The sequence below is a fragment of the Curtobacterium sp. MMLR14_006 genome (genome assembly GCF_001864985.1).
Taxonomy (GTDB): Bacteria; Actinomycetota; Actinomycetes; order Actinomycetales; family Microbacteriaceae; genus Curtobacterium.
The window spans coordinates 56,767-98,532 of record NZ_MJGU01000007.1; the positions used below are offsets into that span (position 1 = coordinate 56,767).

Annotated in this window: 46 protein-coding genes, 1 tRNA gene and 1 riboswitch (1 of these 48 only partly in view); of the genes, 20 read left to right on the forward strand and 27 right to left on the reverse strand. The window is 71.4% G+C overall.

Features of this window, described 5'->3' with window-relative positions:
• From BIU94_RS17225 to BIU94_RS02905, 6 genes are all read left to right on the forward strand, one after another.
• Positions 1 to 124 carry the 3' end of a serine protease gene (locus BIU94_RS17225; RefSeq protein ID WP_302846885.1) on the forward strand. Its footprint begins 554 nt before the window's first position, so 124 of the gene's 678 nt are visible here — the last part of the coding sequence; the start codon falls outside the window, past its left edge; it ends in the stop codon at positions 122 to 124.
• Between the two features lie 45 nt (positions 125 to 169).
• A complete protein-coding gene (locus BIU94_RS02895; RefSeq protein ID WP_071254035.1) occupies positions 170 to 355 on the forward strand; it encodes a class III lanthipeptide in 186 nt (61 codons plus the stop codon).
• Complete coding sequence (locus BIU94_RS17655) at positions 352 to 507, forward strand: hypothetical protein (protein WP_175472135.1); 156 nt, start codon at positions 352 to 354, stop codon at positions 505 to 507. Before BIU94_RS02895 ends, BIU94_RS17655 begins: the two co-directional genes overlap by 4 nt.
• Before the next feature lie 66 nt (positions 508 to 573).
• Positions 574 to 3,228 carry a class III lanthionine synthetase LanKC gene (gene lanKC / locus BIU94_RS02900; protein WP_071254037.1) on the forward strand — a complete coding sequence of 885 codons (2,655 nt, stop codon included), beginning with the start codon at positions 574 to 576 and terminating at the stop codon, positions 3,226 to 3,228.
• A complete protein-coding gene (locus BIU94_RS18245; protein WP_217639470.1) occupies positions 3,182 to 3,304 on the forward strand; it encodes a class III lanthipeptide in 123 nt (40 codons plus the stop codon). Before lanKC ends, BIU94_RS18245 begins: the two co-directional genes overlap by 47 nt.
• Before the next feature lie 75 nt (positions 3,305 to 3,379).
• Positions 3,380 to 5,068 carry an ABC transporter ATP-binding protein gene (locus BIU94_RS02905; RefSeq protein WP_139196260.1) on the forward strand — a complete coding sequence of 563 codons (1,689 nt, stop codon included), beginning with the start codon at positions 3,380 to 3,382 and terminating at the stop codon, positions 5,066 to 5,068.
• 4 nt (positions 5,069 to 5,072) lie between these two features.
• Here BIU94_RS02905 and nagA read toward each other — a convergent pair whose 3' ends face one another.
• The 9 genes from nagA to clpS all read right to left on the reverse strand — a co-directional run bounded on the left by nagA (position 5,073) and on the right by clpS (position 11,906).
• On the reverse strand, positions 5,073 to 6,239 hold the full coding sequence (gene nagA, locus BIU94_RS02910) for an N-acetylglucosamine-6-phosphate deacetylase (protein ID WP_071254040.1): 1,167 nt from the start codon (positions 6,237 to 6,239) through the stop codon (positions 5,073 to 5,075).
• The gene (locus BIU94_RS02915) at positions 6,236 to 6,649 is read right to left on the reverse strand and encodes a YrdB family protein (protein ID WP_083404546.1); all 414 of its coding nucleotides are present in this window, start codon (positions 6,647 to 6,649) and stop codon (positions 6,236 to 6,238) included. Before BIU94_RS02915 ends, nagA begins: the two co-directional genes overlap by 4 nt.
• An 8-nt stretch (positions 6,650 to 6,657) precedes the next feature.
• Positions 6,658 to 7,518, reverse strand: coding sequence for a formyltetrahydrofolate deformylase (gene purU, locus BIU94_RS02920; protein WP_071254042.1), 861 nt, complete (start codon positions 7,516 to 7,518; stop codon positions 6,658 to 6,660).
• Positions 7,519 to 7,787: 269 nt separating this feature from the next.
• On the reverse strand, positions 7,788 to 8,000 hold the full coding sequence (locus BIU94_RS02925) for a hypothetical protein (protein WP_071254044.1): 213 nt from the start codon (positions 7,998 to 8,000) through the stop codon (positions 7,788 to 7,790).
• Positions 8,001 to 8,182: 182 nt separating this feature from the next.
• On the reverse strand, positions 8,183 to 9,547 hold the full coding sequence (locus tag BIU94_RS02930) for an MFS transporter (RefSeq protein WP_217639471.1): 1,365 nt from the start codon (positions 9,545 to 9,547) through the stop codon (positions 8,183 to 8,185).
• A 121-nt stretch (positions 9,548 to 9,668) separates the two neighbouring features.
• Positions 9,669 to 10,133: a MarR family winged helix-turn-helix transcriptional regulator gene (locus BIU94_RS02935; protein WP_217639472.1), complete on the reverse strand. Its 465-nt coding sequence runs from the start codon at positions 10,131 to 10,133 to the stop codon at positions 9,669 to 9,671.
• A gap of 89 nt (positions 10,134 to 10,222) precedes the next feature.
• A complete protein-coding gene (locus BIU94_RS02940) occupies positions 10,223 to 11,149 on the reverse strand; it encodes an N-acetyltransferase (protein ID WP_071254049.1) in 927 nt (308 codons plus the stop codon).
• A complete protein-coding gene (locus tag BIU94_RS02945; protein ID WP_071254051.1) occupies positions 11,146 to 11,622 on the reverse strand; it encodes a DUF2017 family protein in 477 nt (158 codons plus the stop codon). Before BIU94_RS02945 ends, BIU94_RS02940 begins: the two co-directional genes overlap by 4 nt.
• A complete protein-coding gene (gene clpS, locus BIU94_RS02950) occupies positions 11,619 to 11,906 on the reverse strand; it encodes an ATP-dependent Clp protease adapter ClpS (protein WP_071254053.1) in 288 nt (95 codons plus the stop codon). Before clpS ends, BIU94_RS02945 begins: the two co-directional genes overlap by 4 nt.
• A gap of 37 nt (positions 11,907 to 11,943) precedes the next feature.
• A riboswitch (ZMP/ZTP riboswitch) is annotated at positions 11,944 to 12,029 on the forward strand.
• A gap of 78 nt (positions 12,030 to 12,107) precedes the next feature.
• Between clpS and glyA the strand changes: the two genes are divergently transcribed.
• From glyA to BIU94_RS02965, 3 genes are all read left to right on the forward strand, one after another.
• Positions 12,108 to 13,415 carry a serine hydroxymethyltransferase gene (glyA, locus tag BIU94_RS02955; RefSeq protein ID WP_071254055.1) on the forward strand — a complete coding sequence of 436 codons (1,308 nt, stop codon included), beginning with the start codon at positions 12,108 to 12,110 and terminating at the stop codon, positions 13,413 to 13,415.
• A gap of 23 nt (positions 13,416 to 13,438) precedes the next feature.
• Positions 13,439 to 14,350, forward strand: coding sequence for a tetrahydrofolate dehydrogenase/cyclohydrolase catalytic domain-containing protein (locus BIU94_RS02960; protein ID WP_071254129.1), 912 nt, complete (start codon positions 13,439 to 13,441; stop codon positions 14,348 to 14,350).
• Positions 14,351 to 14,570: 220 nt separating this feature from the next.
• Positions 14,571 to 15,023, forward strand: coding sequence for a hypothetical protein (locus BIU94_RS02965; protein ID WP_071254057.1), 453 nt, complete (start codon positions 14,571 to 14,573; stop codon positions 15,021 to 15,023).
• A gap of 32 nt (positions 15,024 to 15,055) precedes the next feature.
• Here BIU94_RS02965 and galK read toward each other — a convergent pair whose 3' ends face one another.
• Positions 15,056 to 16,195, reverse strand: a complete 1,140-nt coding sequence (gene galK / locus BIU94_RS02970; protein ID WP_071254059.1) for a galactokinase — start codon at positions 16,193 to 16,195, stop codon at positions 15,056 to 15,058.
• On the reverse strand, positions 16,192 to 17,289 hold the full coding sequence (galT, locus tag BIU94_RS02975; protein ID WP_071254061.1) for a galactose-1-phosphate uridylyltransferase: 1,098 nt from the start codon (positions 17,287 to 17,289) through the stop codon (positions 16,192 to 16,194). The genes galK and galT overlap by 4 nt, the downstream gene beginning before the upstream one ends.
• A 64-nt stretch (positions 17,290 to 17,353) precedes the next feature.
• Between galT and BIU94_RS02980 the strand changes: the two genes are divergently transcribed.
• Positions 17,354 to 18,211 (forward strand): DeoR/GlpR family DNA-binding transcription regulator, encoded by an 858-nt coding sequence (locus BIU94_RS02980; protein WP_071254063.1) that lies wholly within the window; start codon positions 17,354 to 17,356, stop codon positions 18,209 to 18,211.
• A complete protein-coding gene (locus BIU94_RS02985) occupies positions 18,208 to 19,140 on the forward strand; it encodes an aldose 1-epimerase family protein (RefSeq protein WP_071254065.1) in 933 nt (310 codons plus the stop codon). Before BIU94_RS02980 ends, BIU94_RS02985 begins: the two co-directional genes overlap by 4 nt.
• 190 nt (positions 19,141 to 19,330) lie before the next feature.
• On the opposite strand, the gene BIU94_RS02990 is transcribed toward BIU94_RS02985, so the two are convergent.
• The 4 genes from BIU94_RS02990 to BIU94_RS17660 form a co-directional block, all read right to left on the reverse strand.
• Complete coding sequence (locus BIU94_RS02990; protein WP_071254067.1) at positions 19,331 to 19,651, reverse strand: hypothetical protein; 321 nt, start codon at positions 19,649 to 19,651, stop codon at positions 19,331 to 19,333.
• A 173-nt stretch (positions 19,652 to 19,824) separates the two neighbouring features.
• On the reverse strand, positions 19,825 to 20,634 hold the full coding sequence (locus BIU94_RS02995) for an SGNH/GDSL hydrolase family protein (protein ID WP_175472134.1): 810 nt from the start codon (positions 20,632 to 20,634) through the stop codon (positions 19,825 to 19,827).
• An 87-nt stretch (positions 20,635 to 20,721) separates the two neighbouring features.
• Positions 20,722 to 20,794, reverse strand: a tRNA-Lys gene (locus BIU94_RS03000).
• A 54-nt stretch (positions 20,795 to 20,848) separates the two neighbouring features.
• Complete coding sequence (locus BIU94_RS17660; protein ID WP_175472133.1) at positions 20,849 to 21,010, reverse strand: hypothetical protein; 162 nt, start codon at positions 21,008 to 21,010, stop codon at positions 20,849 to 20,851.
• Between the two features lie 127 nt (positions 21,011 to 21,137).
• Between BIU94_RS17660 and BIU94_RS03005 the strand changes: the two genes are divergently transcribed.
• The 3 genes from BIU94_RS03005 (at position 21,138) to BIU94_RS03015 (ending at position 23,776) form a co-directional block, all read left to right on the forward strand.
• Positions 21,138 to 21,767 carry a DNA-directed RNA polymerase subunit beta gene (locus BIU94_RS03005; protein ID WP_071254071.1) on the forward strand — a complete coding sequence of 210 codons (630 nt, stop codon included), beginning with the start codon at positions 21,138 to 21,140 and terminating at the stop codon, positions 21,765 to 21,767.
• A 558-nt stretch (positions 21,768 to 22,325) separates the two neighbouring features.
• Positions 22,326 to 22,922: a sigma-70 family RNA polymerase sigma factor gene (locus BIU94_RS03010; protein ID WP_071254072.1), complete on the forward strand. Its 597-nt coding sequence runs from the start codon at positions 22,326 to 22,328 to the stop codon at positions 22,920 to 22,922.
• Positions 22,919 to 23,776 (forward strand): anti-sigma factor, encoded by an 858-nt coding sequence (locus tag BIU94_RS03015; RefSeq protein ID WP_071254073.1) that lies wholly within the window; start codon positions 22,919 to 22,921, stop codon positions 23,774 to 23,776. The genes BIU94_RS03010 and BIU94_RS03015 overlap by 4 nt, the downstream gene beginning before the upstream one ends.
• Positions 23,777 to 24,273: 497 nt before the next feature.
• Here BIU94_RS03015 and pstB read toward each other — a convergent pair whose 3' ends face one another.
• The 9 genes from pstB to BIU94_RS03065 all read right to left on the reverse strand — a co-directional run bounded on the left by pstB (position 24,274) and on the right by BIU94_RS03065 (position 34,149).
• Positions 24,274 to 25,053, reverse strand: coding sequence for a phosphate ABC transporter ATP-binding protein PstB (gene pstB, locus BIU94_RS03025; protein ID WP_071254077.1), 780 nt, complete (start codon positions 25,051 to 25,053; stop codon positions 24,274 to 24,276).
• A 34-nt stretch (positions 25,054 to 25,087) separates the two neighbouring features.
• Positions 25,088 to 26,173, reverse strand: a complete 1,086-nt coding sequence (gene pstA, locus BIU94_RS03030; protein ID WP_071254079.1) for a phosphate ABC transporter permease PstA — start codon at positions 26,171 to 26,173, stop codon at positions 25,088 to 25,090.
• Positions 26,174 to 26,186: 13 nt separating this feature from the next.
• Positions 26,187 to 27,137, reverse strand: a complete 951-nt coding sequence (gene pstC / locus BIU94_RS03035; protein WP_071254081.1) for a phosphate ABC transporter permease subunit PstC — start codon at positions 27,135 to 27,137, stop codon at positions 26,187 to 26,189.
• 127 nt (positions 27,138 to 27,264) lie between these two features.
• Positions 27,265 to 28,365: a phosphate ABC transporter substrate-binding protein PstS gene (gene pstS / locus BIU94_RS03040; protein WP_071254083.1), complete on the reverse strand. Its 1,101-nt coding sequence runs from the start codon at positions 28,363 to 28,365 to the stop codon at positions 27,265 to 27,267.
• A 417-nt stretch (positions 28,366 to 28,782) separates the two neighbouring features.
• A complete protein-coding gene (locus BIU94_RS03045) occupies positions 28,783 to 29,730 on the reverse strand; it encodes an NUDIX domain-containing protein (protein ID WP_071254085.1) in 948 nt (315 codons plus the stop codon).
• Positions 29,727 to 31,892, reverse strand: coding sequence for an RNA degradosome polyphosphate kinase (locus BIU94_RS03050; protein WP_071254087.1), 2,166 nt, complete (start codon positions 31,890 to 31,892; stop codon positions 29,727 to 29,729). The genes BIU94_RS03045 and BIU94_RS03050 overlap by 4 nt, the downstream gene beginning before the upstream one ends.
• Before the next feature lie 76 nt (positions 31,893 to 31,968).
• Entirely contained in the window at positions 31,969 to 32,553 is a 585-nt protein-coding gene (locus BIU94_RS03055; RefSeq protein WP_139196262.1) for a hypothetical protein, read from the reverse strand.
• Positions 32,554 to 32,650: 97 nt separating this feature from the next.
• Positions 32,651 to 33,466, reverse strand: a complete 816-nt coding sequence (gene mshD, locus BIU94_RS03060) for a mycothiol synthase (RefSeq protein ID WP_071254089.1) — start codon at positions 33,464 to 33,466, stop codon at positions 32,651 to 32,653.
• On the reverse strand, positions 33,466 to 34,149 hold the full coding sequence (locus BIU94_RS03065; RefSeq protein WP_071254096.1) for a response regulator transcription factor: 684 nt from the start codon (positions 34,147 to 34,149) through the stop codon (positions 33,466 to 33,468). Before BIU94_RS03065 ends, mshD begins: the two co-directional genes overlap by 1 nt.
• Before the next feature lie 114 nt (positions 34,150 to 34,263).
• Here BIU94_RS03065 and BIU94_RS03070 point away from each other — a divergent pair, with 114 nt between their 5' ends.
• From BIU94_RS03070 to BIU94_RS03080, 3 genes are all read left to right on the forward strand, one after another.
• Positions 34,264 to 34,545: a hypothetical protein gene (locus BIU94_RS03070; RefSeq protein WP_139195880.1), complete on the forward strand. Its 282-nt coding sequence runs from the start codon at positions 34,264 to 34,266 to the stop codon at positions 34,543 to 34,545.
• 136 nt (positions 34,546 to 34,681) lie between these two features.
• On the forward strand, positions 34,682 to 35,284 hold the full coding sequence (locus BIU94_RS03075; protein ID WP_071254098.1) for an FABP family protein: 603 nt from the start codon (positions 34,682 to 34,684) through the stop codon (positions 35,282 to 35,284).
• Positions 35,284 to 36,393, forward strand: a complete 1,110-nt coding sequence (locus BIU94_RS03080; RefSeq protein WP_071254100.1) for a folate-binding protein YgfZ — start codon at positions 35,284 to 35,286, stop codon at positions 36,391 to 36,393. Before BIU94_RS03075 ends, BIU94_RS03080 begins: the two co-directional genes overlap by 1 nt.
• Positions 36,394 to 36,625: 232 nt before the next feature.
• On the opposite strand, the gene BIU94_RS03085 is transcribed toward BIU94_RS03080, so the two are convergent.
• The gene (locus BIU94_RS03085; protein ID WP_071254103.1) at positions 36,626 to 37,399 is read right to left on the reverse strand and encodes an SAM-dependent methyltransferase; all 774 of its coding nucleotides are present in this window, start codon (positions 37,397 to 37,399) and stop codon (positions 36,626 to 36,628) included.
• A 44-nt stretch (positions 37,400 to 37,443) separates the two neighbouring features.
• Here BIU94_RS03085 and BIU94_RS03090 point away from each other — a divergent pair, with 44 nt between their 5' ends.
• The gene (locus BIU94_RS03090; protein WP_071254105.1) at positions 37,444 to 38,190 is read left to right on the forward strand and encodes a phosphoglyceromutase; all 747 of its coding nucleotides are present in this window, start codon (positions 37,444 to 37,446) and stop codon (positions 38,188 to 38,190) included.
• Between the two features lie 248 nt (positions 38,191 to 38,438).
• Here BIU94_RS03090 and BIU94_RS03095 read toward each other — a convergent pair whose 3' ends face one another.
• Together BIU94_RS03095 and phoU are read right to left on the reverse strand one after the other, a co-directional pair.
• A complete protein-coding gene (locus BIU94_RS03095; RefSeq protein ID WP_071254107.1) occupies positions 38,439 to 38,987 on the reverse strand; it encodes an ATP-binding protein in 549 nt (182 codons plus the stop codon).
• Positions 38,988 to 39,062: 75 nt separating this feature from the next.
• Positions 39,063 to 39,734 (reverse strand): phosphate signaling complex protein PhoU, encoded by a 672-nt coding sequence (phoU, locus tag BIU94_RS03100; protein ID WP_071254109.1) that lies wholly within the window; start codon positions 39,732 to 39,734, stop codon positions 39,063 to 39,065.
• 157 nt (positions 39,735 to 39,891) lie between these two features.
• On the opposite strand from phoU, the gene BIU94_RS03105 reads away from it, so the two are divergent.
• Both BIU94_RS03105 and BIU94_RS03110 read left to right on the forward strand, forming a co-directional pair.
• On the forward strand, positions 39,892 to 41,058 hold the full coding sequence (locus BIU94_RS03105) for a cell wall metabolism sensor histidine kinase WalK (protein ID WP_071254110.1): 1,167 nt from the start codon (positions 39,892 to 39,894) through the stop codon (positions 41,056 to 41,058).
• Positions 41,055 to 41,735: a response regulator transcription factor gene (locus BIU94_RS03110; RefSeq protein WP_071254112.1), complete on the forward strand. Its 681-nt coding sequence runs from the start codon at positions 41,055 to 41,057 to the stop codon at positions 41,733 to 41,735. Before BIU94_RS03105 ends, BIU94_RS03110 begins: the two co-directional genes overlap by 4 nt.
• The last annotated feature ends 31 nt before the right edge of the window (positions 41,736 to 41,766 follow it).

Genomic DNA, 41,766 nt, shown 5'->3' on the forward strand with positions numbered 1-41,766 from the left:
GCCGGGGCGGCTCTTCGGACCCGTGCTGTCCATCGCGTCGCTTCGCGCTGCTGCCGCGAACCTCCACGGGGCGGAGGACCCGGCCTTCGCCACGCTCGACCTGGCCCCCGCTCGGATCCGCTGATCCGAAGCGCCCAAGGACCCCCGGAAACAGAACGAAAGGAACCACATGCCCACCGCAACTCTGATCCAACGGCGCTCCGACAGCGCCGCCGTGCTCGACCTGCAGGGTCTCGCTGCGGACGACGTCGCCCAGGCCGGCCTGACGTCCAACCTCAGCCTCATCTGCAAGCAGCAGTCCTCGTTGAGCATCTACATGTGCCCGACGAGTCCGAACGGCGAGGCATCGCGATGAAGGGGCGTTCCGTCCTCGCGCTCCAGGGGATGAAGGTCGGCCCCGCCGACGCCCCGGCGCAGGCGGACAGCATCTTCTCGATGACGAGCTACTTCCTCTGCCCCCTCACGACGATCATGCCGGCGAGCACGGCGAGCATCGCCGTCTGTTGATGATCAGCCGGGTCGGCCCGGGCGGTGACGCCCGGACCGGTCCGGCCCGAATCGAGGAGCCACTCCATGGACTTCCGCTACCTGCGGTACTTGCAAGCAGACGAGTCCGTCTACGTGAACCCCGTTCGTCCGGCCGACCAGCTGCACGTGCTGCCCGAGCCGCCCGACGGATGGGAAGTCCGTGCCGAGGAGCACTGGACGTACGTCTTCGTCCCCGGGGCGTCCCTGCCCGCGCAGGGGTGGAAGATCCACATCACGGCCCCGGCTTCGGGCGCGGACGAGACGCTCGACCGCATCGCGCCTGTCCTGTACCAGCGCGGTACGCCGTTCAAGTTCGTGGGTGCGGTGATGGAACTCCTGCTCAAGAACTCCAAGTACGGCGATCGATCGAGTTCCGGCAAGTTCGTGACCGTCTACCCGAGGGACGACGACGACTTCGTCGAGCTGCTCGACGTGCTGGACACCACGCTCGCGGGGATGCCTGCGGGGCCGTACGTCCTCAGCGACCGACGCTGGCGATCCGGCAACGTCTCGTACCGCTACGGAGGCTTCGTGGAGCAGCGGACGAGCGGCCCGGACGGCGGAGGGCACCTCGGCATCACGGACCCCGACGGCAACGTCGTCCGTGACGACCGGGCACCTGTCTACTCGGAACCCGACTTCGTCGAAGAGCCCGCAGCGGTGCGTCGTGTCCGGGAACAGCTGGAAGCCACGTCGGACGATGCAGAGATGCCGTACGACGTGCACAGCGCTCTCCACCACAGCAACGGAGGCGGCGTCTACCGGGCGACCCGTTCCACGGACGGCCTGCAGGTCGTGTTGAAGGAGGCACGGCCCGGCGCCGGACTCGACGGACAGGGGCGAGATGCCGTCGCGAGGCTCGCCATCGAAGCCGATGTGCTCCGGCGCCTCGACGGCAGCCCGTGGGTGCCACGGATCCACGACGAGTTCTCGGTCTGGGAGCACCGGTTCATCGCTGAGGACTACGTCGAAGGGACGACGTTGAACTCGTGGACGGCTGCCTTCTACCCGTTCGGACGCGATGCCGACGTGGGCCAGTTCACGAGCGACGCCTGTCGCATCGTCCGCCAAGCCCGAGCAGCGATGGTCGACGTGCATGCGCGGGGAGTGGGACTCGGTGACCTGCAACCCGCGAACATCATGATCAGCACCGATGGCGAAGTCCGCCTGATCGACTTCGAGGCGGCCAGTGACCTCGATGACGAAGTCCACTCGGGCCTGATGACCGTCGGCTTCGCTGCCCCTCCCGGGTCCAGCCGCGAGGGCATGGACTGGTTCGCGCTGGCCCGGATCGCGCGATTCGTGTTCCTCCCGGTCGGCCCCACGATCGACCTCGCCCCGGAGCTGGCGTCGGAGCACGACCGGTGGATCGAGGAGCAGTTCGGGGCGGAGCCGGTCGCCCTGATCCGCGACATCGAGGCGCGTGCTGCAGCGCTCACGCCGGCTGCGGCAGGACCGCTCGCGCCGTCACAGCACCGGCTCGCCAGCCCGTCGGACATGCGGGCCGTCACGGAGTCGCTCCGAGAAGGACTCCTGGACAGCCTCGTCCCCGACACGGACCGGCTGGCTCCCGGAGACATCCGACAGTACGAGAACCGACACGGTCGCGACGACGTCGCGACAGGGGCCGCGGGAGTCGTCTTGGCACTCAGCCGGACAGGAGGAGTGCCGGACGAGGCACGGCTCTGGCTGATCGAGGCGGCGCAGCGTCTGCTCGGGGCCGGTGCCGACACCGGTCTCTTCTCCGGATCCGCCGGTGTGGCAGGCGTCCTCCTCGAACTCGGACTGATCGAGGAGGCCCGCCCGCTCCTCGAACGCGTCGCGGCCGCCCCTCCTGACGACGACGTGGCGATCCGCTCGGGCTCGGCCGGGCGTGGGCTGCTCCTGCTGCAGGCGAGTGAGCTGACGGGACTCGGCGCCCTCCTCGCACCCGCGCTCAGCGTCGCCGACGACCTGCTGGGTCGTGTCGAGCGGCACCCAGAACTCCGTGTGGAAGACCCGGACGGAGTCCCGATCGGGCTGATCGACGGATGGGCGGGCGTCGCGCTGTTCCTCACCGCATGCTCACGCGTGTCGACGAACCGTGCCTACCTCGACGGCGCTCGGAGAGCCATCGAGCACGAACTCGACATCTGTGTGGTGTCTCGGGACGGGATGTTCCAGGTCAAGGAGGACGCGCGAGTCATCCCGTACCTCGCCGGGGGGAGCGCGGGGCTCGCCGTCGCGATCGCCTCCTACCGAGCGAGGACCGGTTCGGATGAGTGGGAGGACGAACTCCACGGCATCGGTGTGACGACGCAGTCGCGCTGCTACTACAGCCCCGGCCTCTTCCGAGGTGCGTCCGGACTCATCACGGCGGCGGCCGCGGTGGACACGGCCCTGCACCTCGATGGTGCATCGACGTTCGTCCCCCGAGCGGTACGGACACTCGAGCTGTACCTCCTCCGCCGGAACGGGTTCGACGTGGTTCCCGGCGACTTCTCGTACCGACTCTCGTTCGATCTCTCCACCGGGTCCGCGGGGGCGCTCCTCGCCCTCCACGAGGCGGCAGGTCGGCCGCTCGGCTGGCTCCCCGTACCGAACGCCGACCGATTGCTTCCGGCGCGCGACCGCGCGACGGTACCGTCCCGAGCGATGGAGGGAGGTGGAACAGATGAAGAACCAGGTCCTCTCGCTGCAGGGTCTCGAGTCGCAGGATGACATCGAGCTGCGTGCAGGCTCCAGCGTCAGCATCAACTGCAAGGTGATCAGCACGATCAGCTTCGCCATTTGTTGAGCGCTCCAGACGTGAACGGTGTGCTCTCGACCCCCGGGAGCACACCGTTCACCCATCCGAGTGGAAGGCATCGTGATGTCCATCGTCCGGGTCCTGTGGGGGCACCTCGCCGGTGCGCGCGGACGCGTCGTGACAGCAGCCGTGGCCGGACTCCTCGCGTCGGGAGCAGCACTGGCCCAGCCGCTCGTCCTGCAGCAGGTCATCGAAGGAGCCACCTCCGGTGCGGCCATCCCCTGGTGGGCCGTCGTGGCGTTCGCTGCGTTGCTCGGTACTGTCGCCGTCCTGACCGGTGTCCGGGAACGTCTGGTCGAAACGGCAGCGGAACACGCGGCGGCTTCGTTGCGGAGAACGGTCTTCTCGGCCATCGTCACCGCGCCACCGGGCTGGATACGGCGTGACGGGATCGGAGACCTCGTGTCCCGTGGCACATCCGACGTCGCGGCGCTCCGGCGTGCTGCCGCTTCCGGTTTCGTCGACGTCGTCGGAGCCCTCGTCCTCGTGGTGGGCAGCGTCGTGGCGCTCATCCTCCTCGATCCGCTGACCTTCGCAGTCGCGTTGGCTGCCATCGGTGGCGCCGCCTCAGTCGCGCTCCTGGCGGGGAAACGGATCTCCGAGCTCACGGACGAGGCGCAGGTGGCGCTCGGGCGCTACGGGAACGAGATCGAGGCAGTCGCCTCGTCGCGACTGGTGATCACTGCGTACCGCGGCGAGGAGCATGCCATCCGCAGAGGGGCAGCCCTGGCAGAGCAGGTGCGACGGCACGGCGAGCGCATCGCTGTGACCCGGGCTTGGGTGGCGCCCGTGACGCAACTCGCCTTCCAATCGGCCTTCGTCAGCGTGCTGGTGACCGGCGGGCTCCGCGTGGCCGGCGGTGGGACCACGATCGCCGACCTCGCGACGTTCGTGATGTTCTTCGGGCTCCTCGTCCAACCGAGTACGGAGCTGTTGAACGCTGCGGTCGCCGTCCTCGAAGCACAGGGCGCCCATCGTCGCATCGAGGGTGTGACCGCGATGGAGCGGCCATTGCCACGGAACGAGTCCCTGACCGTCGAGCAGGGCGGGTCGGCGCCGCGCATCGACTTCCAGGGGATCACACTCCGCGTCGAGGGGCGGCTGCTCCTCGACGACGTGAGCTTCACGGCCCGCGCCGGACAGCGGACGGTGATCATCGGCCCGTCCGGCGCGGGGAAGACGACGCTGCTCAACCTGGTCGAACGGTTCACGACGGCGGATGCAGGAGCCGTCCTGCTCGACGGCGTGTCCGTGGACGAACTACCGGAAGCGGCGCTGCGGAGCCGGATCGGTCTTGTCGATCAAGCCGCGACGATGCGGCCCGGGAGCGTGTACGACAACCTCTCCTTGGACGGCCGAGAACTCGACGCCGTGCTGCTCGCTGAGCTCCTCGAGGCGTTCTGTCTCACGAGGACCGTGGGAGGGCTCGAAGCGACACGGGACGCGACGACGCTCTCCGGCGGCGAGCGTCAGCGAGTGGCCATCATCCGAGCGCTGCTCGTCCGACCGGACGTGTTGCTCCTCGACGAGCCGACGTCCGGGCTCGATGCGGAATCCGAGCGGATCGTCGACGACGCCCTGCAGCGGCTGCGCGGCGAGGTCACGATCGTCATGATCTCTCATCGACGGTCGACGATCGCCGCAGCAGACGCGGTGGTCACGATCGGTGGTCGTCCGGGCGGCGTCGCGTCCCGGTCCGTCGATGTCCGCGGACGGACGGCGACTGACGCCGGTCGATCTGGGGGCGACTGAGCGCTCAGCCCAGCTCGCGCCCGCCGCCCCAGACCCGCTGCACCTCGAGCGCCGGTGACAGCGCCACGAGGTCCGCGGCGTACCCCGGCGCGAGCCGGCCCAGCCGGTCGCCGAGCCCCAACGCCGCAGCCGGCACGCTCGTCAGGGCCGCGACGGCCTCGGGCAGCGTCCGCCCGGCGAGCGCGACGGCGTTGCGGAGCGCCACGTCCTGCGTGAGCGTCGAGCCGGCGATCGTCCCGGTCCCCGCCACCAGCGCGACACCGTCCGTGACGGTCACGTCGAGCGACCCGAGCCGGTAGGAGCCGTCGGCTGCCCCGGCGGCGCCCATCGCGTCGGTGATCAGCGCGACCCGGCCGGGTGCGGCACGGAACAGCGTGTCCGCGACGACCGGGTGCACGTGCACGCCGTCCAGGATGAGCTCGAGGGTCACCCGTTCGTCGGCGATCGCGGCGCCGATCGGGCCGGGTGCCCGGTGGTGGATGCCCGGCATGGCGTTGAACGCGTGCGTGAGCACGGTCGCACCGGCGTCGAAGGCCGCGCGTGCCTGGTCGAGGGTGCCGACGGTGTGGCCGACCGCCACGACGACGCCCGCGTCGACGAAGCGGCGGACGGCGTCGAGCGCGCCCGGCAGCTCCGGGGCGACGGTGACCTGGCGGAGCACGCCGTCGCCGGCCTCGAGCAGCGCCTCGACGGCCGCCGGTGTCGGGTCGACGAGGAACGACTCGTTGTGTGCGCCCTTGTTGTGCGGGGACAGGAACGGCCCCTCCAGGTGCACGCCGAGCACGAGCGGGTCGGCCGTCCGCACGGCGCGGATCCGCTCGAGCGACGCCACGAGGGCGTCGACGGGGTTCGCGACGAGCGACAGGACCGAGCGGGTCGTGCCGTGCGCCCGGTGCATCGCGAGCGCCGCGTCGACGGTGTCGTCCTCGTACGCCTGGGCCGCTCCGCCGTGGCCGTGCAGGTCGACGAAGCCGGGCGTCAGGACCGCGTCGCCCAGGTCGACGACCTGGTCCGCCGCGGGGGCGTCGGGGCTGGAGCCGACCGCGTGGACCGCGTCACCGACGACGAGGACCCAGCCGTCCGCCGTGGTGCCGGCCGCGTCGACGACGCGGGCTGCGCGCACCAGGGTGCGCTGGGCCTCCCGGCCGGTCTGGAGGCCCGTGGCACTCATGCGGTCTCCCTGCGGAACGCGACCACACCGCTCAGGGCGGCGACCACGACGAAGACCAGGCCCACCACCGGGTGCCCGATCGCGAGCCAGGCGCCGCCTGCGGCGACGACCAGGGCGACCTCGACGATGGTCTTGCCGACGATGTCGGTCTCGATCGGGGAGCGCGGCGAGCGGAAGAAGTACCAGACCACGGCGGCGAACAGCGGTGCGCCGATCATGAACAGGACGCCCGGGAACGGGAACGGCCACGCGAGGTAGCCCCAGTACGCCAGGGATAGCAGGCCGAACACGCACACGACGACCCGCAGGACCTGCCAGCCGTCCGGGCGCCGTCGGGAGCCGGCTGCCGGTGTCGGTGCCGGTGCCGGGACACCGTTCCAGTCGACGGGGGACTGCGGGGCGTTGGTCATGGTGGTGCCTACTTGAAGATGATGGTGCGGGCGCCGTCGAGCAGGACGCGGTCCTCCGCGATCCAGCGCACCGCCTGGGTGAGCGTCCGGGATTCCTCGTCCTGGCCGATGGAGACCAGCTCGTTCGGGTCCTTCGTGTGGTCGACGCGGACGACGTTCTGCTCGATGATCGGGCCCTCGTCGAGGTCGCTCGTCACGTAGTGCGCGGTCGCACCGATGAGCTTCACGCCGCGGGCGTGTGCCTGCCGGTACGGGTTCGCGCCCTTGAAGCCGGGCAGGAACGAGTGGTGGATGTTCACGGCGCGGCCCTCGAGCGCGGCGCACAGCTCCGGCGACAGGATCTGCATGTAGCGGGCGAGGACGACGAGCTCGATGTCGTGTTCCTCCACCGCCTGCAGCACGCGCCGCTCCATCTCCTGCTTGCTCGCCGCGTCCGTGACCGGGCGGTGTTCGAAGGGCACCGAGTAGAACGCGGCGAGCTCGGACAGGTCCGCGTGGTTCGACAGAACGAGGGGGATCTCGATGGGCAGCTGCCCGCGGCGCTGCCGGTAGAGCAGGTCGTTCATGCAGTGCCCGGCCTTCGACACGAGCACCAGCGTGCGGGTCGGCCGACCGACGACGTCGAGCTGGACGCGGGCGTCGTACCGGGCGGCGACGGGGGCGAGTGCCGCCTCGAACGTCGCGCGGTCCACCGGCGCCATGACCTGCAGCCGCATGAAGAACGTGTTCGTGTCGGCGCTGGAGAACTGCTGCGACTCGGTGATGTTGCCCTCGGCGGCGACGACCGCTCCGGAGACGGCGTGCACGATCCCGGGCTGGTCGTCGCAGACGAGCGTCAGGGTCCAGTGCGTGGGGGTCGCGTCGGTCACCGGATCAGGGTACCGGCCGCACGGTCGTGGGCGGTGTCGGCGGCGGTGGCGTCCGCGGGGGCGCCGCCGGGCGCCGCCGGGCTCCGCGCGGCTCCGCGCGGCTCCGCGCGGCCCCGCGCGGCTCCGCCGGACCGGATGGTGAGCAGGAACGGTCGGGTGCGGGGTCACGACCCGACACGTTCTGCTCACGAAGTCGGCGGGCAGGGCCGGGTCGGGCCGGGCCGGTCCGGGGCGGGGCAGGGCAGGGCAGCGCGGGCGGGCGCCGGTCGTCAGCGTCGGTGCGCGAGCAGGCGGCGGACGAAGTAGACCTCCATGCAGAGGGCCAGGACCGTCGCCGCGATGCCGATGCCGACGTACGCGGAACCCCGGTCGGCGTTGACGATCGCCGCGATCGGGATACCGACGCACATGATGCCGCAGATCACCACGTTCCAGATCGCGCCCGCCCTGGTGTCGCTGCTGAACCCGCCGCCGTTCGCCATGCCCGCGACGCTACCGGGGAACAGCGGCGTCCGACCGGATCGTGAGCAGGAACGGTCGGGTGCGGGGCCACGACCCGACACTTCCTGCTCACGAAACCGCGGTCTCCGCGGGGGCGAGGGACTCCGGGTGGTCGAGTGAGCAGAAGACGTCGGGTGCGTGGGTGCGACCCGTCGTCTTCTGCTCACTCGGCGTCAGACGCGGGAGCAGCGGCGGTGGGGCGCCCGGCGTCCGCGGCACGCAGGCGACGGTCGGCCAGGGTCAGGACGGCCAGGAGCACCGCGACGCCGAGGATCACCCACGCCAGCACGTGCAGGTCCGGCGTGGTCGGGGCCTGGCCGAACACGCCGCCGATGAGCGAGGACGCCGCGATCGCGCCGATGTACACCGCGGTGCGGGACAGCCCGGCGGCGGTGCCGATGTACGCCGCGGGGACGAGCCGGTACAGCGCCGCCTGGTTCGAGACCGACGCCAGGGCCTGCGGCACCCCGAACAGCGCCGGGGTCAGGGCGAGCAGGACGACGGGCGACCCGGTGTGCAGGAAGAGCAGGAGCACGCCGCCGACGATCGGCACGAGCGCGGCGACGACGAGCGGCCCGCGGATCGCGGTCCTGCGTGCGACGACGAACGAGGCCACCCCGGCGACGATCGCGGCCGGCAGCTGGATGTACCCGGCGACGTCGCTGGGGTAGCCCGCGACGTCCTGCACCCACTGCGAGAAGCCGTAGGTCATCGTGTAGGCGAGCAGGTACGTCAGGAACAGCCGGCCGTACGTGCGGGACAACGCGCCGTTCCGGGCGAGCAGCCGCACGTCGACGAACGGCCGGACGGCGCGGAGCTCCCAGAGCACGAGCGCGACGAGCAGCACCACGGCGACGGCGAGCAGCCACCAGAGCCCGGCGGACAGGTCGAGCAGGAAGACGAGCAGTGCCGAGACGGTGCCGGTCATGAGCACCATGCCGAGCGGGTCGAGCGCCTGCAGGACCGGCAGTTCGTCGGCCTCGCGGGGGCGCAGCCGGTCGGACGGCAGCCACAGGGCCGCCACGACGATGCCGAAGACCGCGAGCGGCACGTTCACCAGGAAGATCGCGTGCCAGCCGAAGGCCGCGATGAGCGCCCCGCCGAGCGGCGGCCCGGCCGCTGCGGACACGAGCGACGTGATGGACAGCGCCCCGAGGACGAGCGGGGGCGTCGGCTTCCCGATCCGGGCGGAGTGCTGGCGGAGCGTGGTGAGCGCCGCCGGGTACGCCGACGACGTCCCGATGCCGATGAGCACCCGGGCGGTCACGGCGCCGCCGAACCCGGTCAGGACCTCGGGCACCACCCCGGCGATCCCGACGATGACGAGCCCGGTCAGGAACACCTTCTTCGGGCCGAACCGGTCGGCGAGCTTGCCCATCGTCGGCTGCGCGATCGCGCTCGCCAGGTACAGGGCGGCGACGAGCCAGATCGCCTGCGCCGCACCGATCCCGAGGTCGAGGGAGATCGGGGTGAGGGCGACCGACACCATCGTGGTGTTGATCGGGTTGAGCAGGGGTCCGACGAGCACCGGGACGAGGAGCTTCGGGCCGAAGCCGCTGCCCGTGGTCGTGCCGGTGGTCGTGGTCGTGGTGGTGGTGGACGTGAGGACGCTTCTTCCGGGTTGCAGGACGGGACGAGGGGTGCGCGGGTCAGGGATCGACGACGGGTCCGAGCACGTCCATCGCCCGCGCGACGACGCGGCGGTCCGCCTCGGGCAGGGCCGCGAGCCGCTCGGCGAGTTCGCGGTTCCGCGCGGCCCAGGCGGCCTGGCGGGCGTCACGACCGGCCGCCGTCGCGCTGACGATCGACCGCCGGCCGTCCGTCGGGTCGGGCTGCCGCTCGGCCAGACCGAGGTCGACCAGGGCCTGGACGGTCGCCCCCATCGACTGCGGCCGGACGCCCTCGGCGCGTGCCAGGTCGGCGACGGTGGCCGGCCCGTGCCGCAGCAGCCGGCCGAGGGCGGCGGTCTGCGACGCGGTGACGTCGTCCGACTTCGAGGCCAGCAACGACCGCCGCAGTCGTCCGTGCATCGTGAGGACGGCGTCGGCCAGCTCGGTCGCGTCGAGCACGGGCGCATCGGACACGGGTCCATCGGACACGGGGAGATCGGTCACGCTCGGACGCTACGCCTCAGCAGGACGACTTGCAAGTTCGCCTTCTGTTCTCCGGGTGCCTCGTGGTCGCCTGTTCGGGGCGGTCCGGGTCAGCGTTCGAACACGATCCGGCGCTTCGTCACCACGAAGCCGGCACGTTCGAACGCCCGGCGCATCGGGGTGTTCGCCGCGTCCGTCGTGCCGACCACCCGCGGCTCCCCGGCTTCGGCGTGCACCCGCAGCCCCTCGGCGAGCAGGCCGTCGACGACCCCGCGGCCACGGTGCTGGGGCAATACGCCGATGAAGCTGATCGCCGCGTCGTACGCCGTGCGCGTCGCCAGCACGAACCCGACCACGACCCCCTCGGCGTCGAGTGCGACCCGCCAGTCGTCCCGCGACCCGGGCAGGGAACGGTAGAAGGCGAGGTCGTCGGCAGCGGCGCCCCTCGCACCGAGCTCCTCGACGGACGCCCGGGTGTGGGCGTCGAGGCTCCCGACGGCGACACGGGCGAAGAGGTCGCCGAACTCGTCGTCCCCGCCGGCCCGGAAGCGCAGCGAGGACGACGCCGGGACGCCGCGGTCCGGCGTCCACGCGACGCTCACCCGTTCCGTCGACCGGCCGAGTCCCGCCGACCGGGCGGCCGCCGTCCGCCACGACAGCGCCGCGACGGCCTCGGGGTCGTCGTGCCAGTCCACCGCGACGTCGACGATCCACTCCGGCAGCACCCCGAACGCGGACCCGCCGGCCGCGATCAACCCGGCGGCGATCGCCACGCGCTCGTCGTCCGCGACGTCGGGCGAGACCAGCAGGTCGTCGAGCGTCGACGGTGCCGCCGCGTCCGCGCCGCCCCACCAGACGGCCCGTGCCACCGGGCGCCCGTCGCGGACCGCCAACCACGACCACTCCGGGCGGTGGTTGCGTGTGGCGGCCTCCGCGCGGTACCGGTCCGCACCGGTCCACGCGACCGGTTCCCGCGTCGAGAACGCGAGCAGGGCCTCCCGGTCGTCCTCGGTGGTCGCGCGGAAGGCGACCGTCACAGCTGGGCGGTCATCGTCGTGACCAGGTGCTCCTGCACGTACCCGAGCCAGTCGTAGACGTCGCGCAGGCCGACGCCCGCGTCGGCCTCGATCGAGCGTTCCTCGTCGTCGGCGTCCTCGATGCCGAGCCGGTCGGCGATCGTCAGCCGCAGGTCCGTCAGGGTGCGGAGCCACGCCTGCTCGTCCTCGCCGGCGAGGGCGCCGTCGCGGGTGCCCGTCAGCCAGTCGTGCACGATCGCGGCGTTCGTCGTCTTCAGGGTCAACAGGTCCGAGCGGGTGTACTGCCGGAACTCCGCGCTCGCCGCGTCGTCGTCCGGGTAGGCGTCCGGGAACATCCGCTCGGCGACCGGGTCCGCCGACAGGTCGCCGTCGAGCACCTGCCGGAGCTGCTCGGTCAGGGACGCGAGCAGGTCCCGCTCGCCGGAGGACAGGCCGAGGTGCAGGCCGTCGGCTCGGCGGACGAACGGGATCACGGTGCCGGGGCCTTGTCGACGGTCGCCTGCAGGCCGTAGCCGTGCATGGACTGCACGTGGGCCTCCATCGACTCGCGCGGACCCGACGCCACGATCGCCCGACCGTCGTCGTTCACCTGGTGCATGAGCCGCTCGGCCTGCTCGCGCGAGAACCCGAAGTGCTGTTGGAAGACGTACGTCACGTAGGACATGAGGTTCACCGGGTCGTCCCAGACCACGGTGACCCACGGGGTGTCGGCACGGACGCTCGTCCGTTCGTCCACGTCCGGCGAGGTCAGCGTCATGCCACCAGGGTGACACAGCGCGAGCCGCTCGGTACGATCGTCACGTCGCGACTGGCGTTGGATGGGTCACCATCGGGGAGCGACAACCGACACGGTGCGCGGCCGTACGCCTGGGCTGCACCGACCGACCGTCCGAGTGCGACCAGCTGGTCGTCCGCACACCGTAGGAGTCCCGTGTCCATTGCCGATCTGCCCCCGTTCGTGTCCGAGTCGGCGGAGGCTCCCGCCGGTGCCGTCGACCAGGCCGCCGCCCGCGCCGCGTTCAACGCCCCGCTCAGCGAGGTCGACCCCGAGATCGCCGCCGTCCTGCAGCAGGAGCTCGGCCGCCAGCGCGACACCCTCGAGATGATCGCGTCCGAGAACTTCGTGCCGCGCGCCGTCCTCGAGTCGCAGGGCTCCGTGCTCACCAACAAGTACGCCGAGGGCTACCCGGGCAAGCGCTACTACGGCGGCTGCGAGTTCGTCGACGTCGCCGAGCAGCTCGCCATCGACCGGGCGAAGGCCCTGTTCGGTGCCGCGTACGCGAACGTGCAGCCGCACTCCGGCGCCAGCGCGAACGCCGCGGTCCTGCACGCCATCGCCTCGGCCGGCGACACCATCCTCGGCCTCGAGCTCGCGCACGGCGGGCACCTGACCCACGGCATGAAGCTCAACTTCTCCGGCCGGATCTACAACGCCGTGGCGTACGGCGTCGACCCGGAGACCTTCGAGGTCGACTACGACGACATCCGCGCGAAGGCGATCGAGCACCAGCCGAAGGTCCTCATCGCCGGTTGGTCGGCCTACCCGCGTCAGCTCGACTTCGCGAAGTTCCGCGAGATCGCGGACGAGGTCGGCGCGACGCTCTGGGTGGACATGGCGCACTTCGCCGGGCTCGTCGCTGCGGGCCTGCACCCGTCGCCGCTGCCGCATGCCCACGTCGTGTCGTCGACGGTGCACAAGACCCTCGCCGGTCCGCGCTCGGGCATCATCCTGTCCAACGAGGAGTCGCTCTTCAAGAAGCTGAACTCCGCCGTGTTCCCCGGCCAGCAGGGTGGCCCGCTCATGCACGTGATCGCCGCGAAGGCCACCGCGTTCCTGCTCGCCGGCCAGCCGGAGTTCAAGGACCGCCAGGAGCGCACGCTCCGTGGTGCGAAGGCGCTGGCCGACCGGCTCACGCAGGACGACGCCAAGGCCGCCGGCATCGACGTGCTCACCGGTGGCACCGACGTGCACCTGGTGCTCGTCGACCTGCGCGAGTCCGAGGTCGACGGCAAGCAGGCCGAGGACCTGCTGCACGAGGTCGGCATCACCGTGAACCGCAACTCCGTGCCGTTCGACCCGCGCCCGCCGATGGTCACCTCGGGTGTCCGCATCGGTACCTCGGCGCTGGCGACCCGCGGCTTCGGCGACGCCGAGTTCGCCGAGGTGGCGGACATCATCGCGCTGACGCTCATGCCGGACCCCGACATCGACGCGCTCTCGGCCCGGGTCACGGCCCTGACCGACGCCTTCCCGCTGTACGCGTGAGCGCCGCGTCCTCGCTCGGGCCGATGCCGCGTGAGCGCTGGGCGGGGGAGGGCAGCGCCGTCCGCATCGACGGCACCGCCCTCGCCGCCCGGACCCTCGACGAGCTCCGCGTCCGCATCGACCGGCTGCACGAGCACGGCGTCCGTCCCGGCCTCGGCACGATCATGGTCGGCTCGAACCCCGGTTCGATGTCGTACGTCGCCGGCAAGCACAAGGACTCGGCGCAGATCGGGCTCGACTCGGTCCGCATCGACCTGCCCGAGACCGCGAGTGCCGCCGACATCCGGGCGGCGATCCTGCAGATGAACGACGACCCGCGGGTCACCGCGTTCATCGTGCAGCTCCCGCTGCCGCAGGGCATCGACCCGATCCCGATGCTCGAGCTGATGGACCCGGCGAAGGACGCCGACGGCCTGCACCCGACCAACCTCGGTGAGCTCGTGCTCGCCGTGCCCGGTGGTGCCGGCACGATCGACGCACCCCTGCCCTGCACGCCGCGGGGCATCGTCGCGATGCTCGAGGCGTACGACATCCCGATCCGGGGTGCCCACGTCACGATCATCGGCCAGGGGCTGACGGTGGGCCGTCCGCTCGGGCTGCTGCTCACCCGCCTCGAGGCGACCGCGACCCTGACGCACTCGCTGACGGCCGACGTCGCCGCGGAGTGCCGTCGGGCCGACATCATCGTCGCCGCCGCCGGGGTCGCCGGGCTCGTCGAGCCGGACTGGGTGCAGCCCGGAGCGGCCGTGATCGACGTGGGCATCACCCGCGTGGTGAACGAGGAGACCGGCAAGGCGAAGCTGCACGGCGACGTCGACCCCGCGGTCGCGACGGTGGCGGGGTTCCTGTCGCCGACCCCCGGCGGCGTCGGGCCGATGACCCGCGCGATGCTCATGAAGAACGTGGTCGAGGCCGCGGAGCGCCGCCTGCAATAGGCACCGAGCGGGTGCGGGCGCGGGCGCGGGCGCTCGCCCCGCTTCGTGAGCAGGAATGGTCGGGTCCCGGCGTGCGACTCGACCGTTCCTGCTCACGAAGGGCGGCCGGGAGGCCCGACCCGCCCCCGTCGCGCCGGTCCGGTCGCGGGGGCGGCCGGGTCCGCGACCGCCCCTCGGACGGGCGGTTCTGCTGCGGGCCGCGCCGCGCTACGGTTCGAGCATGACCATGACCGCCGCGGAGCCACAGGGTCGCGAGACGCTGTTCACGAAGGACGCCCGGAAGCTCGTCTGGATCACCCTGCTCTGCCTCTTCCTGCAGGTGCTCGGGCAGAACTGGTCGGCCGGCCCGCTGCTGCCCGGGAGCACCGCGGACGTCTCCCTCGGGTCCGTCGAGTTCCAGGCGCGGCCCTGGATCGGCTGGGTCGTGCTCACGATCGGCTTCGCCGTCGCCGGCTTCGCCGTCGGGGTCGCCCGCCGCGGTGCTGCGCGCTGGGACCAGGACCGCGTGCTCGCCCTCGGTCTGGCCGGGGTCGTCGGCGTCACCGTGCTGGTGTGGGTGCTGTTCATCGTGCAGTACGAGTGGGCGTTCTGGGCGGTGGGGCACGGTGTGCTCCACCCGTTCATGCTCGGCGACGTGTCGATCGCCGTCGAGTACCCGTCGCACGACGGCTGACGGGCCACGGCTGACGGGCCACGGCGAGCACGTCAGTCGCGGCGGGCGCCCTGTGCGGCGTGCACGGTGAACACGTTCGGCTCGCGGTACCCGGCGTCGGCGAAGGCGGCGGTGACGGCCGCGGTGATCGCGCCACGGGCCTCCCGGTCGACCAACGCGATCGCCGCGCCGCCGAAGCCGCCACCGGTCATGCGGGCGCCGACGGCGCCGTGCGCGACCGCGGACGCGACCGCCAGGTCGAGCTCCGGCACGGAGATCTCGAAGTCGTCGCGCATCGACTCGTGCGAGGCGACGAGCAGCGGACCGATCGCCCGCGGACCCTGCTCGCGGAGCGTCCGGACGGTGTCGAGGACGCGCTGGTCCTCGGTGACGATGTGGCGCACACGGCGGAAGGTCTCGTCGTCCAGGAGCTCCTGCGCACGCGGCAGGTCGTCGACGCCGACGTCGCGCAGCGCCTCGACGCCGAGGACCTGCGCGCCGCGCTCGCACGAGTCGCGGCGGGCCTTGTACCCGCCGGTCGCGTGGGCGTGCTCGACGCGGGTGTCGATGACCAGGACCTCGAGGCCGTTCGACTCGAGCGCCAGGTCGACGACGGCGGTGTCGAGCGTGCGGCAGTCGAGGAACACGACGGCGTCCTGCTCGCCGAGCAGCGACGCGGACTGGTCCATGATGCCGGTCGGTGCGCCGACGGCGTGGTTCTCGGAGTACTGGCCGACGCGGGCCAGGGTCTTCCGGTCGAGGCCGAGCTCCCACAGGTCGTTGAAGGCCAGGGCGACGCCGCACTCGATCGCGGCGCTCGACGACAGGCCCGCGCCGACCGGGACGTCCGAGTCGATGAAGACGTCGAAGCCGGTCCGGTCGGCGAGGTCGACACCGGCGTGTTCGCGCAGCGCCCAGGCGATGCCGAACACGTACGCCGACCACCCGTCCATGGTGTCCGGCGACAGGTCGTCGAGTCCGAGCGACACCGCGCCGCCCGCCGTGTCGAAGGCAGAGGCGACCCGGATGATCCGGTCGTCGCGGCGGGCGATCGACGCGGTGGTGCGGCGGTCGATCGCGAACGGCAGGACGTACCCGTCGTTGTAGTCGGTGTGCTCGCCGATCAGGTTGACCCGACCCGGAGCGGAGTACCGCACGGACGGCTCGTACCCGTAGACCTGCTGGAACGTCATGCGCGCTCGATCCCTCCTCGGATGAACTCGGCGGCCTGCTCGGGCACGAGGTCCCCGATCCAGGCGCCCATGGCGGCCTCGCTGCCGGCCAGGTACTTGAGCTTGGTCGCCGCCCGACGCGGCGAGGTGATCTGCAGCATGAGCCGCACGGTGTCCCGGCCGACGTGCACGGGGGCCTGGTGCCACGCGGCGATGTACGGCGTCGGGTCCTCGTAGAGCTCGTCCATGCCGCGGGTCAGGCGCAGGTGCATGTGCGCGAGCTCGTCCTTCTCGGCGTCGGTCAGGCCGGCGAAGTCGGGCACGTGGCGGTGCGGCAGCATGTGGACCTCGATCGGCCAGCGCGCGGCGAACGGCACGAACGCCGTGAAGTGCTCGCCCCGGAGCACGACCCGCTCGGAGGCCTGCTCGTTCGCCAGGTGCTGCGCGAACAGGTCCGGACCGAAGCGGTCGATGGAGTCGAGGAGCCGCTGCGTACGGGGCGTGACGTACGGGTACGAGTAGATCTGCCCGTGCGGGTGGTGCAGCGTGACGCCGATCGCCTCGCCTCGGTTCTCGAACGGGAAGACCTGCTCGATGCCGGGCATCGCGGAGAGCGCGGCGGTGCGGTCCGCCCAGGCCTCGACCACGGTGCGGGCGCGCGACTCGGTGATCGACGCGAACGAGCCCTCGGTCGCGGGGGAGAAGCACACCACCTCGCACCGCCCGACGCTGCGGAGCTGCCGGTTCAGACCGACCTCGGACAGCGACGCCAGTGACTCCGGGGCGTCGTCCGCCTCGAGCAGGGGGCCGAAGGACGGCGACCGGTTCTCGAAGACCGCGACGTCGTAGGTGCTCGGGATCTCGGAGGGGTTCGCTGGCGTCTGCGGCGCGAGCGGGTCCTGGTCGGCGGGGGGCAGGAACGCGCGGTTCTGCCGGCTCGCCGCGATGGAGACCCACTCGCCCGTCAGGACGTCCTGCCGCATCCGGGCGGTCTCCGGACGGGGGTCGAGTGCGCGGCCGTCGATCGCTCGCTCGGCGGGCAGCGTGGAGTCCGCGTCGTCGAAGTAGAAGAGGTCGCGGCCGTCCGCGAGCTTCGTCGCGCGCTTGGTGATCACCCGACCACCCTAGTACGCATCCGAAGCATTGCGAAAGGCAACGCAAGCAAGTGAAACTAGGGACATGACGGACGACGACCTCGCCTTCCTCGCCGGCGCGCTGCCCGCGCCGCTGCGGCAGGACCGCATCGTCGCCATCGTCGACGGTGCTCCCGGCCTGGTGCGGACCGCCGCCCTGGCCGCGGCGCTCGGCACGAGCGAGGTGACGGTCCGGCAGGACCTCGCGGTCCTCGACCAGGAGGCCCGGCTCCGGCGGGTGCACGGCGGTGCCGTCCGTCTCGGGGCCGGTCCCGGCGAACGACCCTTCGAGGAGACCGCCGTCGAGCACCAGGCGGCCAAGGCCGCGATCGGTCGGGCGGCGGCGTCCCTCGTGCGGTCCGGCGAGTGCGTCGTCCTCGACGTCGGCACCACCCCGGCCGCGGTCGCGACGGCGCTCGTCGCCCGCACGGACCTCGTCGACGTCACCGTCGTGACGAACTCGCTCACCACCGCGCTCGCCCTCGAGCCGGCCGTGCCCCGGTTCACCGTCGTCGTCACCGGCGGCACGCTGCGCCCCCTGCAGCACTCCCTCGTGGCGCCCTTCAACGGCACCGTGCTGCCGATGATCGCGGCCGACGTCGTGTTCATCGGCGGCACCGGCGTCGACGTCGAGCACGGGCTGACGAACGTGAACCTGCCCGAGACCGAGGCGAAGCGGATGCTCGCGGCCTCGGCTCGGCGTACGGTCGTGGTCGCGGACGGGTCGAAGTTCGGCCGGGCCCACATCGGGGTCGTCCGCGCGCTCGAGGACATCGACGTCGTCGTCACCGCCGGAGCGTCGGCGGACGCGGTCGCCACGATCCGGTCGGCCGGGGTCCAGGTCCTCGTGGCCGACGGCGGCGACGACCGCACCGCACCCTCCGGAAGGAACCACACGCCATGACCGCAGCACCCACCGGTGGCCAGTACCACCTGCACCACGCCGGACCCGACGGCGTCGTCGAGGCCGTCGTCACCGAGGTCGCGGCCGGCATCCGCGAACTCCGGGTCGCGGGCTTCGACCTCACCGAGCCGTTCGCGGTCACCGAGCAGCCGCCGGGCGCGAACGGCATCGTCCTCGCGCCCTGGCCGAACCGGGTCGCGGGCGGCGTCTGGCAGCTCGACGGCAGGGCGCAGCAGCTCGACGTCTCCGAACCGAAGTACGGCAACGCCTCGCACGGACTCCTGCGCTTCGCGCCGTACCGCGTCGTGACCCAGACCGAGACCGGCATCGTGCAGCAGGCGACGATCCACCCGCAGCACGGCTGGCCGTTCACCCTCGAGACCCGGGTGCACCACGAACTCGTCGACGACGGCATCCGCGTGACCCACGAGGTCACGAACCGCTCCGGGGTGCGCGCGCCCTTCGCCGTCGGGGCCCACCCGTACCTGCGCGCCGGCGACACCCCCGCCGACGACCTCGTCGTCACGCTCGACGCGGCGACCGCGTTCACGGTCGACGACCAGAAGGTGCCGAACGGCACGGTGTCCGTCGACGGCACCGGGTTCGACCTGCGGCAGGGGCGTCGCGCCGGCGACTCGGACCTCGACACCGCCTACACCGACATCACGCCGGACGCCGACGGGGTGCGGCACACGACCCTGCACGGCCCGGAGGGCGACGGGGTCCAGCTCTGGCAGGACGCGTCGTTCCCCTACGTGCAGGTCTTCACGTCACGCGAGTTCCCACGGGGCGACGGCACGGGCCTGGCGGTGGCGGTCGAACCGATGACCGCACCGGCCAACGCGCTCAACTCGGGCGAGGGACTGCGCTGGCTCGAACCCGACGAGACCTGGACGGGCAGCTGGGGCATCCGCCGCGTCTGGTCCTGAGCCGCGCCGCCCGACCCGCCTCGCGAAAGCGACTCCGTCCCGCCGAAGGATCGCGGGAGAGTGTCGCTCTGGCGGAGTGGTCGCGGGTGGAGGACGGCGATCTGTCGCTTCAGCAGGGGATCCAACGCTCCGCTGCACGCACGAACGCCGCCCCGGTGTGGGGCGGCGTTCGTCGTCTCGGAGCTGTGGGTCAGCCGCGGCGCATCCGCAGGGCCTCGACCGCGAGGGACTCGCTCGGGTAGCGACCCACCTCGTGCGCCCAGGCGGGGTCGTCGCCGCGCAGGGCGACGAACTCCTTGCGCTGCTTGCAGACGTACCCGAGGACCGCGGTGGCCGAGGCGACCTCGACGAAGTCCGCGCGGATGTGGCGGGTGGTGACCTGGGCGTTCCGACGGAGCGTGTCGAGCAGGAGCTCGTTGCTCATCGTCGTGTTCGTCGCTGCTGCGAGCTCGACGAGGCGGCGCGCGTCACCGGTGGTGCTGGTCTGCGTGGCGTCGATGGGCTCGGACACGATGTGTACCCCGTTCGTTCGTGGTGGTGCGGTGCTGCAGGACCCGGTGATCGGATCCGGGAACGACACTATCGGCGTCAGGCCAGCAGATCGCTGGACGTCGACTGGGTTGTGCAGAGGAACCACCATGAGGCTCCTGTGGACGCCTTGTACCCCGAGGGGTGGTCAGTGCGTCAGGCGCACTGTTCGTCGCCGTCGGCGGGCCCTGCGAGCTCGTCGAGGGACTGTGCGACGCGGTCGGCGAGGTACTGGTACCCGGCGTCGTTGAGGTGCGCGCCGTCGGAGGCCTGGTAGCGCGGGCTGTTCGCCGCGGTGAACCACCCGCCGCCGAGCGCGTCGATGTACGGCACACCCGCTGCCGCCGCTCCGGCGGAGACCGACGCGGCGACCCCGGTGGTGGACTGCGCCCACGGCTGCGGTGCCGACGGGCCGACGGCCACGACGACCGCGTCCGGCCAGGTCTGCTCGGCCGTCCGGAGCGTGCGCTCGACCCGCGCCTGCAGCATCTCGGCGTCGACGAGCCAGTCGTTCTGGCTGCCCTGCACGAGCACGAGCTGCGGGTCGAACGCCGCGTGCCGCTCGATGCGCGGGCCGTACGTGTAGTGCGACGACCCGGTCCGGCCGGTGTCGACGTAGCCGGTGCCCGGGTAGCCGTCGATCTTCGCGTCCCAGTGCCGGTCGGCGACGATGTCCTGCGCCCACCCATGTAGGCCGGTCGTCGACCCGCGCCCCGAGGTGTACGAGTCACCGACTATGAGCACGCGCGAACCGGGTGCGATCGCCGCTGCGACCTTCGACGCCGAGGCGCCCGACGACGTCGTGACCGGCTGGCAGGCACTCGACACGCTCGGCAGGATCACGAGCAGACCGATGACCCCGAGGGCCATGGTGCCGAGGGCGATGCCCGGGAACACGCGACGGCGTCGCCGGATCGCGGCAGGGCTGTCGGCGCCCGGCCGTCCGCGGTCAGATCGTCGTGCCATCCACTCCATCGTAGACAACGGTGCCGGCGTACCAGCCGAACGACAGGCAGCTCGACGCCGGATGGAGAGCCGGCGTCCAGGAGGCGGTGGGCCCCGTGGGGCTCGAACCCACGACCCTCGGATTAAAAGTCCGGTGCTCTACCAACTGAGCTAGAGGCCCTCACCCGCAAGGCTAGCGGGTGAGGGCCTCCAGGAAGAACCGGTGGGAGCGGGGTCAGCCCCGACGTCCCGTGAGCGTCCGGACCACCCACAGCACGAGCGCGATGACGAGCAGGACGATGCCCACGTAGAGCAGGAACTTCAGGCTCGCGGCGAAGCCGCCGACGAACAGCAGGATGACCGCGATGACGGCCAGGATGATGAGCAGGGGGTTCACGAGGGGGTCCTCTCTTCCACGTCCGGGAGGGGTGCCTCCCTGCCCGAACAGAGTACGCGCGGCGGCACCGTTGCGTTCTGGGCGAACGAGGGGCGGGTGTGTCACCAGCCGTGCCTACACTGACGCGGTGCCTCGCGATCACCACCGTCCCGTCCACTTCACCGACGCCGAGTTCGCCGCCATCCAGGGTGGCGAGGACCCTGCACTCGTGAACCGTGTCGCCCACGAGACCGCGAACGCGCTGCTGCACCGGGTGCGCCAGGACCCGGATCCCGCGGTGGTCGAGCGACTCGTCACCTACACGGACGTGCACGGCATCGACGCGATCGCGGAGCTCTGGGCCCGCGTGGGTGCGCACACCCTGCCGGGTGCCCTGTGGCGGGTGTACCTGGTGCGGACGGTGATCCGGCAGAACCCGGAGGAGATCGCCCACCTGTTCGAGCGGGGGACGGAGCGGATCGGCACGATCGACCAGGCCGTCGCCGGCGCCGAGCAACCGACGGGTCCCGCCGAGATCCTGACCCTGGCCGACCGCATCCTGCACGGCCTCTACACGGGTGACTTCGCCACGGCGCTCGACCGCGGCGCGGCGTTCTGCCGCCTGACCGCGGCCGGGGCGACCGCGGTGGCGGACGAGTCCGACCTGACGGCGGCCGACCGGGCGAGCGAGCTGACCACGCGGGCGCTCCGGCTCACGGAGCTGGGGGCCGACCTCACCGAGGCGGCGGCGCTCTGGCGTCGCGACAGCCTGGACTAGCGAGCAGCGGGGCGGACGCGCACCCGGCCTCCCGTCCGGACGCCGCACGCCCGCGCACATGGTGAGCACATGATGTCGGGTTGGGTCGCGCCACTCGACAGTTCCTGCTCACCAAGCGGAACGACGCCGACGCAGACCGACCGCGACCCGCGTCAGGGCAGAGAAGAACCGGGCCGCAGAAGCGCCTCTCGGCGCGAGGCCGCTCGAAGCGGCGAATTTTGGAGCCCGGGGCTTGCTGCGGCCCGGCAGAGAACAGTCTACGAGACGTCGGCTGACCGCACGACCCGTGTTCACTCTCGGTGGACACATCCGTCGTCGGGCGTGCCCGTGAGGACTCCCCAGGATCTGTTCCAATCCGCCTCGGGCACCGTGCCGAATCATCAGTGTGCCGGGGTTCCTGACCGGCACGACGACGAGGGTCCGGTGTGACCCGGGCCGGCGCCAGCCGGTCAATTCCCTGTGGGTCACACCGGTCTCCCGTCACCAGAACGGAGCCTCGCGCCGAACTCGACGCAGACTCCCACCGACACCGATGCACCGAGAGGAGGGAAACCTGCAATGCTTGCCCTCGTGGATAGCGACACCGAACGCTGGAGCTCCGAGCCAGCACAGGCATCGCCGGACGACCTCCTCGCCCGGGTCGCGGACGGTGACCAGGCTGCATTCTCCGACCTCTACGACCTCGTCTCCGGGCGGGTCCTCGGACTCGTGACGCGGCTCCTCCGGGACCGCGCCCAGTCGGAGGAGGTCACCCAAGAGGTCTTCCTGGAGGTCTGGCAGCAAGCCACCCGCTTCGACCGCAAGCGCGGCACCGCAGCGAGCTGGATCCTCACCATGGCGCACCGCCGAGCGGTGGACCGGGTCCGGGCCTCCCAGAGCTCGCACGACCGCGACACGAAGATCGGCATCCGCGACCTCGAGGCCGGGTACGACCAGGTCTCCGAATCGGTCGAGATCCGCATCGAGCACGAACGAGTCAGCCGCGCCCTCGGCAAGCTGACCGAGTTCCAGCGGCAGGCGGTGCAGCTCGCGTACTACGGCGGCTACTCGCACAGCGAGATGGCCGAACACCTCGGTGTCCCCATCGGCACCGTCAAGACCCGTCTTCGTGACGGGATGATCCGACTCCGAGACGAGATGGGGGTGACCTCATGACCGAACGACACGACGACCCCGCCCTGCTGACGGGCGCCTACGCACTCGACGCGCTGTCCGATGACGAGCGCGCACTCCTCGAGGACGTCCTCACGACGTCACCCGAGCTGCAGGCCGAGACCGATTCACTGCGCGAGACCGCGCTCCAGCTGGCCTACGCGGTCGCTCCGGTCGAGGCACCCGCGTCGCTCAAGACGTCGTTGCTGGCACAGATCGCGACGACCCCCCAGGCAGCGCCGGTCGCCTCGACCGCACGCACCGCACCCGCCCAGGAGGCCCGTCCCGCGCCCGCAGCGCAGGTCACCTCCATCGACGCCGGCCCCACCGCCGGTGGTCGGGCGTCCTCCGAGGCCCGCCGCCGCTGGTTCCAGCGTCCGGCGGTCATGCTGACCGCCGCCGCGGCCGTCGCCGCGGTGTTCTTCGGTGGGCTCGGGGTCGGCTCCGTGTTCGACCCGTCGAACAGCTCCGGCCCGGGCACCACGCAGGCCTCGAGCGGCCTCGACCGCATCTACGCGGCGTCGGACTTCCAGCGCACCACGACCAAGGTCGAGGGCGGCGGGTCCGCGACGGTCGTGTGGTCGAACGACCTCGGCAAGTCCGCGGTGATCCTCGACGGCGTGCAGCAGGCGCCGAAGGGCAAGACGTACGAGCTCTGGTACATCGGCGGCGAGGCCGAGGGCGGCGCCATCACGGCCGCCGGCCTGGTCGACGGTGCCGCGGACGGCGTGCACTCCGCCGTGCTGAAGGGCTCGATGTCCGACGGCGCGACGATCGGCATGACGGTCGAGCCCGCCGGTGGCTCGGACCAGCCCACGACGACCCCGATCATGGCGGTCCCCACCACCACGGCCTGAGGCCGTCGGGGTCGAGCCGCCCGCCCCGCGTCGGGGTCGGGCTCCGACTCCGAACGACGAAACCGCTGTCGCACGACAGCGGTTTCGTCGTTTCCGCACGCCTGCACCAGGCAGAGCCCGCGGGGAGCGGGTGGGGAGCGGGTGGGGAGCTGGGCGTGGGAGTGGGCGCCGTCGTGCCCCTGCCCGTGCAAGTGGTCGATGCTCGTGCTCGTGCTCGTGCTCGTGCTCGTGCTCGTGGTCGATGCACGTGCATCGTGCGACGGTGCACGTGTCGTTCGACGAGTGCTCCGTCGGAACATGCGCTCGCACCGGATGCACGTGCATCGTGCGACGGCCCACGTGTCGATCGACGGGTGTTCCGTCGGAACACGTGCACGCATCGGCAGTCCGGGTGCCTGACGCGGTACCCAGCGCAACCACGAGAGGCCCGGTGCGCGTCCGTGGCGGACGTGCACCGGGCCTCCCGGCTGTCCGTCAGGGTGACGGACGGACGGCGATCAACCGAAGCGACCCGAGACGTAGTCCTCGGTGGCCTGCACGGACGGGTTCGAGAACATCGTGGCGGTGTCGTCGAACTCGATGAGCTTGCCCGGGGCGCCGGTGCCGGCGATGTTGAAGAACGCGGTCTTGTCGCTGACGCGCGAGGCCTGCTGCATGTTGTGGGTCACGATCACGATCGTGAACTCCTTCTTGAGGTCCTCGATCAGGTCCTCGATGGCGAGGGTCGAGATCGGGTCGAGCGCCGAGCAGGGCTCGTCCATGAGGAGCACGTCGGGCTGCACGGCGATGGCGCGGGCGATGCAGAGACGCTGCTGCTGGCCGCCGGACAGGCCCATGCCGGGCTTGTCGAGTCGGTCCTTGACCTCGTTCCACAGGTTCGCGCCCTGCAGGGAGCGCTCGACGATGTCGTCGGCCTCCGACTTCGAGATGCGCTTGTTGTTGAGCTTCACGCCCGCGAGCACGTTGTCCTTGATGGACATCGTGGGGAAGGGGTTCGGACGCTGGAAGACCATGCCGACCTGGCGGCGGACGAGCACCGGGTCGACACCGGGGCCGTAGAGGTCGTCGCCGTCGATCTTGACCGAGCCCTCGACCCAGGCGCCGGGGATGACCTCGTGCATGCGGTTGAGCGTGCGGAGGAACGTGGACTTGCCGCAGCCGGACGGGCCGATGAACGCGGTGACGGTGCGGGGTTCGATGGTGATGTCGACCCCCTCGACCGCCTTGAACTTCGAGTAGTAGACGTTGAGGCCGTCGACCTCGATGCGCTTGGACACGTGGATCCTTCTGGTGGGTGGGGAAGTGGGTTCGCTAGCGCGAGAGCTTGGGGGCGAAGAGGCGGGTGATGAACCGGGCCAGCAGGTTGAGCAGCATCACGATGAGGATGAGCACGAGCGCGGCGGTCCAGGCCCGGTCGACGAACGGCACCGGGTTGGCGCCCTGCTGCGAGTACTGCGTGTACGCGTACACGGGCAGCGTCATCATCGGGTCCTTGAACAGGTCGTAGTTCATGCTCGCGGTGAAGCCGGCCGTGACGAGCAGCGGGGCGGTCTCGCCGATGACGCGGGCGATCGAGAGCATGACGCCGGTGGTGATGCCGGCGAGGCTCGTCGGGAGCACGACCTTGAGGATGGTGAGGTACTTCGGCACGCCGAGCGCGTACGAGGCCTCGCGGAGCTCCATCGGCACGATCTTCAGCACCTCTTCGGTGGAGCGCACGACGATCGGGATCATCAGGACGCTCAGGGCGACGGAGCCGACCAGGCCGAAGCGGGCGCCCGGGCCGAGGAACAGCGCGAACAGCGAGTAGGCGAACAGACCCGCGACGATCGACGGGATGCCCGTCATGACGTCGACGAAGAACGTGATGCCCTTCGCGAGTGCGCCGCGGCCGTACTCGACGAGGTAGATCGAGGTGAGCAGGCCGATCGGCACCGAGATGAGCGCCGCGAACAGCGTGATCTCGAGCGTGCCGACGAGGGCGTGGACGGCGCCGCCGCCCTCGGAGATGACGCCGCGCATCGAGTACGAGAAGAAGTTCGCGTCGAAGCGGCCGAGGCCGTCGGCGAGGACGGTCCACAGGAGCGACACGAGCGGCAGCAGCGCGATGACGAACGCCGTGACGACGAGGGAGGTGACGAGGCGGTCGACCGCCTGCCGGCCGCCCTCGACGATGCGGGAGACGACGACGATGAGGACGTCGAACAGCACGGTGCCGAGGAAGAGCGCGGCGACGACGTTGAAGTCGCCGACCGAGCCGCCGGCGTTGAGCAGGGCGAAGACCGCGACGAGCGCGACCCAGCTGCCGACGAGGAGCAGCCACGGCACGGACTTGTGCAGCTTGCCGTTGGCGTAGACGTTGCCGGCCGTGCCGGTCTGACGGAGCGCGAGGGACATCGGGTGCGACCTCTCAGCTGACCCGCGAGCGGACGATGTACCGCGCGAGCATGTTGATGACCAGGGTGATGACGAACAGGATCAGACCCGAGGCGATGAGGGCGTTCAGGGCGGTGCCGGACGCCTCGGCGAACTGCAGGGCGATGTTCGCCGCGATCGTCGAGGGGTTCTGCGACGTCAGCATCTGGAAGGTGATGTTGGTCGACACGGAGAGCACGAGGGCGATCGCCATCGTCTCGCCGAGCGCGCGGCCGAGGCCGAGCATGATCGCGGACACGATGCCGGACTTCGCGAACGGCAGGACCGACAGGCGGATCATCTCCCAGCGGGTCGCGCCGAGGGCCAGGGCGGCTTCCTCGTTGAGGGTCGGCGCCTGCAGGAAGATCTCGCGCATGACCGCGGTCATGATCGGGATCGCCATGACGGCGAGGACGATCGACGCCGTCAGGATGGTGCGGCCGGTGCCGGAGACCTGGCCGGAGAACAGCGGGAACCAGCCGAGGTACTCGTTCAGGAAGGCGTAGAAGGGCTTCACGAACGGGGCGAGCACGACGATGCCCCAGAGGCCGTAGACGACCGACGGCACCGCTGCCAGCAGGTCGATCACGTAGCCGAGCACCGGGGCGAGGCGCCGCGGTGCGAAGTGCGAGATGAAGAGGGCGATCCCGAGGGCGAGCGGCACGGCGATCACGAGCGCGATGAGCGCGGACCAGACGGTGCCGAAGACGAGCGGACCGACGTACTGCCAGAAGCTCGTCGCGTTGTTCGGGAGCTCACCGGCCTTCGCGGCGAACGCGGGGATGCTCTGCCAGACCAGGAAGGCGGCGACGAGCACGAGCACGAAGAGGATCAGGCCGCCGGCGATGACCGACGCGGCGGAGAAGACCCGGTCACCGACGCGGACGACGGCCTTCGGCTTGGTGGGGGTGACGGTGGCCCCTGGCTGGGCCGGTGCGGTCGTCATGGGACTCCTGTCGGAGGAACGCCGGGGGAGGCGACGGGTTCGGGTGTGGGGCTGGACGCCCGGCGGACGGGCGAAGTGCCCGGACGCCGGTCAGGTGGGTGGGACCGGCGTCCGGGCACTCAGGGTGCTACTTGATCGAGTCGACCGCGGCCTTGGCCTTCTCGGCGAGGTCGTCCGACAGCGGAGCCGACTTGGCCTCCTTGGCGGCGGCGTCCTGGGCCTCGTCGCTCACGACGTAGTCGAGGTAGCCCTTCACCAGCGCGGCCTTGTCGGCGTCCTTGTACTCCTGGCACGCGATGGCGTAGGAGACGAGGACGAGCGGCCATGCGCCGTCGGCGGTGTCCTTGCGGTCGATGTCGATCGCGAGGTCGTTGTCCTCACGGCCCGACACGATGTCGGAGTCGGCGACGACCTGGGCAGCGCCCTCGGCCGAGAGCTCGGTGGCCTTGTCGCCGACCATGAGCTTCGCCTTGTCGAGCGAACCGGCGCCCGAGTCGTCGATGTAGGTGATCGCGTTCGAGGCGCTGCCCATGGCCGAGGCGACACCCGAGGTACCCTTGGCTGCGTCGCCGACCGAGTACGGGAAGGTCTGGCTCGGCTCTTCGGTCCAGACGTCGCCGGCGTTCGCCGAGACGTACTCGGAGAAGTTCTGCGTGGTGCCCGAGTCGTCGGAGCGGTGCACGACCGTGATGTCCGCGTCCGGCAGGTCGACGCCGTCGTTCAGGTCGGCGATCTTCGAGTCGTCCCACTTGGTGATCTTGCCGGAGAAGATGCCCGCGATGGTCTTCGCGTCGAGGGTCAGGTCGCTGACGCCGTCCACCTTGTAGGCGATGGCGATCGGGGAGATGTAGACCGGGATGTCGATGCCCTTGGAGTCCGCGGCGCACGCCTCGAACTTGCCCGAGAGCTCCTCGTCCTTCAGCGCGGCGTCCGAGCCGGCGAAGTCGGATGCGCCCGACATGAAGTTCTCGCGGCCGGCGCCGGAACCGTCCGGCGAGTAGTTGACCGTCACGCCGGAGGCCATCTGCTGGAAGCCGGCTGCCCAGGTCGCCTGCGCGGTCCCCTGCGCCGACGAGCCGGAAGCGGTCAGGGTGCCGGTGAGGTCGGAGCTGGTGCTCGAGCCGGAGGAGGGGCCGTTGCCCGCGTCCTCGTTCGCCGCGCAGGAGGAGAGCACGACTGCGCCGGCGATCGCGATTGCTGCGATCGAACCGATTCGCTTGATGTTCACAGGGGTCCCTTCGGGAATGTCATTGCAGGTGGGACCGCTGCTGGTCCCGTGGGCCGGTGCTGACCCGGGAGCGACTGTAGGGACGCGAGGTGACGGGACTCACCCACGCTGGTGAACGGCAGGTGAACGAGGGGTTGTCCCGGACGGGGCGGCGGGCGCCTCACCCGCGCGGGGAGCAGGATCGGGAGCACTGTGCGCGTGTTCGGAACATGCAGACGCATGATCGCTGGCGTGCCGGAGGCCGGGGCCGCGTCGTCGCCGGGCCGGTCACCGGGGCCGGTCGTCACACCGAGTGAGCAGAAGACGTCGGGTCGGTGTCGCTGACCCGACGTCTTCTGCTCACTCGACGTGGCGCGGGCGCGCCGGCGCGGGCGCGGGCACGTGGGCGACGGGCGCGCGGCACGGCGCCGGCGCGCGCTACGCCGGGACGGTGTTGCGGTGCGTCTCGACGGCGACGAGCGTGCCGTCGGCGATGTGCATCACGGAGAAGTCGCCGACCGAGAGCATCGCGGCGCGGCGCAGGTCGAACCGGCCGGAGTCGTCCGCGGTCGCGGTGGCGATCCGTGCGATGAGGTCGGGCAGCACCGGCCCGTGCGAGCAGAGCACGACGGTCTTGCCCTTGTCGAGGCGGCGGCGCACGACGCCCTTGACGTCGGCCGCGCCGCGGTCGTGGGCGTCCTGGCTGATGTCCGCGGTGCTCGCGACCCCGACCTTCGTCGTCGCCGACAGCGGCTCGACCGTGGCCAGGCAGCGTGCGGCGGTGCTCGACACGATCTTCTTCGGGCCGAACGCCGCGACCGCGGGGGCGGCGGCCTTCGCCTGCGACCGTCCGACCGGCAGGAGCGGACGGGTCGCGTCCGGGCCGTTCCACTCCGAGCCGGGCACGGTCTTCGCGTGCCGCAGGGCGATGAGCGCGAACGTGCGGTGCTGGCCCGCGGCGGCGCGCTCGGCGAACCGGTCGAGGATCGCGACGTCGCGCTCGTAGGTCAGACGGTTCCGGGCGTCGTCGATCGTGACCCACTCGAGCGCGGCGACCTCGTGGTTCGGCGTGAACGCGCCGGCCCGGGCGTACTCCTTCGCGGACACCCGCGCGGCCCAGTAGTGCACGACCTTGTCGCGGCCGTTCGGCAGGACGTACTCGGCGGTGCCGAGCGGCGCACCGAGGTGCACGCGGTACCCGGTCTCCTCGGCGATCTCGCGCACCGCGGTGGTCGGCACGGCCTCGCCCGGGTCGACCTTGCCCTTGGGCAGCGAGACGTCCTTGTGGTGGTCGCGGTGGATGAGCAGCACGAGGGGCGTGCCGTCCTCCTCGCGCCAGACGACGGCGCCCCCGGCCACGACCGGGCCCGCGGAACCGCCGCTCACCGAGTGGAGCGCTTCCGCGCCGAGATCTTCCGCATGGTCACATTCTGCACGTCCTCGAGCGGGCGGCCGGCATCGTCCGTGGAGTGCCGGGTCCACTCGCCGTCGGACTCGAGGTGCCACGAGCTCGCGGTGTCCGCCATCGCGAGGTCGAAGAGCTCCTGCACCTCGGCGATGTGGTCCGGTGCGGTGAGCCGCACCAGGGCCTCGACGCGGCGGTCCAGGTTGCGGTGCATCATGTCCGCGCTGCCGATGAACACCGCCGGGTCACCGTCGTTGTGGAACGCGAAGGCACGGGAGTGCTCGAGGTAGCGGCCGACGATGCTCCGCACCCGGATGGTGTCGCTGACGCCCTCCATGCCGGGCTTCAGCGAGCAGATGCCGCGGACCCAGACGTCGACGGGGACCCCGGCCTGGCTGGCCAGGTAGAGCGCGTCGATGATCTGCTCGTCGACCATCGAGTTCACCTTGATGCGGATGCCCGACGGCTTGCCGGCGCGGGCGTTCGCGGCCTCGGTCTGGATGCGCTTGAGCAGCCCCTTCCGCAGGTGCAGCGGGGCGACGAGCAGCCGCTTGAACTTCTTCTCGATCGCGTAGCCGGACAGCTCGTTGAACAGCCGCGTGAGGTCCTTGCCGACGGTGTCGTCCGCCGTGAACAGGCCCATGTCCTCGTAGATGCGCGAGGTCTTCGGGTTGTAGTTGCCCGTGCCGATGTGGCTGTAGTGCTTGAGCGTGCCGCCCTCCTGCCGGATGACGAGCACGAGCTTCGAGTGCGTCTTCAGCCCGACCAGGCCGTAGACCACGTGGACGCCGGCCTTCTCGAGCTTGCGGGCCCAGGTGATGTTGTTCTGCTCGTCGAAGCGCGCCTTGATCTCGACGAGCGCCAGGACCTGCTTGCCAGCGGCGGCCGCGTCGATGAGGGCCTCGACGATGGGGCTGTCGCCCGACGTGCGGTACAGCGTCTGCTTGATCGCGAGCACGTTCGGGTCGGCGGCGGCCTGCTCGAGGAACGCCTGCACGCTCGTCGCGAAGGACTCGTACGGGTGGTGCACGAGGACGTCCTTCGCCGCGATGGCGCGGAACAGGTCCGGCTTGGTGTTCGGTTCGCCCGGCTGGAACTGCACGGGCGTCGTCGGCACGTGCTTCGGGTAGTGCAGGTCGGGGCGGTTGATCTTCGCGATCTCGAACAGCCCGCCGAGGTCGAGCGGCGACGGCAGGCGGAAGACCTCTTGTTCGGTGATGTCGAGCTCGCGCACGAGCAGGTCGAGCGTCACCGGGTCCATGTCCTCGGTGATCTCGAGGCGGATCGGCGGACCGAACCGGCGGCGCAGGAGCTCGCGCTCGAGGGCCTGGATGAGGTTCTCGGCCTCGTCCTCCTCGATCTCGACGTCCTCGTTGCGGGTGACCCGGAACACGTGGTGCTCGAGGACCTCCATCCCCGGGAACAGGTCGTCGAGGTGGTTCGCGATGAGGTCCTCGAGGGGGATGAATCGCATCCGCCCGGAGTTGTCGTCCGGCAGCTTGATGAAGCGGGAGAAGTTCTGCGGCACCTTGAGGCGCGCGAACTCCTGCCGCTGCGACTTCGGGTTGCGGACCCGGACCGCCAGGTTGAGCGAGAGCCCGGAGATGTAGGGGAACGGGTGCGCCGGGTCGACCGCCAGGGGCATGAGGACCGGGAAGATCTGCTCGTTGAAGTACTCGCGCATCCGCAGCCGGTCGGCCTCGTCGAGGTCGGACCAGTGCTCGACGTGGATGCCTGCGGCGTCGAGGTCGGGCTTGAGCGACCCGATGAAGGCCTGCGCGTGCCGGTCCTGCAGCTCGTGCGCCTTCGTGGCGATGTCGCGCAGGACGTCGCTCGGGGCACGGCCGACGTTGGTCGGCACCGCGATGCCGGTGTCGATGCGGCGCTTCAGGCCGGCGACCCGCACCATGAAGAACTCGTCGAGGTTGGACGCGAAGATCGCCAGGAAGTTCGCCCGTTCGAGCAGGGGCTGCGTGCGGTCCTCGCCCAGTTCGAGCACGCGCTGGTTGAAGCGGAGCCAGCTCAGCTCGCGGTCGAAGTAGCGGTCCGAGGGCAACGACTCGTGCTCGATCTCGACGACCTCGTCGAAGTCGTCGAGGTCGGGTGCGACGGATTCGCCGTCGAGCTGCGGTTCGGTGTCCATCCCCACATCCTGCCACCCGACCACCGCCGCCGGACCGGCTCAGGTGGCCGCTGCGGAAACGCGCGGTGAACGGCGGTCAGCGTGTGGTGGACCGGACGAACTCGCCCCACGGTCCCGGTGCCCGCAGGTCGAGCCACGCGCACAGGTACGGGTAGGCGGCGTCCGTCGCGAGCACCGTGATCGTGCCCGGGTACCCCTTCGCCTTCATGTCGAGCCCACCGAAGCGGTTCGTGGTCGGGCGGATGCGCGAGATCGCCCCGGGACCGACCTCCTGCGTGGCCCGGAACATCGGCGTGACGACGAGCCGGTCGTCGTGGCCCTCGATGCGGCGACGTGCGATCCCGTTGCCGAGCAGCAGGAACAGGACGCCGAACAGGCCGACGGCGGTGCCGAACAGCAGGGGACCCGCGGCCTCGGGGTCGCCGCTCATGGCGAGGCTGAGCAGCATGAGGAGCGCACCGAACACCAGGAACCCGATGCCGAACACACGCAGCAGCACCGGGTGCCACCGGCGGGCGCGGACGGTGAAGAGCGCCCCGGGTGCCTCGTCGCCGACGAGCGTGCTCGGCGGACGGCGGCGGTCACCCCGACGCACGAGCGCGGTGACGGCGGCCGGGATCGCGACCATCGCCGCCATGGCGATCGCGACCGACGGGATCATCGTGTTCACCGTCCCGCCCCCGTGGCTCGGCGTGCGGCGTGCGGTCGCTGACGGTCCCCCTGGTCCATGCGCCGCACGCTACCAGCAGGTCAGCAGGTCAGCCGGCGGACGGCGCCGCGTACTGCACGTCGATCGCGTGCTGCGTGAAGCCGGCGCGGCGGTAGAGCGCCAGGGCCGGTTCGTTGTCGCCCTCGACGTAGAGCGCCGCCGCGGTCAGCCCGCGACCGGTCAGCCGCGCGGTGCCGGCCCGCATGAGCACGCCGCCGAGCCGCTGCCCCTGCAGGTCCGGCCGGACGGCGACGGCGTAGAACTCGCCGATGCCGTCCTCGACCTTGAGCCAGCACGAGCCGGCCAGCCGCCCGGCTGCGTCACGGAGCAGCAGCAGGTCGTCGCCGTCGAACCAGGCGTCGGCCTCGCGCGCGTGCAGGTCGTCCAGGGTCATCCGCCCCTGTTCCGGGTGGTGCGCGAACGCGGCGGCGTTCAGGGCGAGCCAGTCGGCCTCGTCGGCGGGGTCGCCGGCCCGGAACGCGGCGAGGGAGTAGCCGTCCGGCACCGCCGGGTCCGGCGCGTCGGACGCGATCGGTGCGTGGAGCTGCAGGAGCGTGCGGACCGCCGTCCAGCCGGACCGCGCCGCGAGCGACCGGGCCGCGGGGTGGTCCCCGTGCGCCCACGCGAGCCGGGGCGCAGCGGCCCCGCCGCCCAGGGCGAGCGCCTGCTCGACGAGGGCGGTGCCGAGGCCGCGACCCCGGGCCTCCTGGGCGACCACGAGTTCCAGCTCGCCGTCGCGCACGACCGCGACCCCGCGCTCGTCGCCGAGCACCGTCGCGCGCCCCGCGCGGACGTCGACCAGGGTCTGGTCGGAGAACGGGGGTGCCTCGTCGGGGACGACGAAGCGGTCGAGGTCGGGGAGCACTACTGCCCCGCCAGGCGCTCGGCCTCGTCGTCGTAGACGTTGAACCGGTAGCCGACGTTGCGGACGGTGCCGATGAGCGACTCGAGGTCGCCGAGCTTCGCGCGGAGTCGCCGGACGTGCACGTCGACCGTGCGGGTGCCGCCGAAGTAGTCGTAGCCCCAGACCTCGCTGAGCAGCTGCTCGCGGGTGAACACGCGGGACGGGTGGGTGGCGAAGAAGCGCAGGAGCTCGAACTCCTTGAAGGTCAGGTCGAGCGGCCGGCCGCGCACCTTCGCCGAGTAGCTGGCCTCGTCGATGACGACACCGGACGCCTGGATCTTCGAGCTGGACTGCCCCTTCGACGCACGGCCGGACGACAGCCGGATGCGGGCGTCGATCTCGGCCGGGCCGGCGGTCTCGAGCACCACGTCGTCGACGTTCCAGTCGCTCGTGACCGCGGTCAGGCCGCCCTCGGTGACGACGAGCACGATCGGCGTCGTCGACCCGGACGAGGCGAGGATCTTGCACAGGGCCTTCGCGCTGACCAGGTCGGTCCGGGCGTCCACGAACATCAGGTCGCTCTGCGGGGCGTTCACCAGCTGCGAGGCCTCGGCCGGCACGTGGCGGATCCGGTGGCTCAGGAGTCCCAGGCTCGGCAGGACGTCGCCGGGCGCGGTCGAGGTGAGTACCAGGAGCTGTGCCACAGGACCTCCGCGGGGTGGATGACGTCGTGGACACATCCTAGTGATGGTCGGGAACCCCGCACCCGGCCGGACGGTCCGCGGCGCACGCGCGACCGTGCTGCCATGATGGAGCGCGTGACCGAGCCCGTGCAGCCCCTCGACCAGCGTCGCCTCCGTCTGACGTCCGTGCTGCCGGTCTGGGTGCTGGCCGTCGTCGGCGCCGTGCTCGTGCTCACGCTGACCGAACGGGACGCCTTCGCCTGGTTGCTGCTCGTCTTCGTCGCCTGCGTGATGGTCAGCTTCGTGCTGCAGCTCATCACGGCCACGAAGGACGGTCTGGTCGAACGCATCAGCATCGCGTCGTCCGGCGCCTTCGTCGTGGTGCTCGTCACCGCGGTGGTGCTCCTGGCGCGTTGAGCCGGGCCGCGTAGACTCGCGGCATGGATTCGCTGCTTGCGCTCGAGCTGTTCTACGTCGGCCTCCTCGGCCTGGCGTCGCTCGCGATCGCGTTCATCTCGGTGACCGTCGTCGTGAAGCTGTTCAAGGGTCAGCGTTGATCGAGCTGCCCGAAGGGCTCGCCCCCGAACTGGTCCCGCTGTCGTGGCTCGTCGGCGTCTGGGAGGGCACCGGCGTCGTGGAGTACCCCGTCGGTGACGACGAGGACGTCCGCAAGTACGAGTTCGGCCAGCGCGTCAGCTTCAGCCACGACGGCCTGCCGTACCTGAACTACTCGTCCACGACCTGGTTGCTCGACGACGACCACACCCCGCTCGCCGCCGAGATGGGGTACTGGCGCATCGACCGGCCGACCGAGCCCGGCGACCGCGGCCCGGCGATGCTCCTCGGCGAGGGGCCGACGCCATTCAGCACGGTCGAGAGCGTCGAGGCGCTCCGCAACACCACCGACGGCTTCGACGTCGAGGCCGCGATCATCCACCCGACGGGCGTCAACGAGCTCTACGTCGGCCGCGTGCTGAAGGGCCGGATCGACCTGTCGACCGACGCCGTGATGCGCTCGCCGAACGCGAAGGACTACTCCGCCGCCACCCGCCTGTACGGGCTGGTCGAGGGCAAGCTCTTCTGGGCGTGGGACATCGCCGCGCTCGGCCGCGAACTCACCTCGCACGCCTCGGGGCAGCTCGCGAAGGTCGACTGATGTCGGCGTTCGCGGCACGCGACGGGTTCGTCTCGGCCTCCGCGTCGGACGACGCGTCGGACGACCGCGCGGTCGCCGCGCACTTCGGCAACCCGATCGGTGAGCAGCGCCTGCTCGCCCGCGGCCGCGCCGTGGTCGAGCTGGGGACCGGCGTCGTCACGGTGACCGGGCCGGACCGTCTGTCCTGGCTCAACTCGATCACCTCGCAGCAGCTCACCGGTCTGCCGGCGGGCGTCGGCACCGAGACCCTCGTGCTCGACCAGGCCGGTCGCGTCGAGCACGCCGCCCGCGTCGTCGACGACGGGTCGACGGTCTGGCTGCTCACCGAGCGTGCCGACGCGGCGCCGCTCGCCGGCTGGCTCGACTCGATGCGCTTCATGCTCCGGGTCGAGGTCGCGGACCGCTCCGCCGAGTTCGCGACCATCGGCTGGTTCGGCGAGGCCGCCCCCTTCGCGTCCGTGGACCTGCCGGAACCGCCCGTCGCCGAGTGGGTCGACCCCTGGGCCGCCGTCACGCCCGGCGGGTGGGGCTACGCCGCCCAGGAGGCCCACCCCGGCTCCGGCTGGACCCTCCGCATCGCGGTGGTCACCCCCGGCACCGCGGACGCGATCGCCGCGTCGGACGTCCCCGTCGCGGGGCTGCTCGCGCACGAGGCCCTGCGGATCGCCGCCTGGCGCCCCACCCTGTCCGACGCCGACGACCGCACCATCCCGCACGAGCTCGACTGGCTGCGCTCCGCGGTGCACCTGACGAAGGGCTGCTATCGCGGGCAGGAGACCGTCGCGAAGGTCCACAACCTCGGACACCCGCCGCGTCGGGTCGTCCAGCTGCACCTCGACGGCTCCGACGCCGTGCTGCCCGCGCCGGGCACACCCGTGCTGCTCGACGACCAGCAGGTCGGGCGGCTCGCCGCCTCGGCCGTGCACCACGAGCTCGGGCCGATCGGCCTCGCCGTGGTGAAGCGCTCCCTCGACCCGACGGCCACGCTGACGCTCGAGGCCGACGGCGTCGTCGTCACCGCGGCGCAGGAGACCATCGTGCCGCCCGGGGCCGGTGCGACGGCGAACGTCCCGCGGCTGCCGAGGCTGGGTGCGGTGAAGCGCTCCTAGCGTCCGTCCGCCGGACCTCTGCCGTCGACGGTCGCCTGGTGCGTGCGCAGGTTCCGACAGCCCACGAGTCGATCGACTGGTGTCCCGTCGGGTGGTGCGTACGCACCGCGTGCGTGTGCATCGTCCGACAGCGCACGCGGCGATCGACGCGTGGATCGTTGCGGATGCGCGGATGCGCCGCGGTGTCGCTGTGGGTGTCGCGTCGCGTCGCGTGGGCTCGACCGTGCCCGCGTCAGGCGGGCTCGACCGCCGCCCACGGCACGGACAGCTCGCCGAGCCGCCACCGCGCCACCCCGTGCAGCACCGGCCACCCGCGGTCCCGCATCCCGCGCACGGTGGCGATCCACCGCTGCCGGGGCCCGTACGTGCCGAGCGGCGCGGCGACCGCCCACGACAGGTCGAGGTCGCCGAGGAACGCGTGCACCCGTTCGCCGGGCACGTTGCGGTGGATGAGGGCCTTCGGCAACCGCTCGGCGACGACCGAGGGCGCGTCGAGCCCGGCGAGCCGGAGCGACACCGTGAAGGTCCGCGGCGCGACGTCGTCGAGCGTCACCCACGAGGCCACCCGCCCGACCTCGTTGCACGTCCCCTCGACGAGCGCCCCGCCGGGTTGCAGCCGGTCCTGCATGATCCGCCACGAGCCGACCACCGCCGACTCGTCGTACTGCCGCAGCACGTTGAACGCCCGGATCACGGCGGGTCGGCGCTGCCCCGGCGTGGGGGTCTCGAAGCCGCCGAGCCGGAAGGTCACGCCGTCGCGGGTGCCCGCGTTCGCGAACGCCACGCGGGCCGGTTCGATCTCGATCCCGGTGACCTCGACGTCCGGCCGGACGAGCGCCAGCCGGTCGCGGAGCTCGAGCGTCGTCGTCGGCGAGGCCCCGTACCCGACGTCGGCGACGAGCGGGTCGTCGCTCCGGCGCAGGGCCGGCAGCGAGGCGATCCACCGGTCGACGCGGCGGAGCCGGTTGTACCCGGTGGTCCCGCGCGTGACGTTCCCGATGGGCATGTGGACAAGGGTACGGGGCCGGTGCTGCTCGGTAGACTCGGGGCATGACCTCCACGCTCGTCCTGCTCCGTCACGGCAACAGTGACTGGAACCAGAAGAACCTGTTCACCGGTTGGGTCGACGTCCGGCTCAGCGAGCTGGGCGAGAAGGAGGCGAAGCGGGCCGGCGACCTCATCGCCGAGTCCGGCATCGTCCCCGACGTCCTCTACACCTCGCTCCTCACCCGCGCGATCCAGACGGCTGACATCGCGCTGCTCCAGGCCGACCTGGCGTGGCTGCCGGTGAAGCGCGACTGGCGCCTCAACGAGCGCCACTACGGCGACCTGCAGGGCAAGGACAAGGCCCAGACGCTCGAGCAGTACGGCGAGCAGCAGTTCATGGAGTGGCGCCGTTCGTTCGACGTCCCGCCGCCCCCCATCGCCGACGACGCCGAGTGGTCGCAGGCCGGCGACCGCCGCTACGCCGACCTCGGCGACCAGCTGCCCCGCACCGAGTCGCTCAAGCTCGTGATCGACCGCCTGCTGCCGTACTGGGAGTCCGACATCACGAAGGACCTGGGCGAGGGCAAGACGGTGCTGGTCACCGCGCACGGCAACTCGCTCCGCGCGCTCGTGAAGCACCTCGACGGCATCTCCGACGACGACATCGCCGGGCTGAACATCCCGACGGGCATCCCGCTGGTGTACGAGCTCGACGACGACTTCCGTCCGACGAAGCCGGCCTCCTACCTCGACCCCGAGGCCGCAGCCGCCGGCGCCGCCGCCGTGGCCGCCCAGGGCGCCAAGAAGTAGCAGCACACGAGAACGCCCCGTCCGGAGTCCGGACGGGGCGTTCGTGCGAGCCCCAGCGCCGGCTCCGGTGCGATCCCTGCCGCTCGAGCAGCCCGCAAGCGGACCTTCGCGAAAGCGACAGTGTGCGGCGGATGTTCCGCCGACTCCTGTCGCTCTGCCGGGAGGAACGGATCACCGCTCCCCGGACCTGTCGCCCCCGCAGCACGGTCGGCGCCGACGCTGTGGTCGGCTCCACGAGCCGGGGGCGTTCAGACGAAGTGGGACGCGATCTCCTGCACCAGGGCGCCGACGTCGTACGGCGCGGTGGTGTCGACGCGGACCACCGGGACGCCGGGCAGCCCGACCGGTCCGGCGGTCTCCTCGTGCTCGTCCCAGAAGTCGAGCACGGACGCCAGGTCCCCGTGCACCTCGTGCCGCACCGGCACGGTGCCCGGGTCGTACCGGTCGCGCAGCCGCTCCTCGGCGGTCGCGCGGTCGGTGTCGCACCACACCTCGACGGCGCGGGGCGACCCGGCGGAGGCGAGCTGCGCCTCGAGCAGGTCCCGGTCGCGTGACGGCAGCCAGACGGCGTCGAGGACGACCCCGTTCTCGACGGCCCGCGCCATGGCCCACATCGTGTCCATCGCGATGCCGCCGAGGGGGCGGGACGCGATCATCGGGCCGACGACGTCGGCCAGGGGCTCCTTGATGCGGTCCTTCGACAGGAACGGGCAGCCGAGCACCTCGGCCAGGGCCGCTCCGATCGTGCTCTTGCCGGAACCGGGCATGCCGTTGACGATGATCGCGACCTGTGCCATGCCTCGATCCTCGCAGAACGCAGCGAGCCGGACGGACCGCGGGTCCGTCCGGCTCGGTGACGTCGGGGGGTCGGGTCAGGCGGGGGAGGCCGTCACCGAGGAGGCGCCGGTCCAGTCGCCCGTCGCCAGGTACTCGACCTTCTTCGCGATCGAGACCGCGTGGTCGGCGAAGCGCTCGTGGTAGCGCGAGGCCAGGGTGGCGTCGACCGTGTCGATCGGGTTGCCCTTCCAGGTCTCGCCGAGCACGAAGTCGAAGACGCTGGCGTGCAGCTCGTCGACCGCGTCGTCCTCGTCGCGGATCTCGGCGGACAGCGCGATGTCCTCGGTCGCGAGCAGGCGCGTGAGCTTCTGCGCCATCGCGACGTCGTGCTTGCCCATCTCCTTGAAGGTGGGGCGGAGGCCCTTCGGCACGACCTTCTCGGGGAAGCGCTGCCGGGCGAGCTGGGCGATGTGCTCGGCCATGTCGCCCATCCGCTCGAGCGAGGAGCTCACGCGCAGGGCGGTCACGACGACGCGGAGGTCGCGGGCGACGGGTGCCTGGCGGGCGAGGATGTCGATCGCGATCTCGTCGAGGCTGTTGGCCGCCTCGTCGATCTTCGCGTCGTCCGCGATCACCTCGTCGGCGAGGGCGACGTCCGAGTCGGAGAACGCCTGCGTGGCTCGGGTGATGGCGGACTCGACGAGTCCGGCGATCTCGGTCAGTCGCTCCTGGACGTCCTGGAGTTCCTGTTGGAAGACTTCGCGCATGGGGGAGTGCCTCTCTGATGCGTACCGGACGAGTGTCGTCAGCCCAGGTGAACGAACGGTGACGTCCGGCTGAACGCTTCGCGCTCGTGGCCCGGAACCACCGCGAGCACGGGTGAACGGGGTCCGAACCCCGTGTGACGACTCCTACACTGGCGGCATGGACAACGCGTGGCTCGTGCCACTGTCGATGCTCCTCGGCGGGATCTTCGGCGCGGGCGTCGTGGTGCTGATCATCACCGCCGAGCGCACGGCACGGGCAGCCGACGTCGCGGAGCGATCGCTGCCGGACGGCGTCGCGGCCGTGATCGCCACCATGCACAACCCGGCGGTCGTCGTCGACCCGTCGAACACCGTCGTGGCGGCGTCGCCGCAGGCGCTCACCGCCGGGCTCGTCGTGCGCCGCCGACTCGTGCACCGCGAGCTGCTCGACGTCGTCGACCGGGTGCGGAAGAGCGGCGAGATGGCCTCGGAGGACCTCGAGCTCCCGCGCGGGCACCACGGGGAGCTCATCGGCTACCTGAGCTTCCGCGCCGCGCAGCTCGGCAACCGGTACGTGCTGCTCACGGCGGACGACCTGACCGAGAGCCGCCGCATCGACGAGGTGCGCCGCGACTTCGTCGCCAACATCTCGCACGAGCTGAAGACCCCGATCGGCGCGATCGGCCTGCTCGCCGAGACCCTCGTGGTCGCCGCCGACGAGCCCGAGCACGTGCGGAAGTTCGCCGCGCAGCTCATCAGCGAGTCCGAGCGGCTCGGTGCCCTGACGAAGGACATCATCGAGCTGTCCCGCCTGCAGTCGGTCGACGCGCTGCAGAACAGCGAGGACACCGGCATCGACAAGATCGTGCAGGCCGCCGTCGACGCGAACGAGGTCGTCGCCCGCGCACGCCACATCGAGCTCGTCCGGGCGAAGAAGACGAAGCTCCGTGTCATGGGCGACCCCGGCCTGCTGCAGGTCGCGGTGTCGAACCTCATCGCGAACGCCGTGAAGTACTCGCCGGACCGCACCCGGGTCGGGGTGGGCGTCCGGTCGTCGAAGGGCTTCGTCGAGATCGCGGTCACCGACCAGGGCGTCGGGATCCCCGAGGCCGACCTCGACCGGGTCTTCGAGCGGTTCTACCGCGTCGACCCCGCGCGGTCGCGGGCCACCGGGGGCACCGGTCTGGGGCTCGCGATCGTCAAGCACGTCGTCGGCAACCACGGCGGCGACGTGCGCGTCTGGTCGCAGCCCGGCAAGGGCTCGACCTTCACCATCCGCCTGCCCGAAGCGGACCCCGAACTGACCACAGCACTCGAAGAGCAACTGGAAGAGCAGCCATCGTGACCAAGATCCTCATCGTCGACGACGAGCCGGCCCTGAGCGAGCCCCTGGAGTTCCTGCTGCAGCGCGAGGGGTACGACACCTCCGTCGCGGCCGACGGCGTGACCGCGCTGTCGAAGTTCGACTCCGAGAACCCCGACCTCGTCCTCCTCGACCTCATGCTGCCGGGGCTCAGCGGCACCGAGGTGTGCCGGCAGATCCGCACCCGGTCGAACGCGCCGATCATCATGCTCACCGCGAAGGACTCCGAGGTGGACATCGTCGTCGGGCTCGAGCTCGGCGCGGACGACTACGTGACGAAGCCGTACTCGACCCGGGAGCTCCTGGCACGGATCCGCGCGGTCCTCCGTCGCCGCACCGAGGACGACCCGGCGGACAGCGGGATCCTGCAGGTCGGCGGCATCCGGATGGACGTCGAGCGGCACACCGTGTCGGTGGACGGCTCGGAGACGCCGATGCCGCTCAAGGAGTTCGAGCTGCTCGAGCTGCTGCTCCGGAACGCCGGGCGGGTGCTCACCCGCGGGCAGCTCATCGACCGCGTCTGGGGCTCGGACTACTTCGGGGACACGAAGACCCTCGACGTGCACATCAAGCGGATCCGCTCGAAGATCGAGCGCGTGCCGTCCACCCCGGAGGTCCTGGTGACCGTCCGCGGGCTCGGCTACCGCATCGAGGCCTGAGACGCACGGACAGGAGGCCCGGTGCGAGTCC

Bases quoted from the DNA above. Each gene is read 5' to 3' on its own strand.
- BIU94_RS02895 (WP_071254035.1), top strand. From the start codon at position 170: ATGCCCACCGCAACTCTGATCCAACGGCGCTCCGACAGCGCCGCCGTG.
- BIU94_RS17655 (WP_175472135.1), top strand. From the start codon at position 352: ATGAAGGGGCGTTCCGTCCTCGCGCTCCAGGGGATGAAGGTCGGCCCC.
- lanKC (WP_071254037.1), top strand. From the start codon at position 574: ATGGACTTCCGCTACCTGCGGTACTTGCAAGCAGACGAGTCCGTCTAC.
- BIU94_RS18245 (WP_217639470.1), top strand. From the start codon at position 3,182: ATGAAGAACCAGGTCCTCTCGCTGCAGGGTCTCGAGTCGCAGGATGAC.
- BIU94_RS02905 (WP_139196260.1), top strand. From the start codon at position 3,380: ATGTCCATCGTCCGGGTCCTGTGGGGGCACCTCGCCGGTGCGCGCGGA.
- nagA (WP_071254040.1), bottom strand. From the start codon at position 6,239: ATGAGTGCCACGGGCCTCCAGACCGGCCGGGAGGCCCAGCGCACCCTG.
- BIU94_RS02915 (WP_083404546.1), bottom strand. From the start codon at position 6,649: ATGACCAACGCCCCGCAGTCCCCCGTCGACTGGAACGGTGTCCCGGCA.
- BIU94_RS02925 (WP_071254044.1), bottom strand. From the start codon at position 8,000: ATGGCGAACGGCGGCGGGTTCAGCAGCGACACCAGGGCGGGCGCGATC.
- clpS (WP_071254053.1), bottom strand. From the start codon at position 11,906: ATGACGCTGACCTCGCCGGACGTGGACGAACGGACGAGCGTCCGTGCC.
- BIU94_RS02960 (WP_071254129.1), top strand. From the start codon at position 13,439: ATGCCGCGTGAGCGCTGGGCGGGGGAGGGCAGCGCCGTCCGCATCGAC.
- BIU94_RS02965 (WP_071254057.1), top strand. From the start codon at position 14,571: ATGACCATGACCGCCGCGGAGCCACAGGGTCGCGAGACGCTGTTCACG.
- galK (WP_071254059.1), bottom strand. From the start codon at position 16,195: ATGACGTTCCAGCAGGTCTACGGGTACGAGCCGTCCGTGCGGTACTCC.
- BIU94_RS02980 (WP_071254063.1), top strand. From the start codon at position 17,354: ATGACGGACGACGACCTCGCCTTCCTCGCCGGCGCGCTGCCCGCGCCG.
- BIU94_RS02985 (WP_071254065.1), top strand. From the start codon at position 18,208: ATGACCGCAGCACCCACCGGTGGCCAGTACCACCTGCACCACGCCGGA.
- BIU94_RS02995 (WP_175472134.1), bottom strand. From the start codon at position 20,634: ATGGCACGACGATCTGACCGCGGACGGCCGGGCGCCGACAGCCCTGCC.
- BIU94_RS03010 (WP_071254072.1), top strand. From the start codon at position 22,326: ATGCTTGCCCTCGTGGATAGCGACACCGAACGCTGGAGCTCCGAGCCA.
- BIU94_RS03015 (WP_071254073.1), top strand. From the start codon at position 22,919: ATGACCGAACGACACGACGACCCCGCCCTGCTGACGGGCGCCTACGCA.
- pstA (WP_071254079.1), bottom strand. From the start codon at position 26,173: ATGTCCCTCGCGCTCCGTCAGACCGGCACGGCCGGCAACGTCTACGCC.
- pstC (WP_071254081.1), bottom strand. From the start codon at position 27,137: ATGACGACCGCACCGGCCCAGCCAGGGGCCACCGTCACCCCCACCAAG.
- BIU94_RS03050 (WP_071254087.1), bottom strand. From the start codon at position 31,892: ATGGACACCGAACCGCAGCTCGACGGCGAATCCGTCGCACCCGACCTC.
- BIU94_RS03055 (WP_139196262.1), bottom strand. From the start codon at position 32,553: ATGATCCCGTCGGTCGCGATCGCCATGGCGGCGATGGTCGCGATCCCG.
- BIU94_RS03080 (WP_071254100.1), top strand. From the start codon at position 35,284: ATGTCGGCGTTCGCGGCACGCGACGGGTTCGTCTCGGCCTCCGCGTCG.
- BIU94_RS03085 (WP_071254103.1), bottom strand. From the start codon at position 37,399: ATGCCCATCGGGAACGTCACGCGCGGGACCACCGGGTACAACCGGCTC.
- BIU94_RS03090 (WP_071254105.1), top strand. From the start codon at position 37,444: ATGACCTCCACGCTCGTCCTGCTCCGTCACGGCAACAGTGACTGGAAC.
- BIU94_RS03095 (WP_071254107.1), bottom strand. From the start codon at position 38,987: ATGGCACAGGTCGCGATCATCGTCAACGGCATGCCCGGTTCCGGCAAG.
- phoU (WP_071254109.1), bottom strand. From the start codon at position 39,734: ATGCGCGAAGTCTTCCAACAGGAACTCCAGGACGTCCAGGAGCGACTG.
- BIU94_RS03105 (WP_071254110.1), top strand. From the start codon at position 39,892: ATGGACAACGCGTGGCTCGTGCCACTGTCGATGCTCCTCGGCGGGATC.